The sequence below is a fragment of the Pseudomonas sp. Arb-4-2C genome (assembly GCF_055755015.1).
In genome coordinates this window covers 1,326,821-1,384,028 of record NZ_CM146899.1, presented here as the reverse complement: position 1 = coordinate 1,384,028, position 57,208 = coordinate 1,326,821, and the positions used below count along the sequence as shown (strand labels likewise).

General features: G+C 61.6%; 56 protein-coding genes (2 of these 56 cut by a window edge). 17 read left to right on the top strand and 39 right to left on the bottom strand.

All coding sequences use genetic code 11. From position 1 onward, the window contains the following. Both AC0J41_RS06295 and AC0J41_RS06290 read left to right on the top strand, forming a co-directional pair. On the top strand, positions 1-226 hold the end of the coding sequence (locus tag AC0J41_RS06295; RefSeq protein WP_473014885.1) for a formyl transferase. It extends 449 nt beyond the left edge of the window; only the last 226 of its 675 coding nucleotides appear in the window; its start codon lies off the left edge, out of view; the stop codon is at positions 224-226. Between the two features lie 69 nt (positions 227-295). Then, positions 296-1,123 (top strand): Cof-type HAD-IIB family hydrolase, encoded by an 828-nt coding sequence (locus AC0J41_RS06290; protein WP_473014884.1) that lies wholly within the window; start codon positions 296-298, stop codon positions 1,121-1,123. 16 nt (positions 1,124-1,139) lie between these two features. On the opposite strand, the gene AC0J41_RS06285 is transcribed toward AC0J41_RS06290, so the two are convergent. The 5 genes from AC0J41_RS06285 to AC0J41_RS06265 form a co-directional block, all read right to left on the bottom strand. Further along, positions 1,140-2,054, bottom strand: coding sequence for a DUF808 domain-containing protein (locus AC0J41_RS06285; RefSeq protein ID WP_025111884.1), 915 nt, complete (start codon positions 2,052-2,054; stop codon positions 1,140-1,142). Positions 2,055-2,121: 67 nt separating this feature from the next. After that, positions 2,122-3,495 (bottom strand): efflux transporter outer membrane subunit, encoded by a 1,374-nt coding sequence (locus AC0J41_RS06280; protein ID WP_473014883.1) that lies wholly within the window; start codon positions 3,493-3,495, stop codon positions 2,122-2,124. A gap of 140 nt (positions 3,496-3,635) precedes the next feature. After that, entirely contained in the window at positions 3,636-6,758 is a 3,123-nt protein-coding gene (locus AC0J41_RS06275; RefSeq protein ID WP_473014882.1) for an efflux RND transporter permease subunit, read from the bottom strand. Next, positions 6,748-9,831 carry an efflux RND transporter permease subunit gene (locus AC0J41_RS06270; RefSeq protein ID WP_473014881.1) on the bottom strand — a complete coding sequence of 1,028 codons (3,084 nt, stop codon included), beginning with the start codon at positions 9,829-9,831 and terminating at the stop codon, positions 6,748-6,750. Before AC0J41_RS06270 ends, AC0J41_RS06275 begins: the two co-directional genes overlap by 11 nt. Positions 9,832-9,843: 12 nt before the next feature. After that, positions 9,844-10,977 carry an efflux RND transporter periplasmic adaptor subunit gene (locus AC0J41_RS06265; protein ID WP_473014880.1) on the bottom strand — a complete coding sequence of 378 codons (1,134 nt, stop codon included), beginning with the start codon at positions 10,975-10,977 and terminating at the stop codon, positions 9,844-9,846. 262 nt (positions 10,978-11,239) lie between these two features. Here AC0J41_RS06265 and AC0J41_RS06260 point away from each other — a divergent pair, with 262 nt between their 5' ends. After that, positions 11,240-11,845 carry a TetR/AcrR family transcriptional regulator gene (locus AC0J41_RS06260; RefSeq protein WP_007969638.1) on the top strand — a complete coding sequence of 202 codons (606 nt, stop codon included), beginning with the start codon at positions 11,240-11,242 and terminating at the stop codon, positions 11,843-11,845. A gap of 113 nt (positions 11,846-11,958) precedes the next feature. Here the strand turns inward: AC0J41_RS06260 and AC0J41_RS06255 are convergent, their stop codons facing one another. From AC0J41_RS06255 to AC0J41_RS06245, 3 genes are all read right to left on the bottom strand, one after another. Continuing rightward, positions 11,959-12,417 carry an REP-associated tyrosine transposase gene (locus AC0J41_RS06255; protein WP_473014878.1) on the bottom strand — a complete coding sequence of 153 codons (459 nt, stop codon included), beginning with the start codon at positions 12,415-12,417 and terminating at the stop codon, positions 11,959-11,961. Between the two features lie 263 nt (positions 12,418-12,680). Next, positions 12,681-13,751 (bottom strand): hypothetical protein, encoded by a 1,071-nt coding sequence (locus AC0J41_RS06250; protein WP_473014877.1) that lies wholly within the window; start codon positions 13,749-13,751, stop codon positions 12,681-12,683. Positions 13,752-13,850: 99 nt separating this feature from the next. Next, positions 13,851-14,291: a GlcG/HbpS family heme-binding protein gene (locus tag AC0J41_RS06245; RefSeq protein WP_473014876.1), complete on the bottom strand. Its 441-nt coding sequence runs from the start codon at positions 14,289-14,291 to the stop codon at positions 13,851-13,853. A 269-nt stretch (positions 14,292-14,560) separates the two neighbouring features. On the opposite strand from AC0J41_RS06245, the gene gcl reads away from it, so the two are divergent. From gcl to AC0J41_RS06205, 8 genes are all read left to right on the top strand, one after another. After that, on the top strand, positions 14,561-16,336 hold the full coding sequence (gene gcl / locus AC0J41_RS06240) for a glyoxylate carboligase (protein WP_473014875.1): 1,776 nt from the start codon (positions 14,561-14,563) through the stop codon (positions 16,334-16,336). A gap of 140 nt (positions 16,337-16,476) precedes the next feature. After that, positions 16,477-17,259 (top strand): hydroxypyruvate isomerase, encoded by a 783-nt coding sequence (hyi, locus tag AC0J41_RS06235; RefSeq protein WP_025111893.1) that lies wholly within the window; start codon positions 16,477-16,479, stop codon positions 17,257-17,259. Positions 17,260-17,413: 154 nt separating this feature from the next. Continuing rightward, positions 17,414-18,307, top strand: a complete 894-nt coding sequence (locus AC0J41_RS06230; RefSeq protein WP_473014874.1) for a 2-hydroxy-3-oxopropionate reductase — start codon at positions 17,414-17,416, stop codon at positions 18,305-18,307. Positions 18,308-18,462: 155 nt separating this feature from the next. Continuing rightward, the gene (locus tag AC0J41_RS06225) at positions 18,463-19,737 is read left to right on the top strand and encodes a glycerate kinase type-2 family protein (RefSeq protein ID WP_473014873.1); all 1,275 of its coding nucleotides are present in this window, start codon (positions 18,463-18,465) and stop codon (positions 19,735-19,737) included. Beyond that, positions 19,734-21,149 (top strand): pyruvate kinase, encoded by a 1,416-nt coding sequence (gene pyk, locus AC0J41_RS06220; protein ID WP_473014872.1) that lies wholly within the window; start codon positions 19,734-19,736, stop codon positions 21,147-21,149. The genes AC0J41_RS06225 and pyk overlap by 4 nt, the downstream gene beginning before the upstream one ends. A 198-nt stretch (positions 21,150-21,347) precedes the next feature. After that, positions 21,348-22,262, top strand: coding sequence for an urea transporter (locus AC0J41_RS06215; RefSeq protein ID WP_473014871.1), 915 nt, complete (start codon positions 21,348-21,350; stop codon positions 22,260-22,262). Positions 22,263-22,283: 21 nt separating this feature from the next. After that, positions 22,284-23,108, top strand: a complete 825-nt coding sequence (locus AC0J41_RS06210) for an ion transporter (protein ID WP_025111898.1) — start codon at positions 22,284-22,286, stop codon at positions 23,106-23,108. Between the two features lie 105 nt (positions 23,109-23,213). Then, positions 23,214-24,212, top strand: coding sequence for a sulfate ABC transporter substrate-binding protein (locus AC0J41_RS06205; RefSeq protein WP_025111899.1), 999 nt, complete (start codon positions 23,214-23,216; stop codon positions 24,210-24,212). 186 nt (positions 24,213-24,398) lie between these two features. Here the strand turns inward: AC0J41_RS06205 and AC0J41_RS06200 are convergent, their stop codons facing one another. Further along, positions 24,399-25,019 carry a hypothetical protein gene (locus tag AC0J41_RS06200; protein ID WP_473014870.1) on the bottom strand — a complete coding sequence of 207 codons (621 nt, stop codon included), beginning with the start codon at positions 25,017-25,019 and terminating at the stop codon, positions 24,399-24,401. A 243-nt stretch (positions 25,020-25,262) separates the two neighbouring features. Here AC0J41_RS06200 and AC0J41_RS06195 point away from each other — a divergent pair, with 243 nt between their 5' ends. After that, on the top strand, positions 25,263-26,450 hold the full coding sequence (locus AC0J41_RS06195; protein ID WP_473014869.1) for an MFS transporter: 1,188 nt from the start codon (positions 25,263-25,265) through the stop codon (positions 26,448-26,450). A 69-nt stretch (positions 26,451-26,519) separates the two neighbouring features. On the opposite strand, the gene AC0J41_RS06190 is transcribed toward AC0J41_RS06195, so the two are convergent. Both AC0J41_RS06190 and AC0J41_RS06185 read right to left on the bottom strand, forming a co-directional pair. Further along, positions 26,520-26,924 (bottom strand): type II toxin-antitoxin system HicB family antitoxin, encoded by a 405-nt coding sequence (locus tag AC0J41_RS06190; protein WP_473014867.1) that lies wholly within the window; start codon positions 26,922-26,924, stop codon positions 26,520-26,522. Then, positions 26,924-27,136, bottom strand: coding sequence for a type II toxin-antitoxin system HicA family toxin (locus tag AC0J41_RS06185; protein ID WP_025111903.1), 213 nt, complete (start codon positions 27,134-27,136; stop codon positions 26,924-26,926). The genes AC0J41_RS06190 and AC0J41_RS06185 overlap by 1 nt, the downstream gene beginning before the upstream one ends. Positions 27,137-27,357: 221 nt before the next feature. Here AC0J41_RS06185 and AC0J41_RS06180 point away from each other — a divergent pair, with 221 nt between their 5' ends. The 3 genes from AC0J41_RS06180 (at position 27,358) to AC0J41_RS06170 (ending at position 29,790) form a co-directional block, all read left to right on the top strand. Then, a complete protein-coding gene (locus AC0J41_RS06180; RefSeq protein ID WP_473014865.1) occupies positions 27,358-28,014 on the top strand; it encodes a peroxiredoxin-like family protein in 657 nt (218 codons plus the stop codon). A 27-nt stretch (positions 28,015-28,041) separates the two neighbouring features. Then, complete coding sequence (locus tag AC0J41_RS06175; RefSeq protein WP_025111905.1) at positions 28,042-28,761, top strand: SDR family oxidoreductase; 720 nt, start codon at positions 28,042-28,044, stop codon at positions 28,759-28,761. A 147-nt stretch (positions 28,762-28,908) separates the two neighbouring features. Beyond that, positions 28,909-29,790 (top strand): LysR family transcriptional regulator, encoded by an 882-nt coding sequence (locus AC0J41_RS06170; protein ID WP_473014864.1) that lies wholly within the window; start codon positions 28,909-28,911, stop codon positions 29,788-29,790. Between the two features lie 97 nt (positions 29,791-29,887). Here the strand turns inward: AC0J41_RS06170 and AC0J41_RS06165 are convergent, their stop codons facing one another. From AC0J41_RS06165 to ccmA, 10 genes are all read right to left on the bottom strand, one after another. Then, a complete protein-coding gene (locus AC0J41_RS06165; RefSeq protein ID WP_025111907.1) occupies positions 29,888-30,292 on the bottom strand; it encodes a hypothetical protein in 405 nt (134 codons plus the stop codon). A gap of 28 nt (positions 30,293-30,320) precedes the next feature. Continuing rightward, positions 30,321-31,523: a c-type cytochrome biogenesis protein CcmI gene (gene ccmI, locus AC0J41_RS06160; protein ID WP_473014863.1), complete on the bottom strand. Its 1,203-nt coding sequence runs from the start codon at positions 31,521-31,523 to the stop codon at positions 30,321-30,323. Then, complete coding sequence (locus AC0J41_RS06155; protein ID WP_473014862.1) at positions 31,520-31,990, bottom strand: cytochrome c-type biogenesis protein; 471 nt, start codon at positions 31,988-31,990, stop codon at positions 31,520-31,522. Before AC0J41_RS06155 ends, ccmI begins: the two co-directional genes overlap by 4 nt. Next, positions 31,987-32,523, bottom strand: a complete 537-nt coding sequence (locus tag AC0J41_RS06150; protein ID WP_025111910.1) for a DsbE family thiol:disulfide interchange protein — start codon at positions 32,521-32,523, stop codon at positions 31,987-31,989. Before AC0J41_RS06150 ends, AC0J41_RS06155 begins: the two co-directional genes overlap by 4 nt. Next, positions 32,520-34,508: a heme lyase CcmF/NrfE family subunit gene (locus AC0J41_RS06145; RefSeq protein WP_025111911.1), complete on the bottom strand. Its 1,989-nt coding sequence runs from the start codon at positions 34,506-34,508 to the stop codon at positions 32,520-32,522. Before AC0J41_RS06145 ends, AC0J41_RS06150 begins: the two co-directional genes overlap by 4 nt. Before the next feature lie 3 nt (positions 34,509-34,511). Next, positions 34,512-34,967 (bottom strand): cytochrome c maturation protein CcmE, encoded by a 456-nt coding sequence (gene ccmE / locus AC0J41_RS06140; protein ID WP_025111912.1) that lies wholly within the window; start codon positions 34,965-34,967, stop codon positions 34,512-34,514. Next, a complete protein-coding gene (gene ccmD, locus AC0J41_RS06135; RefSeq protein WP_003222944.1) occupies positions 34,964-35,140 on the bottom strand; it encodes a heme exporter protein CcmD in 177 nt (58 codons plus the stop codon). Before ccmD ends, ccmE begins: the two co-directional genes overlap by 4 nt. Then, positions 35,137-35,892: a heme ABC transporter permease gene (locus AC0J41_RS06130; protein ID WP_025111913.1), complete on the bottom strand. Its 756-nt coding sequence runs from the start codon at positions 35,890-35,892 to the stop codon at positions 35,137-35,139. Before AC0J41_RS06130 ends, ccmD begins: the two co-directional genes overlap by 4 nt. Positions 35,893-35,984: 92 nt before the next feature. After that, entirely contained in the window at positions 35,985-36,653 is a 669-nt protein-coding gene (gene ccmB / locus AC0J41_RS06125; RefSeq protein ID WP_003222942.1) for a heme exporter protein CcmB, read from the bottom strand. Further along, positions 36,650-37,285, bottom strand: a complete 636-nt coding sequence (gene ccmA, locus AC0J41_RS06120) for a cytochrome c biogenesis heme-transporting ATPase CcmA (RefSeq protein ID WP_473014861.1) — start codon at positions 37,283-37,285, stop codon at positions 36,650-36,652. The genes ccmB and ccmA overlap by 4 nt, the downstream gene beginning before the upstream one ends. Positions 37,286-37,482: 197 nt before the next feature. Here ccmA and fliK point away from each other — a divergent pair, with 197 nt between their 5' ends. Both fliK and AC0J41_RS06110 read left to right on the top strand, forming a co-directional pair. Beyond that, on the top strand, positions 37,483-39,063 hold the full coding sequence (fliK, locus tag AC0J41_RS06115; protein WP_473014860.1) for a flagellar hook-length control protein FliK: 1,581 nt from the start codon (positions 37,483-37,485) through the stop codon (positions 39,061-39,063). Next, complete coding sequence (locus AC0J41_RS06110) at positions 39,060-39,389, top strand: EscU/YscU/HrcU family type III secretion system export apparatus switch protein (RefSeq protein WP_473014859.1); 330 nt, start codon at positions 39,060-39,062, stop codon at positions 39,387-39,389. The genes fliK and AC0J41_RS06110 overlap by 4 nt, the downstream gene beginning before the upstream one ends. Before the next feature lie 124 nt (positions 39,390-39,513). Here AC0J41_RS06110 and AC0J41_RS06105 read toward each other — a convergent pair whose 3' ends face one another. The 18 genes from AC0J41_RS06105 to fliP all read right to left on the bottom strand — a co-directional run. Continuing rightward, positions 39,514-39,906 (bottom strand): DUF2802 domain-containing protein, encoded by a 393-nt coding sequence (locus tag AC0J41_RS06105; protein ID WP_025111918.1) that lies wholly within the window; start codon positions 39,904-39,906, stop codon positions 39,514-39,516. Continuing rightward, positions 39,907-40,392 carry a chemotaxis protein CheW gene (locus tag AC0J41_RS06100; RefSeq protein ID WP_025111919.1) on the bottom strand — a complete coding sequence of 162 codons (486 nt, stop codon included), beginning with the start codon at positions 40,390-40,392 and terminating at the stop codon, positions 39,907-39,909. A gap of 70 nt (positions 40,393-40,462) precedes the next feature. Then, positions 40,463-41,416: a CheW domain-containing protein gene (locus AC0J41_RS06095; RefSeq protein ID WP_473014858.1), complete on the bottom strand. Its 954-nt coding sequence runs from the start codon at positions 41,414-41,416 to the stop codon at positions 40,463-40,465. Between the two features lie 2 nt (positions 41,417-41,418). After that, positions 41,419-42,207, bottom strand: coding sequence for a ParA family protein (locus AC0J41_RS06090; protein WP_025111921.1), 789 nt, complete (start codon positions 42,205-42,207; stop codon positions 41,419-41,421). A 43-nt stretch (positions 42,208-42,250) separates the two neighbouring features. Continuing rightward, complete coding sequence (motD, locus tag AC0J41_RS06085; RefSeq protein ID WP_025111922.1) at positions 42,251-43,141, bottom strand: flagellar motor protein MotD; 891 nt, start codon at positions 43,139-43,141, stop codon at positions 42,251-42,253. Positions 43,142-43,156: 15 nt separating this feature from the next. Next, positions 43,157-43,897, bottom strand: coding sequence for a flagellar motor protein (locus AC0J41_RS06080; protein WP_003222929.1), 741 nt, complete (start codon positions 43,895-43,897; stop codon positions 43,157-43,159). Further along, on the bottom strand, positions 43,897-45,039 hold the full coding sequence (locus AC0J41_RS06075; RefSeq protein WP_473014856.1) for a protein-glutamate methylesterase/protein-glutamine glutaminase: 1,143 nt from the start codon (positions 45,037-45,039) through the stop codon (positions 43,897-43,899). The genes AC0J41_RS06080 and AC0J41_RS06075 overlap by 1 nt, the downstream gene beginning before the upstream one ends. Positions 45,040-45,088: 49 nt before the next feature. Then, a complete protein-coding gene (locus tag AC0J41_RS06070) occupies positions 45,089-47,371 on the bottom strand; it encodes a chemotaxis protein CheA (protein WP_473014854.1) in 2,283 nt (760 codons plus the stop codon). A gap of 54 nt (positions 47,372-47,425) precedes the next feature. Next, positions 47,426-48,214 (bottom strand): protein phosphatase CheZ, encoded by a 789-nt coding sequence (locus AC0J41_RS06065; protein ID WP_025111925.1) that lies wholly within the window; start codon positions 48,212-48,214, stop codon positions 47,426-47,428. Positions 48,215-48,232: 18 nt separating this feature from the next. Further along, a complete protein-coding gene (locus AC0J41_RS06060) occupies positions 48,233-48,604 on the bottom strand; it encodes a chemotaxis response regulator CheY (RefSeq protein ID WP_003183998.1) in 372 nt (123 codons plus the stop codon). A 167-nt stretch (positions 48,605-48,771) separates the two neighbouring features. Beyond that, positions 48,772-49,512, bottom strand: a complete 741-nt coding sequence (gene fliA / locus AC0J41_RS06055; protein ID WP_473014853.1) for an RNA polymerase sigma factor FliA — start codon at positions 49,510-49,512, stop codon at positions 48,772-48,774. Continuing rightward, entirely contained in the window at positions 49,509-50,339 is an 831-nt protein-coding gene (gene fleN, locus AC0J41_RS06050) for a flagellar synthesis regulator FleN (RefSeq protein WP_003222917.1), read from the bottom strand. Before fleN ends, fliA begins: the two co-directional genes overlap by 4 nt. 113 nt (positions 50,340-50,452) lie before the next feature. After that, positions 50,453-51,793: a flagellar biosynthesis protein FlhF gene (gene flhF / locus AC0J41_RS06045; protein ID WP_025111926.1), complete on the bottom strand. Its 1,341-nt coding sequence runs from the start codon at positions 51,791-51,793 to the stop codon at positions 50,453-50,455. 11 nt (positions 51,794-51,804) lie between these two features. Further along, complete coding sequence (flhA, locus tag AC0J41_RS06040; protein ID WP_025111927.1) at positions 51,805-53,934, bottom strand: flagellar biosynthesis protein FlhA; 2,130 nt, start codon at positions 53,932-53,934, stop codon at positions 51,805-51,807. A 492-nt stretch (positions 53,935-54,426) separates the two neighbouring features. Then, positions 54,427-55,566, bottom strand: a complete 1,140-nt coding sequence (gene flhB / locus AC0J41_RS06035) for a flagellar biosynthesis protein FlhB (RefSeq protein ID WP_473014852.1) — start codon at positions 55,564-55,566, stop codon at positions 54,427-54,429. Between the two features lie 3 nt (positions 55,567-55,569). Beyond that, positions 55,570-56,355 (bottom strand): flagellar biosynthetic protein FliR, encoded by a 786-nt coding sequence (fliR, locus tag AC0J41_RS06030; RefSeq protein ID WP_025111932.1) that lies wholly within the window; start codon positions 56,353-56,355, stop codon positions 55,570-55,572. Between the two features lie 3 nt (positions 56,356-56,358). Further along, positions 56,359-56,628, bottom strand: a complete 270-nt coding sequence (gene fliQ, locus AC0J41_RS06025; RefSeq protein WP_003222897.1) for a flagellar biosynthesis protein FliQ — start codon at positions 56,626-56,628, stop codon at positions 56,359-56,361. Further along, positions 56,625-57,208, bottom strand: the 3' portion of a protein-coding gene (fliP, locus tag AC0J41_RS06020; protein WP_003222895.1) for a flagellar type III secretion system pore protein FliP. It continues 175 nt past the right edge of the window; only the last 584 of its 759 coding nucleotides appear in the window; its start codon lies beyond the right edge, outside the window; the stop codon is at positions 56,625-56,627. The genes fliQ and fliP overlap by 4 nt, the downstream gene beginning before the upstream one ends.

Here is a 57,208-nt window from a genome sequence, read left to right as displayed (position 1 = left end):
CTTCTGCATCTACCCTGAGTTCGAGGAAGTGATCGACACCTATACCCGCGCGATGGGGTACGCCCGTCAGTTGCTGATGGATACCTTGCCGATGATCGACCGCATTGTTCCGGTCCCGCAGGAGCATGCCGACATGAGCATCTACTACGAAAAGGACAATCACCGGCTGGAAGAGCGGATGACCTTCACCAAAGCACAATCTCTGAAATTACTCGAACGCCAGTAGCCTTGCGACGCCACTCGATTGTCCGCACAGGCGGCAATCGGGTGGGCAGGCGATCCCTTCCGAGGACTCATGATGTACTTGCTTATTGCCTCTGACCTGGATGGCACGCTGCTGCTGCCAGGCGATACTTTCGGTGCCTTTACCAAAAGCGTGATTCACAGCCTGAACCGCGCAGGCCATCACATCGTGCTGGCGACGGGTCGCCATCAGGCTGACGTCGAGTCGCTGCTCGACAGCCAGTCACCATCGGTTCACCTGATCACCGCCAATGGCGCGCGCATTTCCAGCGCCTGTGGCGGGCTTGCTCTGAGCGCAGAATTATCGACTGCCGTTGTCCAGACATTGCTTGAGGAAACCCGAGCAGACACCGATCTGACGATCAACCTTTACTGCCGATCCGGTTGGCTGATGAGTCGAGAAGACGAAAATCTGAAAGACTTCAGCCAGAACCCGGACTTCCAGCCAACACTCTGCGCGGCCGAGCATCTGCCAGTGCATGCTGTGCAGAAAGTGTTTTTCTTTCAGCGCAGCAAGGATCATGACGCCCTGCTCAGGCTGCAGGCGCGGCTGGAACAACAGCTGGGCGATCAGATCGGCACTGTGTTCACGTTTCCATGGTGCCTGGAGGTCATGGCCAGAGACGTTTCCAAGGGCAATGCCCTGAAGCAACTGGCCGAATTCCTCAACGTGCCCATTGAGGCCTGCATCGCTTTTGGTGACGCAATGAATGACGCCGACATGTTGGCCGGTGTCGGCAAAGGCGTGCTCATGGGCAACGCACATGCCGAGTTGAGGCAGGCACTGCCCGAGGCGGAGATCATCGGCCGATACACCGATGAAGCCGTCGCGCATTACCTGTCGAAGCACCTGCTCAAGAGCGCTGATCTCCCGGCATGAACACCTGCGGGCGGCCTTACGCCCGCACGGCCTTCCACAATTTGCCCACCACGCTCACCGCGAGCAACACCACGCCCCCGGCGATAATCCCGGCCACACCATTGAGCAGCACCGGCACCACAAACCCGGCGCTGCCAGCGGCCGCACCGACGCTTTCAATCCAGTGATGCACCACAGCAATGCCGTGGGTGAGGATCCCGCCGCCGACGAGGAACATCGCCGCCGTGCCGATCACCGACAGGCCTTTCATCATGTACGGCGCGGCGCGCAGGATCGCGTTGCCGATGCTTTTCGCCGCCGAAGCGGATTTTTGCGTCAGCCACAGGCCGAGGTCGTCGAGCTTGACGATGCCGGCCACCAGGCCGTAAACGCCGACAGTCATGACAATCGCGATGCCGGACATCACGATCACTTGCTGGGTCAACGACGCGTCGGCCACGGTGCCGAGGGTGATGGCGATGATTTCTGCCGAGAGGATGAAGTCGGTGCGGATCGCGCCTTTGATCTTGTCCTTCTCGTAGGCCACCAGATCAGTGGCCGGCTCGGCCACTGCCGCGCTCAGCTGCGCGTGGTCGGCATCATCTTCGGTCTTGCTGTGCAGGAACTTGTGCGCGAGTTTCTCGAAACCTTCAAAGCACAGGTACGCACCACCGACCATCAGCAGCGGTGTCACCAGCCACGGCACGAACGCGCTGATCGCCAGCGCCGACGGCACCAGAATCAGCTTGTTGAGAAACGAGCCCTTGGCCACCGCCCAGACCACAGGAATTTCCCGCTCGGCGCGCACGCCGCTGACTTGCTGGGCATTGAGCGCCAAGTCGTCGCCGAGCACGCCGGCGGTCTTCTTCGCGGCCATCTTGCTCATCAACGCCACATCATCCAGAACGGTGGCGATGTCGTCGATCAGCACCAGCAAACTGCTTCCTGCCATGGGTCAGGTTTCCCTACGTGAAAAAAGTGCGCGCAGCATACCGCGCCGCTCTCAAGGGAGCGAGATGCTACGGCACCTGCCAGCCGCCCCCCAGGCTCTGGAACAGCGCAACACTGCCCTGGCTGAGCAACCCTTGGGTGTCGCGCAGGTTCTGCTCAGCCTGCAACAGCACCAGTTGCTGGGTCAGCACCGCCTGCTGGCTGACCGTGCCGGCGCGCTGTTGCGCCTGCTGGCTGCCGAACAGTTGCTGGTTGCGCTGGAACATCTGCTCGTACGCCTGCGCCTGGGTGTGCAGGTGATTGATCGCCGACAAGTTGTCCTCGACGTTCTGCAACGCACCGAGCACGGTGCCACGGTAATTCGCCACGTCCTGATCGTAAGTGGCCTCGGCCTCTTGTTTGGCCGCCTCGCGGGCGCCGCCGTCGAAAATGGTTTCAGCCAGCGCCGGACCCAGGGTCCAGATGCGGTTGGGCACGGAGAACAGGCCACCCAGCGCCGTGCCGCGAAAACCACCTTCAGCGGTCAGGCTCAGGGTCGGGAAGAACGCCGCTTCGGCGACACCAATTCGCGCATTGGCAGCCGCCGCCAAGCGCTCGGCAGAGACCACATCGGGGCGCCGCAGCAGCAGGTTCGACGGCAACACTGGCGGCGGCATCGGCGTGGTGAAGTGATAGTCGGCAACCCTGGACAGATTGAACTGCGCCGGCGCCATGCCCACCAGTACCGCCAGCGCATGCTCGGCCTGCTCGCGGGAACGCTGCGCCGTTTGCAGCGCGGCGATCACCGTACTCAGTTGATCCTGCGCCACCAGCAACTGATCGTTGGTGGCCGTGCCCTGCACGGTTTGCGCCTGGATCATCGTCAACAGCTGTTGGTTGATGGTCTGCTGTTGTTGCAACAGTTCGATGTCGATGTCCAGTTGCCGCAACCCCAGATAATTGGTCGCCACGCTGGCGCCGATCGATAGCCGTACCCCGGCGAGCAGCGCATCGGACGATTGCAGCGAGGCCTGGCTCGACTCGATGCCGCGGCGCACCTGGCCCCACAGGTCCGGCTCCCAACTGGCGCTCAGGGTCGCGCTGACGGTTTGCTCGACGGTGCCGCCGCTGCTGCCGGTCAAGCCGCTGGTGGTGCTGCCGCTGGCCCCGCCGCCGACGCCGCGCGCGCCGGACAACCCGACGCCCACTGTCGGCCACAGCCCCGCGCGACTGGACGCCACCTGCGCCTGCGCCAGCCGATAGGCAGCCTCGGCGCCGATGATCGATTGATTGGCCCTGGCCGAGCGTTCGACCAGATCGTTGAGGATCGGATCCTGATAGATCCGCCACCACTGGCTGTCCATGGCGCCCTGCGGGTTGGCCTGGGCGCGTTGCCATTGGGTGCCTTCCTTGAACGTCTGCGGCAGCTCGATTGCCGGCTTCTGATAATCCGGACCAACCATGCAGCCACTCAACAACAAGCCAAAGAAGATCGACAGTGGGAGCGGGCTTGCTCGCGAATGCGCTTTCACATTCGACAGGGAAGTCGATTGACACGACGCCTTCGCGAGCAGGCTCGCTCCCACAGGGGAATGGTGAAAACTCATGAAGTACTCCTGCGCAGGCGCTGCGACGCCCGGTCAAGCCAAAGGTAGATCACCGGCGTCGTGTACAGCGTCAGCAACTGGCTGAACAGCAAGCCGCCAATGATCGAAATTCCTAACGGTCGGCGCAGTTCCGAGCCATAACCGCTGCCGAGCACCAGTGGCAGTGCGCCGAGAATCGCTGCCAGCGTGGTCATCATGATTGGCCGAAAGCGGATCAGGCAGGCGCGGCGGATCGCGTCCTTGGCGCTCAGGCCGAATTCGCGGCGCTCGGTGATGGCGAAGTCGATCATCATGATCGCGTTCTTCTTCACGATCCCGATCAGCAGAATCACCCCTACCAGCGCGATGATCGACAGTTCGGTGCCGGTCAGCAGCAGCGCAATCAAGGCGCCGACCCCGGCCGACGGCAAGGTCGACAGAATGGTCAGCGGGTGTACGAGGCTCTCGTAGAGCATGCCCAGCACCACGTACACCGAGAGCAGCGCGGCAACGATCAGCAACGGCTCACTGGCCACCGAAGTCTGGAACACCTGCGCCGTGCCCGCGAACTGGCCGACCACACTGGCCGGCATGCGCAGCTGCTTCACCGCGTTGTCCACCAGCGCCGTCGCCTGGCCGATAGACACTCCCGGCGCAAGATTGAACGAGGCGGTCACCGCCGGAAAAGTGCCTTGATGGCTGATGGAAATCGCCGTGCGCCCGACCGAATAATCCGCCAGCGCCGACAGAGGCACCAGCGCTTGCGCGGCGCTGGCACTCAGATTCGGTGCCACGGCGGCGCCCTTGGCAGCGACCGCCGCGGTGCCCACCGGCACATAGATATTTTTCAGGGTCGTCGGGTCGGTCCAGTACGGTGGCGCGACTTCCATCACCACGTGGTACTGGTTGGCGGAGCGGTAAATGGTCGACACCTGGCGCTGACCGAAGGCGTCGTACAGCGTCTGGTCGATGGCCGACATGCTCACCCCCAGTCGCGCCGCCGCATCGCGATTGACGGTGACGCTGGCCATCAGGCTGTTGTCCTGCTGGTCGGTGTTGATGTCGGTCAGTTGCGGCAAGCCGTGCAACGCAGCGACGACCTTGGGCACCCATTCATCGAGGGTGCTCTGGTCATCGGCAGTCAGCGTGTATTGGTACTGCGCCCCGCTCTGCCGCCCGCCGACGGTGATGTCCTGCGCCGACTGCAGGTACAGACGGGTACCGGGCATGTCGCCGAGCGTGTGGCGAATCTGCGCAATGACCTGATCGGCACTGTCCTTGCGCGCGGCCAACGCCTTGAGGGTGATGAACAGTTGCGCACTGTTGACCGCGCCGCCGATCCCGCCTCCACCGCCGACAAACCCACCGACGGTGGCCACATTCGGGTTGCTCAGCACTTTCTGGTTGATCTCGCTGAAATTCGACTGGATCGCGCCAAAGGAAATGCTCTGCGCAGCAATGATGCTGCCGGACATGCGCCCGGTGTCCTCCTGCGGGAAGAAGCCCTTGGGCACCAGCACGTACAGCACGCACGCGAGCACAATCACCAGCAGCGTCAGCAGGCCCATGAGAAACGAGTGATCGACGACCCAGCCGAGCGTGCGGTCGTAGACGCGGTGAAAGCGCGAATCCGGGTGATCCTCGGCGGCGCCTGCCTGCTGTTGCGTACGCAGCAGCACGCTGGACAGCATCGGCGTCACCGTGAGCGACACCACCATCGAAATCACGATGGCCACCGACAACGAAATCGAAAATTCGCGAAACAGTCGTCCGACAATTCCCCCCATCAGCAACAGCGGAATGAACACTGCCACCAGCGAAACACTGATGGTCATCACCGTAAAACCGACCTCGCGCGCACCGGCCAGCGCCGCCTGCACGCGGCTCTCGCCCTGTTCCAGATGGCGCATGATGTTCTCGACCACCACGATCGCGTCGTCCACCACGAACCCGGTGGAAATGGTCAGCGCCATCAGCGACAGGTTGTTCAGGCTGTAGCCGAGAAAGTACATCGCGCCGAAGGTGCCGAGCAGCGACAGCGGCACGACAATGGCCGGGATCAGTGTGCTGCGCCAGTCGCGGAAGAACGCGAACGTCACCAGCGTCACCAGCGCAATGGAAATCAGCAAGGTCATTTCCACGTCATGCAACGACGCGCGGATGGTGCTGGTGCGGTCCATCAGGATGTTGATCCTGATCGCCGAGGGTATCGAGCTTTGCAAGAACGGCAGGTCGGCCTTCACCGCGTCGACGGTGTCGATGACATTGGCTCCGGGCTGCTTGAACACCACCAGCAACACCGCCGGTTTGCCGTTGGACAGGCCGAAGTTGCGCAGGTCTTCGACGTCTTCGGTGACGTCGCCGAGATCGGCGATGCGCACCAGCTCGCCATTGTTTTTCTTCACCACCAGCGGGCCGTAATCCGTGCCCTGATAAAGCATGTCGTTAGCCTTGAGGCCATACGACTGATCGCCGACTGACACTGTGCCTTTGGGCAAGTTGACGTTGGACGCCTGAATCACCTGGCGCACCTGTTCGAGGCTGACGCCGTAGCGGTTGAGTCGATCCGGATTGAGTTCGATGCGCACCGCCGGCAAGGCGGCGCCGCCCACCGTCACGTCGCCGACGCCAGTGGTCTGCAACAGGCGTTGCTCAAGCAGCGTCGAGGCCACGTCGTACATCTGTCCGCGTGTGGCGCTGTCGGAGGTCAGGCTGAGGATCAGAATCGGCGAATCGGCCGGGTTGACCTTGCGGTAGGTCGGGTTGCCGGACAGGTCACTGGGCAGGTTGCTGCGTGCCGCGTTGATCGCCGCCTGCACATCCCGCGCCGCGCCGTCGATGTCGCGGTTGAGGTCGAACTGCAGGGTGATGCGCGTCGCCCCCAGCGAACTCGACGAGGTCATCTCGGTGACACCGGCGATCTGTCCGAACTGGCGTTCCAGCGGCGTTGCCACCGACGACGCGACAGTGCCCGGATCAGCCCCGGGCAGTGATGCGCGCACACTGATGGTGGGAAAATCCACCTCCGGCAACGGCGCCACCGGCAGCAGGTTGAACGCCAGCACGCCGAACAGCGCCAGCCCCACCGCCAGCAGCGTGGTGGCGATCGGGCGCTGGATGAACGGTGCGCTAAGGTTCATCGCGATAGCCTTCGACCACCGCTGGCCGGCGCCGACTGAAGCGCTGCTCCAGACTGTGCATGGCGAGGAAAATCACTGGAGTCGAGAACAGCGTCAGCAACTGACTCAACAGCAGCCCGCCGATGATCGCGATGCCCAGCGGATGGCGCAGTTCCGAGCCGATCCCGGTGCCCAGCGCCAGCGGCACCGCACCAAACAACGAGGCCATGCTGGTCATCAGAATCGGCCGGAAACGCAGCTCGGCCGCCTGACGAATCGCTGCCACCGCATCGAGTCCACCCTCACGCTCAAGCTCCAGGGCGAAGTCGACCATCATGATCCCGTTCTTCATCACGATCCCGATCAACAGCACGATGCCGATCAGGCCGATGATGTCGAACTGCGTGCCGGTGATCAGCAGCGCCAGCAAGGCACCCAGCGCCGCGGAGAGCAAGGTCGAGAGAATCGTCACCGGGTGCACGAAGCTCTCGTAGAGTATCCCCAGCATCAGGTACACGACGATGATCGCCGCCAGCACCAGAAACACCTGGTTGGACAGCGACGCCTCGAACGTCGCCGCCGCGCCTTCCAGGTTAGCCTGCACCGAGAGCGGCAGGCCGGCCTTGGCTTCGATGTCCTTGAGCCGCGTCACTGCCGCGCCAAGGGTCTGCCCGGGGGCGAGGTTGAACGACACATCGGCATAGGGAAATTGCCCGAGCCGATTGATCGTCACCGGCGCGCGGATCACCTGCATGGTCGCCATGCTCGACAGCGGCGCCACCCCGCCTCCGGGAATGTCGACATAGAGCCCGGTCAGCAGATCGGCCAGGTTACGCGGCGGATGGTCGGTGGCGATCACCACGTGATACTGGTTGAGCTGGGTGTAGATGGTCGAAACCTGGCGCTGACCGAAGGCGTCGTACAGCACGTCATCGATGGCCTGCGGCGTGATGCCCAGACGCGACGCCGTGGCGCGGTCGAAGTTGAGCTGGATCTGATTGCCGAACTGCAGCGCCTGACTCTGTACATCGGTGAACATCGGGTCCTGCTTGATCGCCACCAGCAGTTTGTTGGTCCACAGCGCCAGCTCATCCGGATCGGTGGCCTGCAGGCCGAGGCGATAACTGGTGGTCGAGACCGTGGCGTCGAGCGTCAGGTCCTGCACGCTGTGCAGGTACAGGCGGATCCCGGCGTCATCGGCGTTGGCATCGGACAGTCGGCGAATCACTGCGGCGCTGTTGTCGCGGTCACCGTGGGGCTTGAGGTTGATCAGCAGGTTGCCCTGATTGATCGTCGGGTTGGTCTGGTCGATGCCGACGAACGACGACAGGCTCGTCACTGCCGGATCCTTGAGAATTCGCGCCGCCAGCCGCTGCTGTTCGACCTGCATCTGCTGAAAGGAAATACTCGGCGAGGCCTGGGAAATGCCCTGAATCAGCCCGGTGTCCTGTTCGGGGAAAAACCCCTTGGGCATGACCACGATGATCAACAGGGTCAGCGCCGCCGTGAACACCACCGAAATCAATGTCAGCCCGCGGTGCAGCAGCACCCAGTCCAGACCTTTGACGTAATAGCCGTTGATCCGGTCGAAGAAATCGACCCGGCGCTCCTCGTGTCTGTGCTTGAGCATGCGCGAGCACATCATCGGCGTCAGGGTCAGGGTAATCAGCGCCGAGATGACGATGGTCACAGCCACGGTCATGGCGAATTCGCGGAACAGCCGTCCGACCACATCGCCCATGAACAGCAACGGGATCATCACCGCGATCAGCGCCACCGACAGCGAAATAATGGTGAAGCCGATCTGCTCCGAACCCTTGAGTGCCGCTTGCAGCGGTGAGTCGCCGGCTTCGAGATAGCGGGTGATGTTTTCGATCATGACGATCGCGTCATCGACCACGAAGCCGATGGCGATGGTCAGCGCCATCAGCGTCAGGTTGTTCAGCGAGAAGCCCAGCCCATAGGCCACGGCGAGCGTACCGACCAGGGTCAGCGGCACGGTCACCGCCGGGATGATCGTCGCTGGCAGATTGCGCAGGAACAGGAAAATCACGATCACCACCAACAGCACCGCCACGCCCAGCTCGTACTGCACGTCGGTGACCGAGGCGCGAATGGTTTGCGTGCGGTCGGTGAGCACATTGACCTTGAGTGTCGCCGGCAGACTGGCGCGCAGTTTGGGCAACAGTTGCTGCACGCGGTCGACCACGTCGATCACATTGGCGCCGGGCTGGCGCTGAATGTTCAGGACAATCGACGGCGTGCTGTCGGTCCACGCGGCTTGCCGTGGATTCTCCGGGCCCTGGGTCGAACCGGCGATCTGCGACAGGCGAACCGGCGCGCCGTTCTTGTAGGCAATCACCAGGTCGCGGTACTCCTCGGCCGACTGCAACTGGTCGTTGGTACCGATCGAATACGCCTGATACTTGCCGTCGATATTGCCCTTGGCCTGATTGACGTTGGCCGTGCCCAGCGAAGTGCGCAGGTCATCCAGGGACAGGCCGAGATTGTTCAGCGCCGAAGTGTTGGCCTCGACCCGCACCGCCGGGCGCTGCCCGCCGCTGATGGTGACCAGACCGACGCCAGTGATCTGCGAGATTTTCTGCGCCAGCCGCGTGTCGGCGAGGTCTTCGACCTTGGTCAGCGGCAGTACGTCGGAGGTCAGCGACAGGGTCAGCACCGGCGCATCGGCCGGGTTGACCTTGCTGTACACCGGCGGATACGGCAGGTTGGCCGGCAGGAAAGTGCCGGCGGCGTTGATCGCGGCCTGCACTTCCTGTTCGGCGACGTCCAGCGACAGCGACAAGTCAAACTGCAGGGTCACCACCGAAGCGCCGTCGGAACTGGTGGAGTTCATCGACTTGAGGCCCGGCATCTCGCCCAACTGACGTTCCAGCGGCGCAGTGATCGACGAACTGATCACCTCGGGACTGGCCCCCGGGTACTGGGTGAAAACCTGAATGGTCGGGTAATCGACTTCCGGCAGCGCCGATACCGAGAGCAGGTGATAACCGAGCAGGCCCAGCAGAAGCACTGCGACCATCAACAGCGTGGTGGCAACCGGGCGTTCGATGAAGGGCCGCGAGACGTTCATGGGCTACGCCTCCTACTGCGCGACGACTTTCACCGCAGAGCCGTCGTCGAGTTTGTCGGCGCCCTCGGTGACCACTTGCTCGCCGGCCTTCACGCCGTTGTCGAGCACCGCCGAAACATCCCCCGTCGCCGGGCCGGTCTTGATGTTGCGCAGGCTGACCTTGTTGCCGGGGTCGACCACCACAAACACGAAATCGCCCTTGCTGCCGTGCTGGATCGCCCGGGTCGGCACCACGCTGATCTGGCTCAGGGTGTCGGCCTTGAGCCGCGCGTTGACGAACTGATTGGGGAACAACGCCTTGCCCGCGTCGTTGAACTGCGCCTTGACCTTGATCGTGCCGGTGCTGGTATCGACCTGGTTATCCAGCGCCAACAGGCTGCCGGTCGCCAGCAGATTGTGCTTGTTGCGGTCGTAGGCCAGCACCGTCACTGCACCTTTGGCCATGGCCTGATTGATCGCCCCCAGATCGTCCTCGGGCACGGCGAACACCACGGTGGCCGGGGTCATCTGGGTGATCACTGCGATTCCGGTGGCGCTGGTGGTGGTCACGTAGTTGCCGGGATCGACCTGACGCAGGCCGACCACACCATCCACCGGCGAGGTGATGGTGCAGTAGCTCAACTGCACGTCGAGGTTCTGCACGCTACCCTGATCGGAGGCGACCGTGCCTTGCAGTTGCTGCACCAGCGAGGCCTGAGTGTCGAGGGTTTGCCGGGTGGTGGAGCCGACCTTGATCAATTCGCGATAGCGCGCCAGATCACGCTGCGCGTTGGCGAGCAAGGCCTGATCGTGCATCAGCGTGCCCTTGGCCACCTGCAGTTGCGCCTTGAGCGCGCGGTCATCGATGCGGGCGATGACCTGGCCCTTGCGCACCTGCTGACCTTCCTGGAACTCGACCGAACCGAGAATGCCGTCGACCTGGGAAATCACCGTCACACTGCGAGTCGGCGTGACCGTGCCCAGCGCATCGATGTACACCGGCACATCCTGCAACTTCACAGCGACCACTGCCACCGGCTCGGCAGGCGGTGGTGGCTTGGGTTTGTGCTGATTGAAGGCGAAGAACAACCACAGCAGCAGCGCGAGCAGCATGATCCCCAGGGTGACGAGGGCCAGGCCGAATTTCCTGCGTCTGGGTTTTTCCACGGCTATTCACTCGAACGGGCCGACAGTGCTGCACGGCAATGGAAAATGAAGCCCGGCCAGACAAGGCAAATCCATGACCAATGGCTTGATCGCTGCCTTGAACTCTAGCAGCGCCATTGGCGTTCACCCGCAAGATCTGGCGCTTCGTTCAGCCCGGCGACAGCCAGCGCCGCCGAGCGGTGCAACGGGGCATTCTTGAGCCACGCGTGAGGCCGGTGCTACCATGCGCAACCGCCAGAACAGGCAAGGAACCACCGGGTTTATGAGCACAATCCGCGAGCGCAACAAAGAACTGATCCTGCGTGCCGCCAGTGAGGAGTTTGCCGACAAGGGCTTCGCTGCGACCAAAACCAGCGACATCGCCGCCAAGGCGGGATTGCCCAAGCCCAACGTCTACTACTACTTCAAATCCAAGGAAAACCTCTACCGCGAGGTCCTGGAAAGCATCATCGTGCCGATCCTGCAGGCCTCGACCCCGTTCAACCCGGACGGCGTGCCGAGCGAAGTGCTCAGCGGCTATATCCGCTCGAAGATCCGCATTTCCCGCGACCTGCCCTTCGCTTCCAAGGTGTTCGCCAGCGAAATCATGCACGGTGCCCCGCACCTGAGTGCCGACCTGGTGGAGCAGCTCAACAGCCAGGCCAAACACAACATCGACTGCATCCAGAGCTGGATCGACCGCGGCCAGATCGCCCCGATCGACCCCAACCACCTGATGTTCAGCATCTGGGCCGCGACCCAGACCTACGCCGACTTCGACTGGCAGATTTCTGCGGTGACCGGCAAGGACAAGCTGGACGAAGCGGATTACGAGGCGGCGGCGCAGACGATTATTCGGCTGGTGCTCAAAGGCTGTGAGCCGGACTGATAGACCGGTGTGACGCCATCGCGAGCAGGCTCACTCCTACACTGGACGTATGGCGTTCACAAATCACCTGTGGGAGCGAGCCTGCTCGCGAATGGCGGCGATACGGTTTTGGCTCAAAGCCAAATCGCATCCCACAGCGGGTAATCGCCCAGTTTTTCAACAAGACCAGCCCGCAAGGGGTTGGCCACAACATACCTCGCCAATTTCACCAGATCCTCTTCCTTGCGAAGTGCCCGGTCATGAAAGCCTTGCTGCCAGAGCAATGTCTTACGGCCGGTGACACGGCTCACAGCCTTGGTGCTGAGTGATTTGGTTCGTTGCATCAGTTCACCCAGCGATCCCCTTTTGAGCTCGACCAACCAGTGAAAATGATCAGGCATGACAACCCATGCCAGTGAGTTGGCAAATCCCTCTTCTTCTGCAGCTCGAAATTGGCTGACGACCAACCGGCCAAGGATGAAGTCGCTGAACACCGGCTCCCTCCGCACAGTATTGGTGGTCAGCAGATAGATGCGGTCAGGTTCGGAGTTGCGACCGATACGCAGGCGATGTGAAGCGGATAAATACGGCATTCCTTTGCCTTTCTCATGTTCAGTTCATGGAAAGGCTAGTCATGCGAATGGCATGAGGTGAGGCAAACTTTTAGCCAAATGTGTATTCAAGACCGTATTCGCGAGCAGGCTCGCTCCCACAAGGGTCTGAATCATGCAGACATTTTGTGTCTGCCTGCCAAACCTGTGGGAGCGAGCCTGCTCGCGAAAGATGCTACTCAGACACCACGGTCAAACCGCCCCTCCACATCCCATGCGCTGAAGGGACACAGGCATAGTCGTATTCAAACCCCATCCCCCATCAACCAGCGCAATGCCTGCGGGAACGAAGTCTGCCAGTCGTCAGGGAAAAAGTGCCCGCCCTCGTGAGTACGCGATTTGACCTCGTTGCCGTCGCTGAACAACTTGCGGAAATCGGCGCTCATCTGCTGATTACGCGGCCCTTCCTTCTCGCCATTGATGACAAACACCCGCTTGCCGCGCGCCTTGCTGTCGGTTGGCGTCGGTTGCATGCCGCCGGGTGACAGCAACAGCGCGCCGGCGTAATCGTCCGGGTGTTGCGCCAGCAAGGCGCCGGCATGCTGCGAACCCTGGGAGAAGCCCATCAGAAAAACGCGCTTTCGGTCGATGCATTGTCGGGCTTCCAGGGCTTTGAGGCCCTTCTGCACCGTCTGATGGGTGCCTTCAAAGCCTGGGCCGATCCAGCGAAAGCTGTGGACTGAGTTGATCATTTCTGTGCCGTTGATGCCCAGGATGATTGCCCCGGTATCGGCCAGCGGCTGGTAGCGGTCATCCAACTCACCGTTGATGCCATAACCGTGCAGCCAGACCACCACCGGACGACAGGCTTTGGGTGCCGGAATGTTCGCCGACGGGTTGAGCACCGAAATTGCGCCGACCTTGCCCGGGGCAATCTTCTTGTAGCGCTCCTGAGCATTGGCCAACACGGTTTTGTAAATGTCGGACTCGTGCAGATCGGCGAAATCTTCGTCACTGGCCAGCATTGGACCGAACCACAAGCCTCGATCATCGGCCTCGCGCAAAAAGCGCTCGGCCAGCTTGTCATCGCCACGGCGAGCGAACAGCGCCGCCACCTGATAAGGCGCCTGCAATTGCTTGGGGTCTTCTCGAGTCGCAGCCAGATACACCGCAATGGCCTGCAACGTATCGCTCGATTCGAGCTTCTCGCCGCGCTCCATCAGTTCCTCTACATCGTCCGCGTTGATCAATGCAGAGACCACCGGACTCAGGGCCTGGAACGCGATTTCTTCGGCGTCGGGTGTTTCCGTCGCATACAGGAGGGGGGTGCAGAGGGACATGGCCGAAGCCAGGGTGATGGCCAATAGCGTCTTCACGCAGATCTTCCTTGATACGTAAACGAGAGGGGCGGCAGTCTATAGACCCCGCCCCTCTTCGTCATCATCAAGCCATCAGTCGTACTGGCCTGTTTCCTGTCAGGCCGCCACCCCCGCATCCGCGCGCAACGCCAGCGCCTCCACCGCCTTGATCGCCACCTGCTCATCAATATCCGACAGATCGCCGCTGATACCGATCGCACCCAGCACGTTGCCCGCCTGATCGCGGATCAACACCCCGCCCGGCGCCGGGACGACGCTACCCTGCCCCATGCTGTTGAGTGCGGCGATGAAGGCCGGGCGTTGTTGGGCGTCCAGCGCCAGCAGACGTGACCCTTTGCCCAAGGCGATGGCGCCCCAGGCTTTGCCGATGGCGATGTTGGGTCGCAGCAGGCTCGCGCCGTCTTCGCGTTGCAGGGCGATCAGGTGGCCGCCGGTATCGAGTACCGCGATGGTCAGCGGCGCGGCGTTGATGCCGCGCCCGGTGCTGATGGCTTCGTTGACCAGGTTGACTGCGACTTTCAAGGTTAAAGCGCTCATGGTGCCGTCCTCATTTTGTTATTGGGAAAGTCGTGGAGCTGCGCGTTTGTGCCGCAGCCCTATGCCACAAATAGAACACAATGAATTATTTTTTTGTATACAATAATTCTCGAAAAGCGCCGCATGCGACGAAAAGCCACAGCAGAATCTGGCTTCCGACGAATGAAACAGGCGCTTGAGAAAATGGATTGACCTGCGCCGTCCGCCGTGAATACACTCTGCGCAAAGCCACTTGTATACAATTACAAAACGTAAAGAGGCACAAAACCATGAGCAAAATGAGAGCAATCGAAGCCGCCGTTCTGGTGATGCGCCGTGAAGGGGTTGATACCGCTTTTGGCATTCCGGGCGCTGCGATCAACCCGCTGTACTCCGCACTGAAAAAAGTCGGTGGCATCGATCACGTCCTCGCTCGCCACGTCGAAGGCGCGTCGCACATGGCCGAGGGTTACACCCGCACCAAGGCCGGCAACATCGGCGTGTGCATCGGTACGTCCGGCCCTGCCGGTACCGACATGGTCACCGGGCTCTACAGCGCCTCGGCCGACTCGATCCCAATCCTCTGCATCACCGGCCAGGCACCCCGCGCCCGTATGCACAAGGAAGATTTCCAGGCGGTCGACATCACCAGCATCGTCAAGCCAGTCACCAAGTGGGCGACCACTGTTCTGGAGCCGGGCCAGGTGCCTTACGCGTTCCAGAAAGCGTTCTTTGAAATGCGCTCCGGGCGTCCAGGCCCAGTGCTGATCGACCTGCCGTTCGACGTGCAGATGGCGGAAATCGAATTCGACATCGACGCTTATCAGCCGCTGCCATTGGCCAAGCCGACCGCGACCCGCGTTCAGGTCGAGAAGGCTCTGGCGCTGCTCGATCAGGCTGAGCGTCCATTGCTGGTGGCCGGTGGTGGCATCATCAACGCCGATGCCAGCGATCTGCTGGTGGAGTTCGCCGAGCTGACCGGTATTCCGGTCATTCCTACCCTGATGGGCTGGGGCACCATTCCTGACGATCACCCGCTGATGGTGGGCATGGTCGGTCTGCAGACTTCGCACCGTTACGGCAACGCCACGATGCTGAAATCCGACGTGGTGTTGGGGATCGGTAACCGTTGGGCCAACCGTCACACCGGTTCGGTTGACGTCTACACCGAAGGTCGCAAGTTCATTCACGTCGACATCGAAGGTACGCAGATCGGCCGCGTGTTCACGCCGGATCTGGGCATCGTTTCCGACGCCGCTGCAGCACTGACCGTGTTCATCGAGGTCGCTCGTGAATGGCAAGCCGCCGGCAAGCTGAAAAACCGTAGCGCCTGGCTGCAAGACTGCCAGCAGCGCAAAGCCAGCCTGCATCGCAAGACCCACTTCGACAACGTGCCGGTCAAACCACAGCGCGTTTACGAAGAGATGAACCAGGTGTTCGGCAAAGACACCTGCTACGTCAGCACCATTGGTCTGTCGCAGATTGCCGGCGCGCAGTTCCTGCACGTCTACAAGCCGCGTCACTGGATCAACTGCGGTCAGGCCGGCCCGTTGGGCTGGACCATTCCGGCAGCGCTGGGCGTGGTCAAGGCCGATCCGAACCGTAAAGTCGTGGCCCTGTCGGGGGACTATGACTTCCAGTTCATGATCGAAGAGCTGGCGGTCGGCGCTCAGTTCAAACTGCCTTACATCCACGTCGTGGTGAACAACTCGTACCTGGGACTGATCCGTCAGGCCCAGCGCGGGTTCGAAATGGACTACTGCGTGCAGCTGTCCTTCGATAACCTGAACGCGCCGGAACTCAACGGTTACGGTGTTGACCACGTCGCAGTGGCCGAAGGCCTGGGCTGTAAGGCGCTGCGTGTGTTCGAACCATCGGAAATCGCCCCTGCCCTGCGCAAGGCCGAACAGATGATCGAAGAGTTCAAGGTGCCGGTAATCGTCGAAATCATCCTGGAGCGTGTGACCAACATCTCCATGGGGACCGAGATCAACGCCGTCAACGAATTCGAAGACCTGGCGCTGGTCGGCAACGACGCGCCAACGGCGATTTCGCTGCTCGACTAACTGCTGACCGCTCCCTCTGTAGGAGTGAGCCTGCTCGCGATGACTATTTCATATCCAACATGGATGTTGGCTGATACACCGCTATCGCGAGCAAGCCCGCTCCCACAAGGGGAACCTCACAAGATATACGGGAGACCACCATGCCGCGTTTCGCAGCCAACCTGTCCATGCTGTTCACCGAACAGGATTTCCTTGCCCGTTTCGACGCCGCCGCCAAAGCCGGTTTCAGTGGTGTGGAATACCTGTTCCCGTACGACTTCAGCTCCGCCGAAATCAAGGCCAAGCTTGATGCAAACGGTCTGACTCAAGTGCTGTTCAACCTGCCGGCCGGTGACTGGGCCAAGGGCGAGCGCGGTATCGCGTGCCTGCCGGACCGGGTCGAAGAGTTCCGTGCCGGTGTCGATCTGGCGATTGCCTACGCGCAAGTGCTGGGCAATACCCAGGTCAACTGCCTGGCCGGTATCCGTCCGCAAGGCGTGGACGATGCCACCGTGGAAAAGACCTTCGTCGCCAACCTCAAGTACGCCGCCGACAAGCTGCAGGCAGCGGGCATCAAACTGGTGATGGAAGCGATCAACACCCGCGACATTCCGGGCTTCTACCTGAACAACACGGCGCAAGCCCTGTCGATTCGCGAGCAGGTCGGCAGCGCCAATCTGTTCCTGCAATACGACATTTATCACATGCAAATCATGGAAGGCGATCTGGCCCGCACCCTGCAATCGCACCTGGGCGAGATCAACCACGTGCAGCTCGCGGACAACCCGGGGCGCAACGAACCCGGCACCGGTGAAATCAACTACCGCTTCCTGTTCGAACACCTGGATCGCATCGGTTATCAGGGTTGGGTTGGCTGTGAATACAAGCCGCTGACCACCACTGAAGCGGGCCTCGGCTGGCTGAAGACCCACAACGCAATCTGACACAAATCCCCTGTAGGAGTGAGCCTGCTCGCGATGAGGCCAGCACATTCAACATCAATGTTGTCTGGCACACCGCTATCGCGAGCAGGCTCACTCCTACACAGAGCAACACCCCTATTTCGCTTGAGCAAGACAAAAACAAGAGGATTTTCTCATGGCTAAAATCGGATTTATCGGCACTGGCATCATGGGCCACCCAATGGCTTCGAACCTGCAGAAAGCCGGTCACAGCCTGCTCCTGTCGGCACACCACGACGCCGCTCCAGCCGACCTGATCGCCGCTGGCGCCGTCGCCCTGGCCAACCCGCGCGAAGTGGCGCAGGAAGCCGAATTCATCATCGTCATGGTCCCGGACACCCCGCAGGTCGACGACGTGCTGTTCCGCGCCGACGGCGTTGCTGCCGGTATCGGCAAGGGCAAAGTGGTGATCGACATGAGCTCGATTTCGCCAACCGCCACCAAGGCTTTCGCCAAGAAGATCAACGAGAAAGGCGCACAGTATCTCGACGCGCCAGTGTCCGGCGGTGAAGTCGGTGCCAAGGCCGCGACCCTGAGCATCATGGTCGGTGGCGACGCCGATGCCTTCGAGCGCGCACTGCCGCTGTTCCAGGCCATGGGCAAGAACATCACGCTGGTCGGTGGCAATGGCGACGGTCAGACCGCCAAAGTCGCGAACCAGATCATCGTCGCCCTGAACATTCAGGCCGTCGCTGAAGCCCTGTTGTTCGCCTCGAAAAACGGCGCTGATCCAGCAAAAGTGCGTGAAGCACTGATGGGCGGCTTCGCCTCTTCGAAGATCCTCGAAGTGCACGGCGAGCGCATGATCAAGGGCACTTTCGACCCAGGCTTCCGCATCAGCCTGCACCAGAAGGACCTGAACCTGGCCCTGCAAGGCGCCAAGGAGCTGAACATCAACCTGCCGAACACCGCCAACGCCCAGCAAGTGTTCAGCACCTGCGCGGCCATCGGTGGCAGCAACTGGGACCACTCGGCGCTGATCAAGGGCCTGGAGCACATGGCCAATTTCTCGATTCGCGACAAGAAGTAAGCCCTGCCCCGCTTTCCATGTGGGAGCGGGCTTGCTCGCGAAGAGGGCGTGTCAGTCGACATGGAGATTGACTGACCCACCGCATTCGCGAGCAAGCCCGCTCCCACAATGGATCTGAGTTGCCCTTCCAATAACAAGAATTCCGGGAGCCCGCCATGTCGGTCGATCCGCAACAACTGCTGCGCGAGCTGTTTGCCACAGCCATCGACGCGGCCCATCCGAACCAAGTCCTCGAAGCCTGTCTGCCTGCCGATCGCAGCGGTCGCGTCATCGTCATCGGCGCCGGCAAAGCCGCCGCAGCCATGGCGCAAGTGGTCGAGCGCAGCTGGCAAGGTGAAGTGTCTGGCCTGGTGGTGACCCGCTACGGTCACGGCGCCCCGTGCGAAAAAATCGAAGTGGTAGAAGCCGCGCACCCGGTACCGGACGCTGCCGGCCTGGCCGTGGCCAAACGCGTGCTGGAGCTGGTCAGCAACCTGACCGAAGACGACCGCGTGATCTTCCTGTTGTCCGGTGGCGGCTCTGCCCTGCTGGCGTTGCCGGCCGAAGGCATCACCCTCGCCGACAAGCAGTCGATCAACAAAGCCCTGCTCAAATCCGGCGCGACCATCGGCGAGATGAACTGCGTGCGCAAGCACCTCTCGGCGATCAAAGGTGGCCGCCTCGGCAAGGCCTGCTGGCCTGCAACTGTTTATACCTACGCCATTTCCGATGTGCCGGGCGACCTCGCCACGGTCATCGCGTCCGGCCCGACCGTGGCCGACCCGAGCACTTCCGCCGAAGCCCTGGCGATCATCAAGCGCTATGGCATCGAGATCCCGGCGTCGGTGCGCAACTGGCTGCAAAGCCCGGAGTCGGAAACCGTCAAACCCGGTGATCCGTCCCTGGCGCGCAGCCACTTCCAGTTGATCGCCCGCCCTCAGCAATCGCTCGATGCCGCTGCAGTGAAATGCCGTCAGGCCGGCTTCAGCACGCTGATCCTCGGCGACCTCGAAGGTGAATCGCGCGAAGTGGCAAAAGTCCACGCCGGCATCGCCCGCCAGATCATCCATCACGGACAGCCACTGGCAGCCCCGTGCGTGATTCTCTCCGGCGGCGAAACCACCGTGACCGTGCGCGGCAATGGCCGGGGCGGACGCAATGCCGAATTCCTCTTGAGCCTGACCGACAGCCTCAAGGGCCAACCCGGCGTCTATGCGCTGGCCGGTGATACCGACGGCATCGACGGCTCGGAAGACAACGCCGGCGCGATCATGACTCCGGACAGCTACTCCCGCGCCGCCGCCCTCGGTTTGAGCGCCAGCGACGAGCTGGATAACAACAACGGTTACGGCTACTTCGAGGCGCTCGATGCGCTGATCGTCACCGAGCCGACCCGCACCAACGTCAACGACTTCCGCGCCATTCTGATTCTCGAGAGTTCTAAATCATGACGCCTGATAAAAAGGTCAAAATCCTCGCCACCCTCGGGCCTGCTGTCGATGGCATCGAGGACATCCGTGAACTGGTCGAGGCCGGGGTCAACATCTTCCGCCTGAACTTCAGCCACGGCGATCATGCCGACCACGCCAAGCGCTATCAGTGGATCCGCGAAGTCGAGCGCCAGCTCAACTATCCGCTGGGCATTCTGATGGACTTGCAGGGGCCGAAACTGCGCGTCGGCAAGTTCGCCGACGGCAAGGTTCAGTTGCATCGCGGTCAGGCGTTTCGCCTAGACCTGGACGCGACACCGGGCGATGAGCGCCGAGTGAATCTGCCGCATCCGGAGATCATTGCTGCGCTGGAGGCGGGCATGGATCTGCTGCTCGATGACGGCAAACTGCGTCTGCGCGTAGTGACCAAATACAACGATGCCATCGACACCACCGTACTCGCCGGCGGCGAATTGTCGGACCGCAAAGGCGTGAACGTGCCGCAAGCCGTGCTCGACCTCAGCCCGCTGACGGCCAAGGATCGCCGCGACCTGAGCTTCGGCCTGGAGCTGGGGGTGGATTGGGTGGCGCTGTCGTTCGTGCAACGCCCGCAGGACATCCTCGAAGCCCGCGAACTGATCGGCGACAAAGCCTTCCTGATGGCGAAAATCGAGAAGCCGTCGGCGGTTGAACAACTGCGCGAAATCGCCGAACTGAGCGACGCGATCATGGTGGCTCGCGGCGATCTCGGCGTGGAAGTGCCCGCCGAAAGCGTGCCGCAGATCCAGAAGAACATCATTACCACCTGCCGCGAACTCGGCAAACCGGTGGTGGTGGCGACGCAGATGCTTGAGTCGATGCGCTTCTCCCCGGCCCCAACCCGCGCTGAAGTCACCGACGTGGCCAACGCCGTGGCCGAAGGCGCCGATGCGGTGATGCTCTCGGCCGAAACCGCGTCCGGTGAATACCCGCTCGAAGCGGTGCAGATGATGAGCAAGATCATTCGCCAGGTGGAAAACGGCCCGGATTACCAGACCCAGCTCGACGTCAGCCGGCCGAAAGCCGAAGCGACCGTGTCCGACGCGATCAGCTGCGCGATCCGGCGTATCAGCAACGTGCTGCCGGTGGCGGTGCTGGTCAACTACAGCGAGTCCGGTGCATCGAGTCTGCGGGCGGCGCGGGAGCGGCCGAAAGCGCCGATCCTCAACCTGACGCCGAACCTGCAGACCGCGCGCCGTTTGAGCGTGGCGTGGGGCATTCACTCGGTGGTCAACGATCGCCTGCGTCAGGTCGACGAAGTCTGCTCGACCGCGCTGGAAATCGCCCAGGCCCAAGGCATGGCCGAGCGTGGCGACACGCTGCTGATCACCGCCGGTGTGCCGTTCGGGCAGCCGGGGTCGACTAACTCGCTGCGGATCGAAACATTGATTTAAAGATAGATACAAAACCCGTGGCGAGGGGATTCACATAACAAAGAGATTCATTGTTTTTACTGGCCTCTTCGCGAGCAGGCTCGCTCCCACAGTTGACTTGTGTGCACCACAAACTCAATGACTGAACAAAGATTCAGTGTGGGAGCCAGCCTGCTGGCGAAGCAGGCGATTCGGTTTCACTGACTTTTTAGAACTGCCATGCCTGCCAACTCTTTCAACACCCACTGCCCCGACTGGGCCGAGGCTTTGCTCAACGGTTTCAGTCAAATATTTCTTCAGCGCCACCCGCTATGCGGCTTGCTGTGCTTGCTGGCGATCCTGCTGACCGCGCCGGTGCTGTTTGCCGGTGCACTGCTCGGTGCTGTCGCCGGTTTGCTCACCGCGCAACGGCGCAACTACGCCAAGGCTGATCGCCAGGCCGGTCTGTTCAGCTACAACGGCGTATTGCTCGGCCTGCTGTTGAGTCTGTATTTCCCTTGGTCGCCGATGCTGCCGCCACTGATTCTCGCCGCTGGTGGCTTGAGCGCGATGGTCACTCAGCAATGGCTCAAACATGTGTACCGCAGCCGATCCATACCGGCCTACACCTCACCCTTTGTGGCCATTAGCTGGATCCTGCTGCTGTTCGCTGAACCGTCGGCGCCGATGGCGCACATCGAGATGAACACGCTGAATCTGTTTGCCGCCGAACTGCGCGGTTTGGGCCAGGTGATGTTCCTCGGGCATCCACTGGCCGGCGCGCTGATCGCCATTGGGTTGCTGATCGCTGACCGTCGGGCTTTTTGTTGGGCGCTGCTGGCGTCCGCAATCGGCCTTGGTTCCAGCCTGCTGCACCACGAAGCCAGCATGGCGCTGCTCGGCCTGGGTAGCTACAACGCGGTGCTCGCCGCCCTCGCCTTCAGCCCCCAACGCCAGCAACCGTGGCTGCCGCTGCTGGGCATCGTTCTCGCGCTGCTGGTCACGCCGCTGTTCGCCGCCATCGGTCTGGCGACACTGACCGCGCCATTCATCCTGGCCTGCTGGCTGATCCGCGCCGGTATTCAGATGCTCGGCAAAGCGACCGTCGACGGCACGCCTTGCGCTCATGGGGAGAATCAACCTAGGCTGCGCTGATCTTCGATTCAGGCGTTATCCATGGACAGCAGCAACAGTTGGCGTGAACGGCTTTACGTCATGATTTTCCAGAGTGACACCCTCGCCGGGCGGCGCTTCGACGGCTCCTTGCTGTTGATCATCCTCGCCAGCCTGGTGGTGGTGATGCTCGACAGCATCGACAGCATTCATCAGAACTACGCCGATGTGCTGGCGTACATCGAATGGGGCTTCACCGTGATCTTTCTCGGTGAATACATCCTGCGGCTGTACTGCTCGCCCAAACCGTTGCGCTATGCCTTCAGTTTCTACGGGCTGGTCGACCTGCTGGCGATCGTGCCCGGGATCCTCGCGCTGTATTACAGCGATGCGCAGTACCTGCTGATCATCCGGATCATTCGGATGCTGCGGATCTTCCGGGTGCTCAAGCTCAGCCCGTACCTCAAGCAAGCCAACTACCTGATGTCGGCGCTGCGTGGCAGCAAGCAGAAGATCGTGGTGTTTCTGGTCAGCGTCTGCACCCTGGTGACGGTGTTCGGTACCCTGATGTACGTCATCGAAGGCCCGGAACATGGCTTCACCAGCATTCCCAAGGGCATCTATTGGGCTATCGTGACCCTGACCACCGTCGGTTTCGGCGACATCGTGCCGAAGACCCCGCTGGGTCAGGTGATTTCGTCGCTGGTGATGATCACCGGTTATTCGATCATCGCCGTGCCCACCGGAATATTCACCGCAGAACTGGCCAACGCCATGCGCGGCGAACAACTGCAGCACGACTGCCCGGTGTGCAAGAAAAACAGCCATGAGCATGGCGCGGCGTTCTGCTCCCGTTGCGGCAACGCCCTGTTCAAGAAAATGGAATAAGTACAGAGCTTTTTAATCTTTAAGCGACTATGTGCGCCCGGCTATAGTCGCTGGCAAAACGGTATCACCCCCTACCGCTATCACCGACACAACAAGGAATGCGCAGTGAAAAAACTCTTTGGCGCCTCACTTCTCGCCGCCGGTCTTGCCTTTGGCAGCGTGGCTCAAGCCGCACCGACCCTGCTCAACGTCTCCTACGACGTGATGCGCGATTTCTACAAGGACTACAACACTGCGTTCCAGAAGCACTGGCAAGCCGAGCACAACGAAAACATCACGGTGCAGATGTCCTTCGGTGGTTCGAGCAAGCAGGCGCGCTCGGTGATCGACGGCCTGCCGGCTGACGTCATCACCATGAACATGGCAACCGACATCAACGCCCTCGCCGATAACGGCAAACTGGTCCCGGAGAACTGGGTCACCCGTTTGCCGAACAACAGCGCGCCGTTCACCTCGGCCACGGTGTTCATCGTCCGCAAGGGCAACCCTAAAGCCCTGAAAGACTGGCCGGACCTGCTCAAAGACGGTGTGCAGGTGATCGTGCCGAACCCGAAAACCTCGGGTAACGGCCGCTATACCTACCTGTCGGCCTGGGGCTACGTGCTGAAGAACGGCGGTGACGAAAACAAGGCCAAGGACTTTGTCGGCAAACTGTTCAAACAGGCGCCAGTGCTCGATACCGGCGGCCGCGCCGCGACCACCACGTTCATGACCAACCAGATCGGAGACGTGCTGGTCACCTTCGAGAACGAAGCCGAAATGATCGCTCGCGAGTTTGGCCGCGACCAGTTCGAAGTGATCTACCCAAGCGTCTCCGCCGAAGCCGAGCCACCGGTGTCGGTGGTCGACAAAGTGGTCGACAAGAAAGGCACCCGCGCTGCCGCCGATGAATACCTGAAGTACCTGTGGTCGCCGGAAGGCCAGGAAATTGCCGCCGCCAACTACCTGCGCCCACGGGACCCGGCGGTGCTGGCGAAATACACCGACCGCTTCCCGAAAGTCGATTTCCTGTCGGTCGAGAAGACCTTCGGTGACTGGCGCTCGGTGCAGAAGACCCACTTCAATGATGGCGGGATCTTTGATCAGATTTATACCGGCCAGTAAGGCTTAGGCAGTCACGAAAAAGGCGACCCTCAGTGGTCGCCTTTTTCATGGAGTTTGAAATCACCACACTTCCCCCCGTGGGAGCGGACTTGCTCGCGAAGGCGTCGGATCAGTCAGCACATCTGCTGAATGTCAGACCGTATTCGCGAGCAAGCCCGCTCCCACAGGGGATTTGTGTGTGACCCACTACATGGGTGGGGTGACGCCATCCTTGCCGGCGGAGATCGATTGGGCGGTTAGCGTGCCGTCCGCACTCTGGGTGACGAACGTCACGATCTTCACCCCGACCTTGAGCAAGCTGCGATCTCCCGGCGTCAGGTTGACGATCGGCACATCCTCCGGCACCAGGATCTTCTGCTGCCCGCCCTTGTAGTTCACCGTCAGCACCCGGCCGTTGCTGACCACCAGATCGCCGACGCTGCCATTGGTCATGCTACTGCCCTTGGCCAGATCGAACGGCCGATGGCCGTCGCCACTGCCGGCCAGTTCCGGCGGGAATACGTGCACTTCCATTGCCTTGAGCGTGCCATCCTCCTGAGGCATGGCGGCCGAGCCGATGTAGCTGCCGGGTTTGATGTCTTCGATATTCGCCAGCGTGACGGCGCGAACCTTGGTGTCCGCGGTCAACTGGATCACCACGTTCTCGCCGCTGTTGACGTGTACCTTCAACGAATCGGTGCTGACCCCGGTGATCTCGCCGCGTACGCCGAGCCGCGTACCGGGGGCATCAGCCGCCTGCACCGCGCTGGCGCCGAGCAGGCCGATCAGGGCAATCGTGGTGGTGTGACGCAGCAACTGACGAAACATGGCGATCCTCCGGTGATGAACAGTTAAAGCGCTGCAGTAAACATAAGCACGCTATCGAAGAAGATGTAAGTGAATGTATCATCACCCCACCCCGGCCGGACGCAAGGTTCGCCGATGAACGCCACCACGCTTGAAGCCAATCATTCCGCAACGGAATAACTGCTATCGATACAAGGCTTCTACCGCCGCCCCGGTGCGTCCCTTAGCCTCACCGCATTCCCTTTCGCTGGATCGAGAAACCTTATGAACGCCACAACTCACGCAATGACCCGAGGCATGGTGCTGCTGTTCGCCTTCTGCTGCGGCGCCATCGTCGCCAACATCTACTACGCGCAGCCGATCATCGGCCTGATCGCCCCGGACATTGGTCTCTCCGACACCATGGCCAGCTTCATCGTCTCGCTGACGCAGATCGGTTACGCGCTGGGCCTGTTCTTCCTGGTGCCGCTGGGCGACCTGCTGGAAAATCGTCGATTGATGATCATTACCACCGTGGTGGCGATTGCCAGCCTGCTCGGCGCGGCGTTCACCAATCAGCCGAACGTGTTCCTGCTGATTTCGCTGCTGGTGGGGTTCAGTTCGGTGTCAGTGCAGATCCTGATTCCGCTCGCCGCGCATCTGGCGCCGGAGGAATCCCGTGGCCGGGTGGTCGGCGGGATCATGGGTGGCCTGCTGCTGGGCATTCTGCTGGCGCGGCCGGTGTCGAGCGTCGTCGCCGACCACTTCGGCTGGCGCGCGATGTTCATGATTGCCGCAGCGTTGATGGCCGCGATCAGTGTGGTGCTGGCGTTGACCGTGCCCAAGCGCCAACCGGATCACAGCGCCACGTATGGCCAACTGATCGGCTCGTTGTGGACACTGCTGCGCCAGCAACCGGTACTGCGTCAGCGGGCGTTTTACCAGGGCTGCATGTTTGCCACGTTCAGCCTGTTCTGGACCGCCGTGCCGCTGGAACTGGCGCGCAACCATGGGCTGTCGCAGAGCGAGATCGCGATATTCGCCCTGGTCGGCGCCATCGGTGCCATCGCCGCCCCCATCAGCGGACGCCTGGCCGACGCCGGCCACACCCGCATTGCTTCGCTGCTGGCCATGCTGTTCGCCAGCCTGAGCTTCCTGCCGGCCTTCATCCACCCGGCCTACAGCGTGATCGGCCTGGCCGTGACCGGCGTCGTGCTCGACTTCTGCGTACAGATGAACATGGTCCTCGGCCAGCGCGCAGTCTATTCGCTGGACGCCAAAAGCCGCGGTCGCCTGAATGCGCTGTACATGACCAGCATCTTCATCGGCGGTGCCTTCGGCTCGTCGGTCGCCAGTGCCGTGTATGAGCATGGCGGCTGGTTGTGGATCGTGATTGTCGGCAGCGCATTCCCGTTACTGGCGCTGTTGCGGTTTCTGAGTGCTTCGCAGCGTGGTTCCTTGGCAACGGCGTAAGGCGTCAAAAGCTTCGCGAGCAGGCTCGCTCCCACAGGCCCGCCACTGAACCTGTGGGAGCGCTGCTATTCAATACCGAACCAGTTTCTCCATCGCCGCATCCGCCAGAAAAGAGGAGCGGCTTTTGACATTGTGCTCACGCACATATCGATCAATGCGCTGGATGACGTAGCCCGGCAACGTCACGTTGACCTTTTCGGTTTTACCCATGTAGGGCGAGATATCCAGCTCAAGCATGCCCCAGCCCATGTCGGCAAACTCCGGATTATTGCGATGGGCCGCTGCCGACGTCGGCATCGGAACCGACTCGCCGTCTGCCGCTCTCTCCTGCAGCAGAATGTGGGCGATTTCAACGGCTGCGTTGTAGGCGTCCTCGAAGGTATCCCCAGCCGTGACGGCGCCGGGAATGTCGGGTATCAGAATCCCGATGGCGGTGTTGTCGTCACCCCATTCGATGCAGATCGGATATTGCATTATGGATCTCCCTTGCAGCTGGCTGGCGGGTGGTACAACCCGGCACGCCTCCTGATGCTTTTGACCGTCCCCGGCGGCAAATCCTTTTTCGGGTGGGGAACGGGAATCGTGTACGGGTTGTAGCGGTGAATGAAGATGTGATGACTGCCGGTGACTCGATCCAGCGCCCAGCCTGCCTCCTCCAGTTCCTTGATCAATAGCCTGCTTTGCACCTACCGCCTCCTTGCTCCGGCCAAATAAAAATAACTCTAGAGTTATCTTTACTCAAGCACAGAAATCGATGGAACGACGTTCGGTTGTTTTACAGGGTGTGATCAACCCAGCCATTCCGGTGAAGCATGAATGCTATGCCCGGCACCTGCGTTCCGCTGCCCTCGCCTGACGGTCATCCTTGAATCGAGCCACTCACGGCTCTTCCCAAGGAATTTCGACCATGACCCTGCAAGCAAGACTCGATGCTTTCAAAGCCGACTTCAAGGCCGGCAAACCCCCTTACAACGCCCCCGCCGACATTCACCCGGTGATGGAGCGCGCCACTGCCGAACTGATCGCCGGCGGCGCGGCCAGCCGTGCCTTGAAAGTCGGCGACATGGCGCCTCTGTTCACCCTGAAAGACCCCGAAGGCCATCCCGTATCGTCGGTTGATCTGTTGGCGCAAGGGCCGTTGGTGCTGACCTTCTATCGCGGCGTCTGGTGCCCGTACTGCAACATGGAGCTGCAGGCGTTGCAGGCCTTTCTCCCTTCGATTCAGCACGCCGGGGCCCGTCTGCTGGCAATTTCGCCACAGATCGCCGCCAACAGCCGCAAGTCGCAACGCATCAACGAACTGCAGTTTCCGATCCTCAGCGACCCGCGCAATGACGTGGCGGCGGCGTTCGGCCTGCGCTTCGAATTACCGGATTACCTGATCGAGCTGTACAAGAACCTGCGTAACGACCTGCCGACCTTCAACGATGATCCATCGTGGACATTGCCAATGCCGGCGCGTTATGTGATTGGTCAAAATGGCGTGATTCGTTACGCCGAGGTCAACCCGGATTACACTCAGCGTCCCGAGCCTGAAGCGATGCTGGATGCATTGCGCGGCTGATTCGATCCCATGTGCCCAGGAGTTGCCATGACCCGACGTACTTTCCTCATCACTGGCGCCAGCAAGGGCATCGGCCGGGCGCTGGCCGAGCATCTGGACCGTGCCGGGCACCGGGTGGTGGGGATTGCCCGCCAGCCCGACCTGAGCTTTCCGGGCATCCTGTTTCCGTTGGACCTGAGTGATCGCGAGCTGACCCGTCAGGTGCTGGCCGAACTGGCGCGTACATATGAGTTCGATGGGCTGGTAAACAACGTCGGGCTGGTCCGCCCGCAGGCGCTGGGGGATATCGATCTGGACGCGTTCGACGACGTGATGCGTCTGAATCTGCATTCAGCGTTGCAGGCCACCCAGGCATTGCTGCCGGGGATGCGCACGCGGGGTTGGGGTCGGGTGGTGAACATCTCCAGCCTGACGGTACTGGGCATCACCCAACGTACAGCCTATGCGGCGGCGAAAGCGGCGCTGGTCAGCTTCACCCGTTCGTGGGCGCTGGAGCTGGCGCAGACCGGGATCACCGTGAATGCGGTGGCGCCAGGACCGACCGAGACGGAATTGTTTCGCGCCAACAATCCGCCGGGCAGCGAGGGTGAAGCGCGCTATCTGGCCGCAGTGCCGATGGGGCGTCTGGGGCAGCCGGAGGAGATTGCCTCGGCGATTGCGTTTCTGTTGTCCGAGCAGAGCGGGTTTATCACCGGGCAGACGTTGTTTGTCGATGGCGGCGCCTCAGTCGGCAAAGCCGCATTCTGACCAACACCCCATTCCCCTGTGGGAGCGGGCTTGCTCGCGAACGCGGTCTGACATTCAGCACCTGTATTGGCTGAGCCGACGCTTTCGCGAGCAAGCCCGCTCCCACAGGGCGACTACGACAACCTCAAGATTGTGCAAGGACATGAGATGGACCGCCTCGCTGCCATGGAAACCTTCGTCTGCGTCGTCGAAACCGGCTCGTTTTCCGCCGCCGCCCGACGGCTGAATATCGGCCAGCCCGCCGTGTCGAAGACTATCGCGCAGCTGGAAAGGCACTTGGCGGTCAGCCTGTTGCTGCGCTCGACCCGGGGCCTGACCCCGACCGAGGCCGGGCTGGCCTATTTCGAACGTGCCAAACGCGCCATCGATGAGGCCAACGAGGCCGACAACGCCGCCCGAGGCAGCGCCGGCGGGTTGAGCGGCAACTTGCGCATCAGCGCTGCGGTGACCTTCGGCCGTCTGCACGTCGTACCGCACCTGGGGGCGTTTCTCGATCAGCATCCACAACTGAACATCGACTTGCTGCTCGACGACCGCAACATCAACCTCGTCGAAGAAGGCATCGATGTCGCCCTGCGCATGGGCGCCCTGACCGATTCGGGCCTGACCGCACGCAAGATCGCCGATTGCCGCCGCGTGGTGCTCGGCACCCCGGCCTACTTTGCCAAGCACGGCGAACCGAGCTGCCCCGCCGACCTGAGCAAACACCAGGCCGTCGTCTACAACCTCGGCGGCGGCACCATTTGGCAGTTCACCAAAGGCGCGGAACAACAATCGGTGATCCTCAGCGGACGTTTGCGCGTCAGCGCGGCCGAGGGCGTGCGCGAAGCCGTTCTGGCCGATCAGGGCCTGACGCTCGCCTCCGAATGGATGTTCGCCCCGGAACTGGCCAGCGGCGCGGTGAAAACCGTCATGCCTGACTGGACACTGCCTGATCTGGATTTATGGGCGGTATTTGCGACGGGGAGAATGGCCAGCGCCAAGGCGCGGGCGTTTGTCGAGTATGTGCAGGGGTTGTTGGCCAGCTGAACAGCCAGATCAAAAAATCGCAGGCTTCGCCAGCGCCTGCAGGGTGGCGATTGCAACGCTTCAAAACAAAACGGCGATCCGAAGATCGCCGTTTTCATTACTGCCCGAACTGCTTGCCCAAACCCGGGGGCACGCCGTGAATGTCGGTGTCTTCCCACGGGCCGTTGGGGCCGATCGAGCGGCTCCAGCCGTTGTTCCAGCGGAAGTAGGTGCGCTGGCGATAGAAGGTGTTGGGCTGGTCGTCGAGGACGTAGACGCCGAGCTTCTGGTCCCAGTGGCTGTTGCCGCCGGGTGGCGGGGCGAAGCTGGCTGAGGTACGCGGGACAGGCTTGGACGGTTTGGCCGGAATGCTTTTGCCCGGGGTCGGCGAGGTCGACGGGGTCGGGCTCGGTTGTGACGGCGGGATCGGTGGCAGACTGGTGGTCGGCTCCGGTCGGTGCACCGCACATGCGCTCATGCCCAGGGCCAGTGTGATGACTGTGATGCGGGCGAGGCTGTGCATGGCGGTGCTTTCCTGTGGATTCCGGCGGCTATTTGTCCGGGCTGTCGATGATCAGTTTTTGTGGCGCGGTGGTGCTGCTGGCCAGTGGGCCGCTGCGCCCTACCCATTCCCCGGCGGTCGGCTGACCGGCACGGGAGATGCGCGCAACCAGTTGGACTTCAGGAAAGTTCGACAGTTTCAACTGCGGCATCATGGCGTCGGCATCGCCCAGCTCGATGGTCACCGGCAGATCGGCCACGGTCAGGCGCTTGGCCGCCAGCGGTGCCGGTGGGCCGGACGTGGCGCGCGCGAAGATGAACACGCTGTCATCCGGTTTCACCTTGCTGCGCAGTTCACTGGCCAGGTCAACGTGGACCCTGAGCAATGCAGCGACCTTGGCGGCCGGCGCTTCGGCGACCTTGCCGCCACTGGCCTGCAGGCGCTCGGTGGCGCGCTCGATCCCGCCTTGCAGCGCGGCGCGGGAGTTGTCGTCAGCGGGCAATTGCGCCAGCAGGCGATTCCAGTAATCGATGGCTTGCTGGTACCGCTCGCCCTCGAACGCTGCGATGCCCAGCAGGCCGAGGCTGGTGACTTCTTTCGGATCGGCTTTCAGCGCTTCGTCGGTCAGGGCCTGGATCTTGTCCGACCACTTCTTGCCATCGGCAAAGTATTGCGCCTGCGCCCACTGGCCGAGCAGTTCCGGCTGCCGACCCGCCAGGTTGGCCGCGCGTTCGAACATCTTCGCTGCGTCCGCCGGACGATCCTGAGCCATGTAGGTGCGACCAAGGAAGTACAGGCCTTCCGCCGAGTCCGGTTGCGCAGCAACGGCGCGCTCCAGACGTTGGGTCATCTCCTCCATCGATTGCGGCGCCTGGGCGAATTCGCGGGTCAGTTCGACCTTGTCGGCCGCGCCGAAATGCAGATACAGCCCCAGGCCCAACACCGGCACCAGCACCGCTGCCAGCAGCGGCAACGGTTTGCCCAGCTTCGAGACGCGCGGCGCGGTAACGCCTTCGGTGTCCGCGAGCAGTTCACGCGCAGCTTCCGCGCGGCCACTGTCCATTTGCGCGGCATCGAGTACGCCTTCGGCCTGCTGCGATTGCAACTCGGCCACGCGTTCCTGATACAACGCAACGTTCAGGGCAGTACGATCCTCTTCACGCTGGGCGCGACGGCCACGCAAAACCGGGATCAGCAGAAAACTCAGGGCGACCAGAAGCAACAGCCCTGCGGCAAGCCAGAAATCAATCATTCTTGGTTTTTATCCAACAGTTGGTCGAGGCGCTGACGTTCTTCGATGGACAGCGATTGCGGGGTCTCGGCGCGCTGGCCGCGACGACGGCGAACGATCACCACGATCACCATCAGACCACCCAGCAACAACCCGGCCGGGCCGAACCACAGCAGTGCGGTCTTGGCGTTGAGTGCCGGTTTGTAGCGGACGAAATCACCGTAGCGATCGACCATGAAGTCGATGATCTGCTGATTGTCCTTGCCCTCGCCGAGCATGCGGAAAATCTCTTTGCGCAGGTCGGCGGCAATCGGTGCGTTGGAGTCGGCGATGTCCTGGTTCTGGCACTTGGGGCAGCGCAGTTCCTTGGTCAACTCGCGGAAACGCTCGCGATCACCTTCTTTGGCGAACTCATAAGTGTCGATCGCGGCATGCGCCACGCCGACCAGACTCAAGCCCAATACCACGGCGGCGAGAAAACGCTTCATGGCTTGGCCTCATCGACCAGCGCCTGATACTTGGCCGCGAGCTTCTCGCGCCAGACCTGCTCGTCGATCACACCCACGTACTTGTCGCGAATGATGCCCTTGGCGTCGATGAAGAAGGTTTCCGGCGCACCGTACACGCCGAGGTTCAGGCCCAGCGAGCCTTCGTCGTCACGGATGTCCAGCACATACGGGTTGTGGAACTCGGCCAGCCACTTCAAGGCATCGGTGTTGGTGTCCTTGTAGTTGATGCCGTAGATCACCACGCCGCGCTCGGCGAGTTTGTTCAGCACCGGGTGCTCGACCCGGCAGGAAATGCACCAGGTGCCCCAGACGTTGACCAGCGCCGGCTTGCCGAGAATGTCCGCCTTGGTCAGGGTCTTGTCGCCCTGCACGTTCGGCAGGCTGAACTCCGGGAATGGCTTGTTGATCATCGCCGACGGCAGTTCCGCCGGATCGAGGTACAGACCGCGATAAAGAAATACCGCCACCAGCAGGAAAATCGCCAGTGGCACCAGCATCAACCAACGTCTCATGCAGCGGCTCCTTGCAGGCCAAGGGCTTCACGCACCCGGGCATTGACCTTGACGCGATAACGCCGATCCAGCGCCGCCAGCAACCCGCCCAGACCGGTGAGCAAGCCACCGAACCAGATCCAGCGCACGAACGGTTTGACGTGAACCCGCACCGCCCAGGCGCCGTTTTCCAACGGCTCGCCCAGAGCGACATAGAGGTCGCGGGTGAAGCCGGCGTCGATCCCGGCCTCGGTCATCATCGAGCTCTGCACGGTGTACAGGCGTTTTTCCGGATGCAGCACGCTGACTTCCTTGCCGTCGCGGATCACCCGGATGGTGCCCTTGTCGGAGGTGAAGTTCGGCCCCTCGAAGTGCTTGGCGCCTTCGAAGATGAAGTGATAACCGGCCAGGTCCATCGACTCGCCCGGCGCCAGGCGCAGGTCGCGCTCGGCACTGTTCTGGCTCGACAGCACCACACCGAGGGCGCACACGGCGATGCCCAGGTGCGCAATCTGCATGCCCCAGTAGCTGCGGGTCAGCGTTGGCAGGCCCTTGATCAGACCTTTGTGGCGGGTCTTGTCGACGATGTCGCGCACACCGGCCAGCAGCACCCACGCGGCGAGCAGGAAGGTGGCGATCACCGCCCAGTTGAAATCGCCGTAGGCGACACCGGCCACCACGGCCAAGGCGACGCTGCCCAACAACACCGGGGTCAGCATGTTCACCAGCCATTTCACCGGGGTGTCTTTCCAGCGCACGATCACGCCGACCGCCATCACCACCATCAGCAATGCCATCAGCGGGATGAACAACGCATTGAAGTACGGCGGGCCAACCGACAGCTTGGCGCCGCTCAACGCATCGAGAATCAGCGGGTACAGAGTACCGAGCAGGATCATCGAGGCTGCGACCACCAGCACCAGGTTGTTGCCCAGCAGCAGGGTTTCCCGCGACCACAGGTTGAAGCCGACCTGGCTCTTGACCACCGGGGCGCGCAAGGCGAACAGCGTCAGCGAACCACCGACCACAAACAACAGGAAGATCAGGATGAACACGCCGCGCTCAGGATCTGAAGCAAACGCGTGCACCGACGTCAGCACACCGGAACGCACGAGGAACGTCCCGAGCAGACTGAGGGAGAACGCGGCAATCGCCAGCAACACCGTCCAGCTCTTGAACACGCCACGTTTTTCGGTGACCGCCAGCGAGTGAATCAGCGCGGTGCCCACCAGCCAAGGCATGAACGAGGCGTTTTCCACCGGGTCCCAGAACCACCAGCCACCCCAGCCGAGTTCGTAGTAAGCCCACCACGAACCGAGGGTGATGCCGATGCCGAGGAAGGCCCAGGCGACGATGGTCCACGGGCGCGACCAGCGCGCCCACGCAGCGTCAAGCCGACCACCGAGCAATGCCGCGATGGCGAACGCGAACGCCACGGAGAAGCCGACATACCCCATATACAGCATCGGCGGATGCACGATCAGGCCGATGTCTTGCAGCAACGGGTTGAGGTCACGACCATCCGCCGGAATCTGCGGCAGAATCCGCGAGAACGGGTTGGAGGTGAGGATCAGGAACAACAGGAAACCGGTGCTGATCATGCCCATCACTGCCAGCACGCGGGCGAGCATGACTTGCGGCAACTGGCGGGAGAACACCGATACGGCAAAAGTCCAGCCACCAAGGATCAGCGCCCACAGCAGCAGCGAGCCTTCGTGTGCGCCCCACACGGCGCTGAACTTGTAGTACCACGGCAGTGCGCTGTTGGAGTTCATCGCCACGTAGCCGACCGAAAAATCGTCGGTCATGAACGCGTAGGTCAGGCAACCGAAGGCAAACAGCAGGAACGCGAACTGGCCCCACGCCGCCGGCTGAGCCAGGCCCATCCACAAACGGTCGCCGCGCCAGGCACCGAGCAGCGGCACCACGGCCTGCACCAGCGCAAAACACAGCGCCAGAATCATCGCCAGATGGCCGAGCTCGGGAATAAACAGTGCGGACGTCATCGATCAACCCTCCTTCGCTGGGGTCGGCGCGGATTGACCACTGTCTTTCAAGGCCTTGGTCACTTCCGGCGGCATGTACTTCTCGTCGTGCTTGGCCAGCACTTCATCGGCCACCACCACGCCGTCGGCGTTGAGTTTGCCCAGGGCGACAATGCCCTGCCCTTCGCGGAACAGATCCGGGAGGATGCCGCGATAGGTGATGGTCACGGATTTGTTGAAGTCGGTAACGATGAACTGCACGTCCAGCGAGTCTGACGAGCGCTGCAGCGAGCCCTTCTCGACCATGCCGCCGGCGCGAATGCGCGTGTCGTGCGGTGCTTCGCCGTTGGCGATCTGGGTCGGGGTGTAAAACAGGTTGATGTTTTCCTGCAGGGCGCTCAGGGCCAGGCCGACGGCAGCGCCGACCCCGACCAGAATGGCCAGAATGATGATCAGACGTTTTTTGCGCAGCGGATTCACTTGCCGTTCTCCCGGCGCAGACGACGCGCCTCTTGTTGCAGATAGCGCTTGCGGGCCGCGATCGGCGCCACCACGTTGAGGATCAGCACCGCCAGACAAATGCCGTAGGCCGACCAGACATACAGGCCATGATGGCCCATGGCGAGGAAGTCGCCGAATGAAGCAAAACTCATCGAGCGGCCTCCAGACTGTTCTGCACTTCTTCTTTGACCCAACTGGCGCGGGCTTCGCGCTTGAGCACCTCAAGGCGCATGCGCAGCAACAGCACGGCGCCGAAGAAGCAGTAGAAACCCAGCACCGTCAGCAGCAGCGGCAGCCACATTTCGGCTGGCATCGCCGGCTTTTCGGTGAGGGTGAAGGTGGCGCCCTGGTGCAGGGTGTTCCACCACTCCACCGAGTACTTGATGATCGGGATGTTGATCACGCCGACGATCGCCAGTACCGCGCAGGCCTTGGCGGCGCTGTCACGGTTGCTGATGGCATTGCCCAGCGCGATCACCCCGAAATACAGGAACAGCAGAATCAGCATCGAGGTCAGGCGTGCGTCCCAGACCCACCAGGAACCCCAGGTCGGCTTGCCCCAGATCGCCCCGGTGACCAGCGCCACGGCGGTCATCCACGCACCGATAGGGGCCGCACATTGCAGGGCGACGTCGGCCAGTTTCATTTTCCAGACCAGGCCGACCACACCGCACACCGCCAGCATCACGTAGATCGACTGCGCAAGCATCGCGGCAGGCACGTGGATGTAGATGATGCGAAAGCTGTTGCCCTGCTGATAATCCGGCGGTGCGAAGGCCAGGCCCCAGACAACGCCCACGGTGATCAGCAGCAATGCTGCAATGCTCAGCCACGGCAGAAACTTGCTGCTGATGCCGTAGAACCACTTGGGCGAGCCGAGCTTGTGAAACCAGGTCCAGTTCATACTGTTTCCATCACGGGTGCCGCTCATCGGTGTGAGCTGGCAAGGGTCATTCTTTCAAAAAAAAGCGGTCAATTTTTGACCAGACCTCATTATTATTCGCCGACGCTGATCTTCAGGCCAGCAGCTATTGCAAAAGGTGTCAGGGTGATCGCCAGGGCGGTCAGGCTACCCAGCCACAGCAGATACCCGGTCGCCGGCATGCCTTGCAGGGCGGCCTGCAAGGCGCCGCTGCCAAGGATCAACACCGGGATGTACAACGGCAGAATCAGCAGCGCCAGCAACAGGCCGCCGCGTTTCAAACCGACCGTCAGCGCCGCGCCCACCGCGCCGAGCAAACTCAGTACCGGTGTCCCCAGCAGCAACGACAACAGCAACACTGGCAGGCAGGCGACCGGCAAACCGAGCATCAGCGCCAGCAAGGGCGAGAGCAAAACCAGTGCCAGACCCGAGAACAGCCAGTGTGCCAGCACCTTGGCCAGGACCAACAGTGGCAGCGGGTGCGGCGAAAGGACCCACTGCTCAAGGGATCCGTCCTCGAAATCACTGCGAAACAGCCCGTCCAGCGAGAGCAGGACCGACAACAGCGCGGCCACCCAGACTAACCCTGGGGACAGGTTTTGCAACACTTGAGTTTCCGGGCCGACGGCCAGCGGGAACAAAGCGATGACGATGGCGAAGAAAATCAGCGGATTGGCCAGTTCGGCCGGGCGACGAAACAGCAGGCGGGACTCACGGGCAACCAGCAGACCGAACACACTCATACTGCCCAGTTCCCCAGATCGATGTCGCGATAACCGGCCGGCATCCGGCTCAGTGTGTGGTGTGTGGTCAGCACCACCAGGCCGCCACTTTCGCAGTGCCTGGCCAGGTGTTCTTCGAGTTGCGCCACGCCCTGTTTGTCGAGCGCGGTGAACGGCTCGTCGAGAATCCACAGTGGCGGGCTGTCCAGATACAGGCGCGCCAACGCCACGCGACGTTGCTGACCAGCGGACAGGGTATGGCAGGGAACATCTTCGAAACCGCGCAATCCTACGGCTGCCAACGCCTGCCAGATCGCCTCGCGTTCGGCAGGTTGATGCAGGGCGCAGAGCCAGGACAGGTTCTCTTCCGGAGTCAGCAGATCCTTGATCCCGGCGGCGTGGCCGATCCACAACAGGTTGCGCGCCAGTTCGCTCGGCTGCGCAGTCAAGGGCTCACCGTTGAGCAGCACCTGACCGCTGGTCGGCTGCATCAACCCCGACAACAGGCGCAGCAAACTGGTTTTGCCGCTGCCGTTGGGACCGCTGATCTGCACCATATCGCCACTGGCCAGTCTCAATTCGAGATTTTCGAAGAGCAGCCGCAGGTCTCGCTCACAGGCGAGGGCAACGGTTTGCAGGACAGGACTGGTCAAGGGATCACGGGCCTTATACGGTTCAAGTCGGCTCTGGCGCGGCCGTTAAAGAGATGCAGGATAAATGCAATGACGGTGCGAACCAGAGAGCTGGATCAAACAATTGCTATGTTTTCTGAACGAAGCGCAAGACGCGCGGCATTATACATGCCGTGTCTTACTCTCAAGAGTGCAATTTCCTCAGGTTGTGTCCGCGTATGACAGGCGAAATGAACATCCTCCCGCTCCCGCCCACCACCCCGGCGAACGCTCGTCCGCTGGTGATGAGCGGTGAGTTGCTCAAGCTGCTGACCCCGGTCGAAGGCTTGATCGGTGCCGGGCAAAGCGCCCAGGCCGAGGTGCTGTCGCTCAAGCAGGCGGATCAGACCTTTCAACTGCTGCTCAAAGTGACCGTCGACGGCGGCCGCCAGACCACCGTGCAAGCCAGCAGTAACCTACCACTGCCGGCCGGAACCAGCCTGGCCGTCACCCAACCGTCGGCGGGCAATCTGGCGATCACCGTGCAGCAGGCCATCGCCAGCAGCGTCGCCGCCCTCACCCGCATCGACACCGCGCAGTTGCCGGTCGGTACGCTTTTGCAAGGCAAGGTGCTGACCTCGCAGACACTGCCGCAAGTGCCGGGGCAGCCGACGGTGTACCGCTCGCTGGTGAGCCTGCTCAACACCGCGCAGAGCGGTGCCACGCTGGACATCGACAGCCCGACGCCATTGCGCATCGGCACCCTGCTCTCGGCGCTGGTCGAGGACTCGCAAACCCTCAAGTTCGTGCCGCTGAGCAGCCGTCAGGAACAATTGGCGGTGAGTCAGCAACTGCTTGGCCAGCAGAGTCGCCAGGGCTCGCTGGACGGCTTGCTCAATGCCTTGCAAAACCTGCCGAGCGACGACGACCAGACTTCGCAGGATCTGCGCGCTGCCGTCGTGCGCCTGCTCGCCAACCTGCCCGACGTGCAGCAGATGAGCACCGCCAAAGGCGTGGCCATGGCCCTGGCCAACAGCGGCGCCTTTCTCGAAGCCAAATTGCTGACCGGACAGAGTCCGGCGCTGGCCCCGGACATGAAAGCCGATCTGCTCAAGTTGATCGCGCAGCTGTCACCGGGTGCGCCGGGCAATGCCAGCTTCAACGCGATCATCGCCGCCAACACCCTGGCACAAGCGCTGCCAAGTTTCGTGCGCAACGCCCTTGGCACTCTCGGCCAGGTCAGCGCCAAACCAGTGCCGAGCAGCTTTCCGCTGCCCGACCGCTTGCTGCAAAGCCTGGACGACGAAGGCGATCTGGAGCATTTGCTGCGTCTCGCTGCGGCGGCCGTGTCGCGCCTGCAAAGTCATCAGCTGTCGAGCCTGGAACAGACCGGAGTCACCGATGACGGCCGTCTGCTCAGCACCTGGCAGCTGGAAATCCCTATGCGCAACCTGCAGGACATCGTGCCGTTGCAGGTCAAGTTCCAACGCGAAGAAGCCCCGGAAAAAGAACCGCAGCCCAACGAACGCCGTGACGAACGCGAGCCCAGGCAACAGCTGTGGCGCGTCGATCTGGCCTTCGATATGGAGCCATTGGGGCCGATGCAGATTCAGGCTCAGTTGATCGCCGGCAGCCTGTCGAGTCAGCTCTGGGCGGAACGCCCGTACACCGCCGACCTGATCGAAACCAACCTGTTCGCGCTGCGCCAGCGCTTGCTCGATCGCGGGCTGAACGTCGGCGATCTCGACTGCCACCTCGGCACTCCGCCGCAGGGCGGCCAAACTCGCCTCGAACACCGCTGGGTCGACGAAACCGCATGAACGACAGCACCGCTCCACGCCAGGCCATCGCCCTCAAATACGACGGCAACCACGCCCCGACCCTCACCGCCAAGGGCGACGAGGAACTGGCCGAAGAAATCCTGCGCATTGCCCGCGACTGTGAAGTACCGATCTATGAGAACGCTGAGCTGGTGCGGCTGTTGGCGCGCATGGAACAGGGCGACAGCATCCCCGACGAGCTGTACCGCACGATTGCCGAGATCATCGCGTTTGCATGGAATCTGAAGGGGAAATTCCCCGAGGGACACGATCCGCAGGCGCCGATGGTCGAGAAGGACGTCACCGAACGCGGGGATGATTATTGAGGTTCTGGAGGCCCCTTCGCGAGCAAGCCCGCTCCCACACTCGACCGCATTCCTTCAACAGGATCGCGGTCAACTGTGGGAGCGGGCTTGCTCGCGAAGGGCGATTTCAGCTTTAGAGCAAAAATCAGCTTCTGTGCAACTTGCGCATCAACTCCGCTTCAGCCTGGGTCAACCCGCAGGACTGCGTCAGCTCATCGACGCTCGCGCCCATGCCCACCAGTTTCGCCGCCTGGGCAAACGACAGGCTCGATGGATCGCGCTGCTCTAGCGCAACAATCTTGTCCGGCAACGGAGCAACTACCGAGCGCAGCTCGTGCAGGGCTTCGCCCATGCGCACGTTGCCGTTCTGGTAGTCGTCGACGCGCTTGGCCAGGTCCTTGATGCGCTGATCACGCAGCGCATCGCCCTGAGCCTGTTGCGCAGCGATCAGTCGCTGCGCCTTGATGTACGCCAGAAACATTGCCAGCGTGCCTGCCCAGAAGAGGAACAGGACAATGACCGCAACCTCGAGAATCAATCAGATGCTCTCCAGTTCCGACCATTCTTCTTCGCTCATCATCTTGTCCAGCTCGACCAGGATCAGCAACTCGTTGTTCTTGTTGCACACGCCCTGGATGAACTTGGCCGACTCTTCGTTACCGACGTTTGGCGCGGTCTCGATTTCCGACTGACGCAGATAAACCACTTCAGCCACGCTGTCGACCATGATGCCGACGACTTGCTTGTCAGCTTCGATGATGACGATACGGGTGTTGTCGCTGATCTCGCCGGTGCTCAGGCCGAAGCGCTGACGGGTGTCGATCACGGTGACCACGTTACCGCGCAGGTTGATGATGCCCAGCACGTAGCTTGGCGCACCCGGCACGGGAGCGATCTCGGTGTAGCGCAGGACTTCCTGAACGCGCATCACGTTGATGCCGTAGGTTTCGTTGTCCAGCTTGAAGGTTACCCATTGCAGGATCGGATCTTCAGAACCCTTTGCCGCCGTCGCCTTGTCGTTCATACCCTAGCCCCTCGAAGTACCGCGCTCGCGGTGTATGTTTCGTTCGCCGGCATGGCTATGCCGGTGTCTGTTATGTCGGTTTGTGATTCGGCTTACTGCCGGACATGTGCTTAGCCCCACCGCTGGCGATCAACTCGGCCAGTGCAGCGACATCAAGCAATGCGCACATGTGTTCAATCACCGTGCCGGCGAGCCATGGCCGCTGACCCCGGTGACTTCTCCATTTGATTTCATTCGGGTCCAGGCGCAACGAACGGCTGACCTGATGCACCGCCAGGCCCCATTCGTAACCTTGTACCGAAATCACGTACTGCAGGCCCTGACGGAAGTCATCGCGATAGCGATCCGGCATGACCCAACGCGCGGTATCCAGCACTTTCAGATTGCCGGCCTGGCTCGGCAGAATCCCGAGGAACCATTCCGGCTGCCCGAACAGCGGCGTCAGCTCATGCCCGGCCAGTGAATAAATCGAGCCCAGGCACACCAGCGGCACCGCCAGGGTCAGCCCGGCAACGTCGAACAGCAGGCATTCGAAGGCTTCGGAGGCCCATGCGGGACGCCCCTCGGTCTCTACCGGTGGCGGCGTATTGCTTGGCGGCAGATGCACTTCCACCAGCGGCGTCACCAGCGTCTGCTCGACGGGTGCAGGTGCGACCGGTGCCGGTTCGACCACCACCGGTTCCGGTGCAGTGTTCAGTAACCGGGTTTGCAGCAGCGGTGCGAGCGTCGAAACCGCTGCGCGCACCGGCTCAGCCTGTTCGATCAACGCGACCGGGGCCTTGGCCACCGGCGCGGCGGCAGGCGCAGCCACCGGCGCGGCAGGTTTGGCCGCTTTCTGTGCGTCACGTGCCTGCTCTTCGAGTACCGCCGCCTGGAACTCGTCCAGTGCCTCGGTGCTTTCGGTAACCTCAGGCTGCGCCTCGATTGCCGGCGGCAGCTCCTCAGGAATCTCCTGCAGCAGGCCATCCAGATAAGACTGCAGCGCCAACTGCGGACGCGAGGTGAGCTTGACGGGGCGGTTCATGCTCACGCCACCGCCGGAACAAGTTGTTGCGCCAGCAGATGCTTGAGCAGCGCGCGGTAAGCCAGCACGCCACGGCTCTTGCCGTCGAATTGCGAAGGCGTGACACCGGCCCGGCTGGCGTCGCGCAGGCGGGTATCGACCGGGATATAACCCTGCCAGATCTCGTCGGGGAATTTGTCACGCAGCACGCGCAAGGTGCCCAGCGACGCTTGGGTGCGGCGGTCGAACAGGGTCGGCACGATGCTGAACGGCAGCGCCTGTTTGCGCGAACGGTTGATCATCGCCAGGGTGTTGACCATGCGCTCCAGGCCTTTGACGGCCAGGTGCTCGGTCTGCACCGGGATCACCAGTTGCTGGCTCGCCGCCAGGGCGTTGACCATCAACACGCCCAGCAACGGCGGGCTGTCGATCACCGCGTAATCGAAATCCTGCCACAGTTGCGCCAGACTCTTGGCGATCACCAGGCCCAGGCCACTCTGGCCCGGCGACTGACGCTCAAGGGTCGCGAGTGCGGTACTCGACGGCAGCAGCGAAATGCGCTCGTCGCTGGTCGACAGCAGCAACTGCCCGGGCAAGCCTTGTGGCACGCTGCCCTTGTGCAGAAACAGGTCGTAATTGCTGTGTTCCAGGCTGTCGGGGTCGTAGCCGAAATAGCTGGTCATCGAGCCGTGCGGGTCGAGATCGACCACAACCACGCGCTTGCCCGCCTCCGCCAGCAATCCGGCTAAAGCGATGGAAGATGTGGTTTTACCGACACCACCCTTTTGATTGGCGACTGCCCAGACTCTCATTCGGTTCGTTCCTCCCGGCCGAGATGCTCGACCGAGACATAGCTCAGCGTATTAATGCGGGTGACGGAGAATTGACGGCACTCTCGCGTCCCGGCGTCTTGACCGGGGTCGGTGCAGTTTGTGTGCCAGCGCGCTTCAATGCCGCGTCCGGTTGCGCATTGGCGGTTCCGGTGCCGGTCAGACTGCGGCGTACATCGAGGTTTCGCGACACCACCAGCACCACCCGACGGTTTTTCGCGCGGCCCTCGGCAGTGGCGTTGTTGGCCACTGGCTGGAACTCGCCATAACCCACCGACGCCAGACGGCCAGGGTTCACACCCTGCATCGCCAGCATGCGCACGATGCTCGCCGAACGTGCAGAGGACAGCTCCCAGTTGGTCGGGTACTGCGCGGTGCGAATCGGCTGATCGTCGGTAAAACCTTCGACGTGGATCGGGTTGTCGAACGGTTTGAGGATCGCCGCGACCTTGTCGATGATGTTGAAAGCGATATCGCTTGGCATGGCGTCGCCACTGCCGAACAACAGGCTGGAGTTGAGTTCGATCTCGACCCACAACTCGTTGCCGCGCACCGTCATCTGGTTGGAGGCGATCAGGTCGCCGAACGCGGCGCTGATGTCATCGGCAATGCTTTTCAACGGATCGCTGGCACCGGCGATACCGGCGTCAACCTGCTCGCTGTCCTTGACCAGCGGCTTGGCCGGGGTCACGGTCTTCGGTCGTTCATCGCCAATCGGGATCGGCTTGAGCGAGCGATCGGAGTCGGTGAAGACCCCGATCAGCGCTTCGGAAATGACCTTGTACTTGCCTTCGTTGATCGACGAAATCGAGTACATCACCACGAAAAAAGCGAACAACAGCGTGATGAAGTCCGCATAGGACACGAGCCAGCGCTCGTGATTAACATGTTCTTCCTGGTGCCTGCGACGAGCCATAGTCCATTACCCCCATCAATCCATGAAGCCCTGAAGCTTCAGCTCGATAGAGCGAGGGTTTTCACCTTCGGCGATCGACAGGATCCCTTCCAACAACATTTCGCGATAACGCGACTGCCGCAACGCGATTGACTTGAGCTTGGCCGCGACCGGCAGCAAGACCAGGTTGGCACTGGCCACACCGTAAATGGTCGCAACGAACGCCACGGCAATGCCGCTGCCCAACTGCGTGGGATCGGCGAGGTTGCCCATCACATGGATCAGGCCCATCACCGCACCGATGATGCCGATGGTCGGCGCATAGCCACCCATGCTTTCGAAGACTTTGGCAGCCTCGATGTCGCGGGCTTCCTGGGTGTAGAAATCCACTTCGAGGATGCTGCGAATCGCCTCCGGCTCGGCGCCATCGACCAGCAGTTGCAGGCCCTTGCGCGAGTAGTTGTCCGGTTCGGCATCAGCCACGCCTTCCAGGCCCAGCAGGCCTTCCTTGCGAGCGGTGAGGCTCCAGTTGACCACGCGATCGATGCCACCGGCCAGATCGACCCGTGGCGGAAACAGAATCCAGGCAAGGATCTGCATGGCGCGCTTGAACGCGCTCATCGGCGATTGCAGCAGTGCGGCACCGATGGTGCCGCCCAGTACGATCAATGCCGCCGGGCCGTTGGCCAGCGCACCGAGGTGACCACCTTCAAGGTAGTTGCCGCCGATGATGGCGACGAACGCCATGATGATCCCGATAAGGCTTAGAACATCCATCAGATACACGCCTCGACGATGTGCTTGCCGATGTCGTCCAGGCTATACACCGCGTCGGCGAGATCAGCTTTGACGATAGCCATCGGCATGCCGTAAATCACGCAACTGGCTTCGTCCTGCGCCCACACCGCACTGCCGCCCTGCTTGAGCAGACGCGCACCTTCGCGGCCGTCGGCGCCCATGCCGGTCAGCACCACCGCCAGAACTTTGTCACCGTAGGACTTGGCAGCGGAACCGAAGGTGATGTCCACGCACGGCTTGTAGTTCAGACGCTCGTCGCCCGGGAGGATTTTCACCGCGCCACGGCCGTCGATCATCATTTGCTTGCCACCCGGCGCCAGCAACGCCAGGCCCGGACGCAGGATGTCGCCATCCTCGGCTTCCTTGACGCTGATGCGGCACAGCTTGTCCAGACGCTCGGCGAACGCTTTGGTGAACGCCGCCGGCATGTGCTGGATCAGCACGATCGGTGCCGGGAAGTTCGCCGGCAACTGAGTCAGGACGCGTTGCAGCGCAACCGGACCGCCAGTTGACGTACCGACGGCAACCAGTTTGTAGGCTTTGCGTTTCGGTGCCGGCGACGAAGCACTGGCAGCCGGTGCGCGGCTTGCAGCTGGAGCAGGCGCCGGTGCCGGACGCGTTGGCGCGCTGCTGCTGTGGCTGCTGAAGCTCGATGCCGCCGGCGCTGGCGCTGGCGTCGGTGCAACGGCCGGCGCCGGCGCACTGTAAGCGCTGAAACGACGGTTGCTGCGCGAGATGCTGTGGACCTTCTCGCACAGCAGTTGCTTGACCTTCTCGGGGTTACGCGAGATGTCTTCGAAATTCTTCGGCAGGAAATCCACCGCGCCAGCGTCCAGTGCATCCAGGGTGACCCGGGCACCTTCGTGCGTCAGCGAGGAGAACATCAACACCGGGGTCGGGCAGCGCTGCATGATGTGCCGCACGGCCGTGATGCCGTCCATCATCGGCATCTCGTAGTCCATGGTGATCACGTCCGGCTTGAGCGCCAAGGCCTGATCGATCGCCTCTTTACCGTTGGTGGCCGTACCGACCACCTGGATGCTCGGATCCGCTGAAAGAATTTCCGAGACGCGGCGGCGGAAAAAACCCGAATCGTCCACCACCAGGACTTTGACTGCCATAAACACTCCATTAGGCGCAGCGGGACGTTGTAGCCCCGCTGCCCCGGATTCAAATACGCCGTGCGGCGTAACGCTTGAGCATGCTTGGAACATCGAGGATCAGAGCGATGCGGCCGTCACCGGTGATGGTGGCGCCGGACATTCCCGGAGTGCCCTGAAGCATTTTGCCCAATGGCTTGATAACCACTTCTTCCTGGCCGACCAGTTGATCGACAACGAAGCCGATCCGCTGGGTGCCCACCGAAAGGATCACCACGTGGCCTTCGCGCTGCTCTTCGTGAGCGGCAGAGCTGACCAGCCAGCGCTTGAGGTAGAACAATGGCAGCGCCTTGTCCCGCACGATCACCACTTCCTGACCGTCCACGACGTTGGTGGTCGACAGGTCGAGGTGGAAGATTTCGTTGACGTTGACCAACGGGAACGCAAACGCCTGATTGCCGAGCATCACCATCAGGGTCGGCATGATCGCAAGCGTCAGCGGCACCTTGATGACGATCTTCGAGCCCTGGCCCTTGGTCGAGTAGATGTTGATCGAACCGTTGAGCTGGGAAATCTTGGTCTTCACCACGTCCATGCCGACACCGCGGCCGGACACGTCGGAGATCTCGGTCTTGGTCGAGAAGCCCGGGGCAAAAATCAGGTTGTAGCACTCGGTATCGCTCAGGCGATCGGCCGCATCCTTGTCCATCACACCGCGTTTTACCGCGATCGAACGCAGGACGTTCGGGTCCATGCCTTTGCCGTCGTCGGAGATCGACAACAGAATGTGGTCGCCTTCCTGCTCGGCGGCCAGAACAACACGACCGCCACGGGCCTTGCCCGAGGCTTCACGTTCTTCCGGTGACTCGATGCCGTGGTCGACAGCGTTGCGCACCAAGTGGACCAGCGGGTCGGCCAGCGCCTCGACAAGGTTTTTGTCGAGGTCGGTTTCTTCACCCACCAGTTCCAGGTTGATCTCTTTCTTGAGCTGACGCGCGAGGTCGCGAACCAGACGCGGGAAGCGCCCGAAGACCTTCTTGATCGGCTGCATCCGGGTCTTCATCACCGCGGTCTGCAGGTCAGCTGTGACCACATCGAGGTTCGACACGGCCTTGGACATGGCTTCGTCGCCGCTGTTGAGACCCAGGCGCACCAGACGGTTACGCACCAGTACCAGCTCGCCAACCATGTTCATGATTTCGTCGAGACGCGCGGTGTCGACCCGCACGGTGGTCTCGGCTTCGCTCGCCGGTTTTTCCGCTGGCGGTGCAGCGGCGGCGCGGGCCGGAGCCGGGGCGGCAGCGGCAGCCGGTTTTGCAGCTTCGGCTTTCGGCTCAGGCTTGGGCGCAGCCTTCGGCGCAGCAGCCGGAGCAGCCGGTGCCTTGGCAGCTGGCGTCGAAACGGCAGCAGCGGTGCCTGTAGCGGCAGCGCCGACGTCGGTGAACTTGCCTTTGCCGTGCAACTCGTCGAGCAGCGATTCGAACTCGTGATCGCTGATCAAGTCGCTACCGGCCGCAGCAGCCACCGGAGCAGCAGGTGCAGCCGGTGCCGAGGCGATCGCCGACTCGAGTGCTTCAACGGCAAAGTTGCCCTTGCCGTGCAACTGGTCGAGCAGCGCTTCGAATTCGTCGTCGGTGATGTCGGAGCTGTCGCCCGCAGCCGGTGCCGCAGGAGCAGCCGCCGTCGGTGCAACGGCGTCCGCCGCGAACTGGCCTTTGCCGTGCAACTGATCGAGCAACGACTCGAATTCAGCGTCAGTGATTTCATCGCTGGCTGCCTCATTGGCAGTTTGCGCAGGTGCAGCAGCGGCCGGGGCTTCGGCTTCAGCCTTGACGGCGTTCAGCGAATCCAGCAGCTGTTCAAATTCGTTATCGGTGATGTCGCCCGAATCGCTCGAATCGCCTTCGACGACCAGCTCTTCGATCATCTCGGCCACCGGCGAAGCCGGAGCTTCGTCGGCCGATTGCGGCTCGGCCAGACGTGCCAGCGCGGCCAGCAGTTCCGGGGTGGCCGCCGTGATCGGTGCACGTTCACGGACTTCGCTGAACATGCTGTTCACCGCGTCCAGTGCTTCGAGGACAACGTCCATCAGTTCTGCATCAACGCGACGCTCACCCTTGCGCAGGATGTCGAACACGTTTTCGGCGATGTGACAGCACTCCACCAGCTCGTTGAGCTGAAGGAAGCCGGCGCCCCCTTTTACAGTGTGGAAACCGCGAAAAATTGCGTTGAGCAGATCTGCGTCATCCGGACGGCTTTCCAGCTCGACCAGTTGTTCGGACAGTTGCTCAAGAATCTCGCCGGCCTCAACCAGGAAATCCTGAAGGATCTCTTCATCGGCGCCGAAGCTCATTAATGGGGTGCTCCTACAGGTCTAAAAACCCAAAAAACCTAAAATTCCAAAACTCTAGAATCCAAGGCTGGATAACAAATCGTCCACATCGTCCTGACCGGACACAACGTCTTCTCGTTTATCGGCATGAATCTGCGGACCTTCACCCTGCGAGAGATGTTTTTGTGGATCTTTTTCTGCAAGCATCGCGGCGCGGTCGTGTTCGATGCCCGCAAAGCGGTCCACCTGACTGGCCATGAGGACGAGTTTGAGCAAATTGCTTTCGACTTCGGTGACCAGTTGGGTCACGCGCTTGATCACCTGACCGGTAAGGTCCTGGTAATCCTGAGCCAGCAGGATGTCGTTAAGGTTGCTCGACACCGCACGGTTGCCCGTGCTGCTGCGCGACAGAAAACCGTCGACCCGGCGCGCCAGCTCGCGGAACTCTTCGGCCCCGACCTCACGGCGCATGAAACGGCCCCAGTCGGTGCTCAGGGCCTGGGCTTCCTCAGCCAGACCATTGACGACCGGGGTGGCGCTTTCCACCAGATCCATGGTGCGGTTGGCCGCGGCTTCGGTCAGCTTGACCACATAGCCCAGGCGTTCGGTGGCGTCGGTGATTTGCGACACTTCCTCGGCCTGCGGCATGTGCGGATCGATCTGGAAGTTGACGATCGCACTGTGCAGTTCGCGTGTGAGCTTGCCCACTTCCTGATACAGGCCGCGGTCACGGGTCTGATTGAGCTCATGGATCAGTTGCACAGCGTCGCCGAACCTGCCTTTTTCAAGGCTCTCGACCAGTTCGACCGCGTGTTTTTTCAGGGTCGATTCGAAATCGCCCTGTGAAGATTCGTTATGCTCCATAGCTCCCCCGCGCGTTCATCAGCCGATGCGTTCGAAAATCTTCTCGATTTTTTCTTTCAGCGCCTGAGCCGTGAAAGGTTTGACCACGTAGCCGTTCACACCGGCCTGAGCGGCCTCGATGATCTGCTCGCGCTTGGCTTCTGCAGTCACCATCAGCACGGGCAGGTGCTTGAGTTTTTCATCGGCACGCACGTGGCGCAGCAGGTCGATACCGGTCATGCCCGGCATGTTCCAGTCCGTTACCAGAAAGTCGATGCTTCCGCTGTTGAGCACCGGAATGGCAGTCGTGCCATCGTCGGCCTCGACGGTGTTGGTGAACCCCAGATCACGCAGCAGGTTCTTGATGATCCGCCGCATCGTTGAGAAGTCATCAACGATGAGGATTTTCATGTTCTTGTCCAATTCGACCTCCAAGCAGTCTTAAACGCGCCCAGCACCTGGACGCGCCATTTCAATCAATCCGGCAAAGCACTCGATGACTGTCTGGAGCACAACAGAGCAAGACCGGTGCCGTTCATCACCGCACCAGCCTCGTTCGCAGTGTCCCCACACTGCCTTCAGCGCGCTCGCCACTCCCCCAAACGCCCCCGCAAGCGGGCCGCGCACTGGCTGTGTAACTGGCTGACCCGCGATTCACTGACGCCAAGGACTTCACCGATCTCCTTGAGGTTCAGCTCTTCGTCGTAGTACAGCGCCAACACCAGTCGCTCACGCTCCGGCAAATTGGCAATCGCGTCCGCCAGCGCGGCCTGGAAGCGTTCATCTTCCAGATCGCGTGACGGCTCAAGATGAGAACTGGCGCCATCCTCGTGCAGCCCTTCGTGTTCGCCGTCCTGCAACAGGTCGTCGAAACTGAACAGCCGGCTGCCCAGCGTGTCATTCAAAATCCCGTAGTAATCGTCGAGACTCAATTGGAGTTCGGCCGCAACCTCGTGATCTTTAGCATCACGGCCGGTTTTAGCTTCAATTGCCCGAATTGCGTCACTGACCATACGGGTGTTGCGGTGAACCGAGCGTGGCGCCCAATCACCTTTGCGCACTTCATCGAGCATCGCACCGCGGATTCGAATGCCCGCGTACGTTTCGAAACTGGCGCCCTTGCTGGCGTCATATTTGGTCGAGACTTCGAGCAGGCCGATCATCCCGGCCTGAATCAGATCTTCGACCTGCACACTCGCCGGCAAGCGCGCCAGCAGGTGATAGGCAATGCGCTTGACCAGTGGCGCGTAACGCTCGATCAACTCGTACTGCGCGTCACGTGCCGACTTCTTGTAGTAATTCATACCGCTGGCGGTCATAACACAGGCCCTGCCGTTTGCTGCACGAGGCGCTCGACGAAAAACTCAAGGTGACCGCGCGGGTTGGCAGGCAGCGGCCAGGTATCGACCTTCTGCGCGATCGCCTTGAACGCCAGCGCGCACTTGGAACGCGGAAAGGCTTCATAGACCGCTCGCTGCTTCTGCACTGCCTTGCGCACGCTTTCGTCGTACGGCACCGCGCCGACGTATTGTAAGGCGACATCGAGGAAGCGATCCGTGACCTTGGTCAACTTGGCGAACAGGTTGCGCCCTTCCTGCGGGCTCTGCGCCATGTTGGCGAGGACGCGGAAGCGGTTCATGCCGTAGTCGCGATTGAGCAGTTTGATCAACGCGTAGGCATCGGTGATCGAAGTCGGCTCGTCGCAGACCACCAGCAACACTTCCTGGGCTGCGCGGACAAAGCTGACTACCGAGTCACCAATGCCTGCAGCGGTGTCGATCACCAGCACATCGAGGTTGTCGCCGATGTCGCTGAAGGCCTGAATCAGACCGGCATGTTGCGCCGGACTCAGGTGAACCATGCTCTGGGTGCCGGAGGCGGCCGGCACGATGCGGATCCCGCCGGGACCTTGCAACAGCACGTCGCGCAGCTCGCAGCGACCTTCGATCACGTCGGCCAGGGTACGTTTGGGGGTCAGTCCCAGCAGAACGTCGACGTTCGCCAGCCCCAGGTCGGCGTCCAGCAGCATGACCCGACGGCCAAGCTCTGCCAACGCCAGAGACAAGTTCACTGACACGTTAGTCTTGCCGACGCCACCTTTGCCGCCGGTCACCGCGATCACCTGTACGGGATGCATGCTGCCCATGTTATTTCTTTACCTTGTCTTGCATAGACGGAGGCCACATTACTGGCTGCGCGTTCTCAACCGGAACAATGCATGGCAGACCATCGATGTAGGTACAAAAACGGTTCATTACCTCAGCCAACCTGCTTGGTCGGGCTGTGGTAGATATCAGCGAACATGTCAGCCATGGCTTCTTCGCTGGGTTCTTCCTGCATTTGCACGCTGACGGCGCGGCTGACCAGTTGATGGCGGCGCGGCAGATGCAGATCATCCGGAATCCGTGGGCCATCGGTCAGGTACGCGACCGGCAGTTCATGACTGATTGCCAGGCTCAACACTTCGCCCAGGCTTGCTGTCTCATCCAGTTTAGTCAGGATGCACCCGGCAAGCCCGCAACGCTTGTAACTGTGATAAGCGGCGGTTAGAACCTGTTTCTGGCTGGTGGTTGCCAGGACCAGATAATTTTTTGAACGGATGCCACGACCGGCCAGGCTTTCGAGCTGCATGCGCAGGGCCGGATCGCTGGCCTGCAGGCCGGCAGTATCGATCAGCACCACGCGCTTGCGCAGCAGTGGATCCAGCGCCTGAACCAGCGACTGGCCCGGATCAACGTGCGTCACCGGCACGTTGAGAATCCGGCCCAGGGTCTTGAGTTGTTCCTGAGCGCCGATGCGGAAGCTGTCCATGCTGACCAGCGCCACATTCTGCGCGCCGTACTTGAGCACGTAGCGCGCGGCGAGCTTGGCCAGGGTGGTGGTCTTGCCCATGCCGGCCGGGCCGACCATGGCAATCACTCCACCCTCTTCCAGCGGCTCGACTTCCGGTACGGCAATCATCCGCGCCAGATGTGCGAGCAGCATGCGCCAGGCCTGACGAGGCTCTTCGATGTCGGTGATCATTGCCAGCAGGTCGCGCGACAACGGGCCGGACAGACCGATACGTTGCAGACGGCGATACAGGTTGGCTTGCGCCGGACGGCTGCCTTGCAGTTGATTCCAGGCCAGGGTGCCGAGCTGCACTTCCATCAGCTCGCGCAGGCTGTTCAATTCAAAACGCATCGAATCCAGTGCACGCGGGTCAATCCCGCCGGAGGACTGCGCAGGCGCCGGGGCCGGGCGCGCCGGGGCGGCGTAAGTCGGTTCGCTCAACGGCTCGGCAGCGGTCAGCGGCAGACCGGCCGTCAACGGCAGACCGGCGAACAACTGGCGATTGGTGTTGCCGTCGGCTTCGCCACGCAGGCTCAGCTCGGCCTGGGCGGTAACGATGCGCGACTGGGTCTTGCGCAGCTCGTCCTCAAGTTCCATGTTCGGAACCCGTGGCGCCAGCGCCGACAATTTGTAATCCAGCGCCGCCGTTAGCTCGACGCCGCCGGCAATGCGGCGGTTGCCAATGATGGCGGCATCAGCGCCCAGCTCATCACGAACCAGCTTCATGGCCTGACGCATATCGGCGGCGAAAAAACGCTTAACTTGCATAAACCACTACCTCAGCCGTTGGGCCCTACTGTCGCAACGATGGTCACTTGCTTGTTGTCCGGAATTTCCTGGTAGGCCAGCACGTGCAGCCCCGGGACGGCGAGGCGGCCGAAACGCGAGAGCATCGCGCGTATCGGGCCTGCTACCAACAGGATCACCGGTTGACCTTGCATTTCCTGGCGCTGCGCCGCTTCGATGAGCGAACGCTGCAGCTTCTCGGCCATGCTTGGCTCCAGCAGAACGCCCTCTTCCGAGCCTTGTCCTGCCTTCTGCAGACTATTGAGCAATATTTGTTCCAACCTTGGTTCCAGGGTGATCACAGGCAGCTCGGAGTCAGTGCCTACAATGCTTTGGACGATGGCGCGGGATACGCCGACGCGGACTGCGGCCACCAAGGCGGCGGTATCTTGACTCTTGGCGGCGTTGTTGGCGATGGCCTCGGCGATGCTGCGGATGTCGCGCACCGGCACGTGTTCGGCCAGCAGCGCCTGCAGCACTTTGAGCAACTGCGACAGTGAAACCACGCCCGGCACCAACTCTTCAGCCAGTTTCGGCGAGCTTTTGGCCAGCAATTGCATGAGTTGCTGCACTTCTTCGTGGCCGATCAGTTCACTGGAGTGCTTGTACAGAATCTGGTTCAAGTGGGTCGCGACCACGGTACTGGCATCGACCACGGTGTAACCGAGCGATTGCGCCTGGGCGCGCTGACTGACTTCGATCCACACCGCCTCCAGGCCAAAAGCCGGATCTTTGGCGGTAATGCCGTTGAGCGTGCCGTAGACCTGCCCCGGGTTGATCGCCAGTTCGCGGTCCGGGTAGATCTCGGCTTCGGCCAGGATCACCCCCATCAGGGTCAGGCGATAAGCGCTCGGCGCCAGATCGAGGTTGTCGCGGATGTGCACGGTCGGCATCAGGAAGCCCAGATCCTGCGAGAGCTTCTTGCGCACGCCCTTGATCCGCGCCAGCAACTGCCCGCCCTGATTGCGATCCACCAGCGGGATCAGGCGATAGCCGACTTCCAGGCCGATCATGTCGATCGGGGTCACGTCATCCCAGCCCAGCTCCTTGGTTTCCATGGCGCGGGCCGGCGACGGCAGCAGTTCCTGCTGACGCTGAACCTCTTGCAGCGCCTGAACCTTGGCCACGTTCTGTTTTTTCCAGAACAGGTACGCGCCACCGGCAGCCAGCGCCGCCATGCTCAGGAACGAAAAATGCGGCATGCCCGGCACCAGGCCCATGACCGCCATCAGACCTGCCGCCACCGCCAAGGCTTTTGGCGAAGCGAACATCTGCCGATTGATCTGTTTGCCCATGTCTTCCGAACCGGAAGCACGGGTCACCATGATCGCCGCCGCTGTCGATAACAACAGTGATGGCAATTGCGCCACCAAACCGTCACCGATGGTCAGCAAGGCGTAAACCTTGCCGGCGTCGGCGAACGACATGTTGTGCTGGAAGATACCGACGGCCATGCCGCCGATGAGGTTGATGAACAGAATCAGCAGACCGGCGATGGCGTCACCACGGACGAACTTGCTGGCACCGTCCATCGAACCGTAGAACTCGGCCTCTTGGGCAACTTCCTGACGGCGCAGCTTCGCCTGGTTCTGGTCGATCAGGCCGGCGTTGAGGTCGGCGTCGATGGCCATTTGTTTGCCAGGCATCGCATCGAGGGTGAAGCGCGCGCTCACCTCGGAAATCCGCCCGGCACCCTTGGTCACCACGACGAAGTTGATGATCATCAGGATCGCGAAGACCACGATACCGACCACGTAGTTACCGCCGATCACCACCTCACCGAAGGCCTGGATCACCTTACCGGCAGCGGCGTGGCCGTCCTGACCGTGGAGCATCACCACCCGCGTCGACGCCACGTTCAACGCCAGCCGCAGCAGCGTCGCCACCAGCAGGATCGTCGGGAACACCGCGAAATCCAGCGGCCGCAGCGCATACACGCAGACCAGCAGGACGACAATCGACAGGGCGATGTTGAAGGTGAAGAACACGTCGAGCAGGAACGGCGGCACCGGCAGCATCATCATCGCCAGCATGACCAGCAGCAACAACGGCACGCCCAGATTGCCTCGACTGAGGTCGGCAATGTTCGAGCGTGCGCTGTTGATTAACTGAGAGCGATCCACCGGTTTTCCCCGTTCCTTTAAAGCAAACTTTTGACGCCCAAAGCAGGCGCACGGCGGCTACTGCAAGAAGCCTTCCAACTTTTGCCAATGATTGAAACAGAAGGGTTTATCGGGAAAATTCCAGCGCCTGGACTGACGCTTTCGCGAGCAAGCCCGCTCCCACAGGGGATCTGTGTGATACCCCAACTCTGTATTCACCGAAGATCGAATGTGGGAGCGGGCTTGCTCCCTTACAGGCGCGCGAAATCACCCCGCAATCAAACGGCAAAAAGAAGGCAAGCACACCTGTCAGAGGTTACAGGTCACGCCCGCTTTCAGATCGAAGGCATCAGTCTTGGAATTTATCGGGAAAATGTCGGCGCCTGGAATGACGCATTCGCGAGCAAGCCCGCTCCCACAGGGGATCTGTGTGATACCCCAATTCTGTATTCACCGAAGATTGAATGTGGGAGCGGGCTTGCTCGCGAAGAGGCCATCAGCCACACCGCAGGATCAGGAATCGCGACGCAGATCCGGCGGGATCGGCAAGTCGTCCTTGAGCGGATCCGGGCGTTTGCCCTTGCCGGCGCGGTACTGGCGGATCTGGTAGACATAGGCCAGGACCTGGGCAACCGCGAGGTACAGGCCGCCGGGGATTTCCTGATCCAGTTCAGTGGAGTAGTAGATCGAGCGCGCCAGCCCCGGCGATTCGAGGAGCATGACATTGTTGGCGACGGCGATTTCGCGGATCTTCAGCGCGAGGAAGTCGCTGCCCTTGGCCAGCAACACCGGCGCCCCGCCCTTCTCCGAGTCGTACTTGAGCGCGACGGCGTAGTGGGTCGGGTTGGTGATGACCACGTCGGCGTCGGGAATCGCCGCCATCATCCGCCGCTGCGACATTTCGCGCTGGGTCTGACGAATGCGCTGCTTGACCTCCGGACGACCTTCCTGATCCTTGTGCTCGTCGCGCACTTCCTGCTTGGTCATCAGCAGTTTCTTGTGGCTTTCCCAGAGCTGCACCGGCACATCGACCGCGGCGATGATGATCAGACCGCAAGCCAGCCACAGCGAACTCCAGCCCACCAGCGTCACGCTATGAATGATCGCCTGCTCAAGCGGCTCGTGGGCGATACGCAGGAAATCGTCGATGTCGGACGACAACACCATCAGTGCCACGAACAAGGTGATGATGAACTTGGCCAGCGCCTTGAGCAGCTCGATCACCGCCTTCATCGAGAACATGCGCTTGAGGCCCGCACCCGGGTTCATCCGGCTGAATTTCGGTGCCATGGAGCCGGCCGCGAACAGCCAGCCACCAAGGGAAATCGGCCCGATCAGCGCGGCCAGCAACAGCGTGATCATGACCGGCTGGATCGCGACCAGCGCGATCTTGCCCGAGACCAGCAAGAACGCGCCCATGGACTTTTCATCCATGATCACTTCCCGCGACAGCGAGAAATTCAGCCGCATCACGTCCATCAGTTCTTGCGCCAGCATACCGCCAAATATCAGCAGGCCACCGGCACCGGCAAGCATCACCGCCAGGGTGTTGAGCTCTTTGGAACGAGCAATCTCACCCTTCTCACGGGAGTCCTTTTTACGTTTCTCCGTGGGGTCTTCTGTTTTGTCCTGACCGCTTTCGCTCTCAGCCATGACTCAGCGCGCTCGTGCCAGTTCGCGTAACAACTGCAGGGCCTCGGAGGCCAGCGGTTGATACTGATTGAGAATGTCCGCCAGGCCGACCCAGACAATGAACAGGCCAAGCACCAGGGTCAGCGGAAAACCGATGGAGAAGATGTTCAGTTGCGGCGCCGCACGTGTCATCACGCCAAACGCGATGTTGACCACCAGCAGTGCGGTAACCGCCGGCAACACCAGCAACAACGCCGCGCCCAATACCCAGCCGAGCTTGCCGGCCAGCTCCCAGTACTGCGCCGTCATCAACCCGCCGCCCACCGGCAGCGTGGTGAAGCTCTCGGTAAGCACCTCGAAGACCACCAGATGGCCGTTCATCGACAGGAACAGCAAGGTCACCAGCATGGTGAAGAACTGGCCGATTACCGCCACCGAGACGCCGTTGGCCGGGTCGACCATCGAGGCGAAGCCCATGCCCATCTGGATCGCGACAATCTGCCCGGCCACGGCAAAGGCCTGGAAAAACAGCTGCAGGGAAAACCCGAGCACCGCGCCGACCAGAATCTGCTCGGCGATCAGCAACCAGCCACTGAGAGCAAGCGGACTGACCTCCGGCATCGGCGGCAGGCCCGGGGCAATACACACGGTGATTGCCACGGCGAAATACAGACGTATCCGGCGCGACACCAGCGTGGTGCCGAACACCGGCATCACCATCAGCATCGACGCGACGCGAAACAGCGGCAACATGAACGATGCCACCCAGGTACTGATCTGGGTGTCGGTCAGCTGAAGCAGTGATTGCATGGCTCAGCCGATGACCATCGGAATGTTCTTGTAGAGCTGGATGATGTATTCCATGAACGTCTGCACCAGCCATGGGCCGGCAACGATCAGGGTCACCAGCATCACCAGCAGACGCGGCAGGAAGCTCAGGGTCTGTTCGTTGATCTGCGTCGCGGCCTGGAACATCGCCACCAGCAGGCCGACCAGCAGGCTCGGCACGACGAGGATTGCGACCATCATCGTGGTCAGCCACAGCGCTTCACGAAAGATATCGACCGCAACTTCCGGCGTCATGGCGAAACACCTCCGAAGCTACTGGCCAGGGTGCCGATAATCAGCGCCCAGCCATCCACCAGCACGAACAGCATGATCTTGAACGGCAGGGAAATGATCAGCGGCGACAGCATCATCATACCCATCGCCATCAGCACACTGGCCACGACCAGGTCGATGATCAGGAACGGAATGAAGATCATGAAGCCGATCTGAAACGCAGTTTTAAGCTCGGACGTGACGAATGCCGGCACCAGAATGGTCAGCGGCGCCTGATCCGGGGTGGCGATGTCGGTGCGCTTGGACAGGCGCATGAACAACTCCAGATCGCTGGTGCGGGTCTGCGCGAGCATGAAGTCCTTGATTGGCACCTGAGCCTTTTCCACGGCCTGCTGCGCGGTGAGTTTTTCCGCCAGATACGGCTGCAGCGCATCGTTGTTCACCCGATCGAACACCGGGGCCATGATGAACATGGTCAGGAACAGCGCCATGCCGGTGAGGATCTGGTTCGATGGCGTCTGCTGCAGACCCAGGGCCTGACGCAGGATCGAGAAGACGATGATGATCCGGGTGAAACTGGTCATCAGGATCACGGCCGCCG

Bases quoted from the DNA above. Each gene is read 5' to 3' on its own strand.
- AC0J41_RS06290 (WP_473014884.1), top strand. From the start codon at position 296: ATGATGTACTTGCTTATTGCCTCTGACCTGGATGGCACGCTGCTGCTG.
- AC0J41_RS06285 (WP_025111884.1), bottom strand. From the start codon at position 2,054: ATGGCAGGAAGCAGTTTGCTGGTGCTGATCGACGACATCGCCACCGTT.
- AC0J41_RS06280 (WP_473014883.1), bottom strand. From the start codon at position 3,495: ATGGTTGGTCCGGATTATCAGAAGCCGGCAATCGAGCTGCCGCAGACG.
- AC0J41_RS06275 (WP_473014882.1), bottom strand. From the start codon at position 6,758: ATGAACCTTAGCGCACCGTTCATCCAGCGCCCGATCGCCACCACGCTG.
- AC0J41_RS06270 (WP_473014881.1), bottom strand. From the start codon at position 9,831: ATGAACGTCTCGCGGCCCTTCATCGAACGCCCGGTTGCCACCACGCTG.
- AC0J41_RS06260 (WP_007969638.1), top strand. From the start codon at position 11,240: ATGAGCACAATCCGCGAGCGCAACAAAGAACTGATCCTGCGTGCCGCC.
- AC0J41_RS06255 (WP_473014878.1), bottom strand. From the start codon at position 12,417: ATGCCGTATTTATCCGCTTCACATCGCCTGCGTATCGGTCGCAACTCC.
- AC0J41_RS06245 (WP_473014876.1), bottom strand. From the start codon at position 14,291: ATGAGCGCTTTAACCTTGAAAGTCGCAGTCAACCTGGTCAACGAAGCC.
- gcl (WP_473014875.1), top strand. From the start codon at position 14,561: ATGAGCAAAATGAGAGCAATCGAAGCCGCCGTTCTGGTGATGCGCCGT.
- hyi (WP_025111893.1), top strand. From the start codon at position 16,477: ATGCCGCGTTTCGCAGCCAACCTGTCCATGCTGTTCACCGAACAGGAT.
- AC0J41_RS06230 (WP_473014874.1), top strand. From the start codon at position 17,414: ATGGCTAAAATCGGATTTATCGGCACTGGCATCATGGGCCACCCAATG.
- AC0J41_RS06225 (WP_473014873.1), top strand. From the start codon at position 18,463: ATGTCGGTCGATCCGCAACAACTGCTGCGCGAGCTGTTTGCCACAGCC.
- pyk (WP_473014872.1), top strand. From the start codon at position 19,734: ATGACGCCTGATAAAAAGGTCAAAATCCTCGCCACCCTCGGGCCTGCT.
- AC0J41_RS06215 (WP_473014871.1), top strand. From the start codon at position 21,348: ATGCCTGCCAACTCTTTCAACACCCACTGCCCCGACTGGGCCGAGGCT.
- AC0J41_RS06210 (WP_025111898.1), top strand. From the start codon at position 22,284: ATGGACAGCAGCAACAGTTGGCGTGAACGGCTTTACGTCATGATTTTC.
- AC0J41_RS06200 (WP_473014870.1), bottom strand. From the start codon at position 25,019: ATGTTTCGTCAGTTGCTGCGTCACACCACCACGATTGCCCTGATCGGC.
- AC0J41_RS06195 (WP_473014869.1), top strand. From the start codon at position 25,263: ATGAACGCCACAACTCACGCAATGACCCGAGGCATGGTGCTGCTGTTC.
- AC0J41_RS06190 (WP_473014867.1), bottom strand. From the start codon at position 26,924: ATGCAATATCCGATCTGCATCGAATGGGGTGACGACAACACCGCCATC.
- AC0J41_RS06180 (WP_473014865.1), top strand. From the start codon at position 27,358: ATGACCCTGCAAGCAAGACTCGATGCTTTCAAAGCCGACTTCAAGGCC.
- AC0J41_RS06175 (WP_025111905.1), top strand. From the start codon at position 28,042: ATGACCCGACGTACTTTCCTCATCACTGGCGCCAGCAAGGGCATCGGC.
- AC0J41_RS06170 (WP_473014864.1), top strand. From the start codon at position 28,909: ATGGACCGCCTCGCTGCCATGGAAACCTTCGTCTGCGTCGTCGAAACC.
- AC0J41_RS06165 (WP_025111907.1), bottom strand. From the start codon at position 30,292: ATGCACAGCCTCGCCCGCATCACAGTCATCACACTGGCCCTGGGCATG.
- ccmI (WP_473014863.1), bottom strand. From the start codon at position 31,523: ATGATTGATTTCTGGCTTGCCGCAGGGCTGTTGCTTCTGGTCGCCCTG.
- AC0J41_RS06155 (WP_473014862.1), bottom strand. From the start codon at position 31,990: ATGAAGCGTTTTCTCGCCGCCGTGGTATTGGGCTTGAGTCTGGTCGGC.
- AC0J41_RS06150 (WP_025111910.1), bottom strand. From the start codon at position 32,523: ATGAGACGTTGGTTGATGCTGGTGCCACTGGCGATTTTCCTGCTGGTG.
- AC0J41_RS06145 (WP_025111911.1), bottom strand. From the start codon at position 34,508: ATGACGTCCGCACTGTTTATTCCCGAGCTCGGCCATCTGGCGATGATT.
- ccmD (WP_003222944.1), bottom strand. From the start codon at position 35,140: ATGAGTTTTGCTTCATTCGGCGACTTCCTCGCCATGGGCCATCATGGC.
- AC0J41_RS06130 (WP_025111913.1), bottom strand. From the start codon at position 35,892: ATGAACTGGACCTGGTTTCACAAGCTCGGCTCGCCCAAGTGGTTCTAC.
- ccmB (WP_003222942.1), bottom strand. From the start codon at position 36,653: ATGAGTGTGTTCGGTCTGCTGGTTGCCCGTGAGTCCCGCCTGCTGTTT.
- fliK (WP_473014860.1), top strand. From the start codon at position 37,483: ATGACAGGCGAAATGAACATCCTCCCGCTCCCGCCCACCACCCCGGCG.
- AC0J41_RS06110 (WP_473014859.1), top strand. From the start codon at position 39,060: ATGAACGACAGCACCGCTCCACGCCAGGCCATCGCCCTCAAATACGAC.
- AC0J41_RS06100 (WP_025111919.1), bottom strand. From the start codon at position 40,392: ATGAACGACAAGGCGACGGCGGCAAAGGGTTCTGAAGATCCGATCCTG.
- AC0J41_RS06095 (WP_473014858.1), bottom strand. From the start codon at position 41,416: ATGAACCGCCCCGTCAAGCTCACCTCGCGTCCGCAGTTGGCGCTGCAG.
- AC0J41_RS06090 (WP_025111921.1), bottom strand. From the start codon at position 42,207: ATGAGAGTCTGGGCAGTCGCCAATCAAAAGGGTGGTGTCGGTAAAACC.
- motD (WP_025111922.1), bottom strand. From the start codon at position 43,141: ATGGCTCGTCGCAGGCACCAGGAAGAACATGTTAATCACGAGCGCTGG.
- AC0J41_RS06080 (WP_003222929.1), bottom strand. From the start codon at position 43,897: ATGGATGTTCTAAGCCTTATCGGGATCATCATGGCGTTCGTCGCCATC.
- AC0J41_RS06075 (WP_473014856.1), bottom strand. From the start codon at position 45,039: ATGGCAGTCAAAGTCCTGGTGGTGGACGATTCGGGTTTTTTCCGCCGC.
- AC0J41_RS06070 (WP_473014854.1), bottom strand. From the start codon at position 47,371: ATGAGCTTCGGCGCCGATGAAGAGATCCTTCAGGATTTCCTGGTTGAG.
- AC0J41_RS06065 (WP_025111925.1), bottom strand. From the start codon at position 48,214: ATGGAGCATAACGAATCTTCACAGGGCGATTTCGAATCGACCCTGAAA.
- AC0J41_RS06060 (WP_003183998.1), bottom strand. From the start codon at position 48,604: ATGAAAATCCTCATCGTTGATGACTTCTCAACGATGCGGCGGATCATC.
- fliA (WP_473014853.1), bottom strand. From the start codon at position 49,512: ATGACCGCCAGCGGTATGAATTACTACAAGAAGTCGGCACGTGACGCG.
- fleN (WP_003222917.1), bottom strand. From the start codon at position 50,339: ATGGGCAGCATGCATCCCGTACAGGTGATCGCGGTGACCGGCGGCAAA.
- flhF (WP_025111926.1), bottom strand. From the start codon at position 51,793: ATGCAAGTTAAGCGTTTTTTCGCCGCCGATATGCGTCAGGCCATGAAG.
- flhB (WP_473014852.1), bottom strand. From the start codon at position 55,566: ATGGCTGAGAGCGAAAGCGGTCAGGACAAAACAGAAGACCCCACGGAG.
- fliR (WP_025111932.1), bottom strand. From the start codon at position 56,355: ATGCAATCACTGCTTCAGCTGACCGACACCCAGATCAGTACCTGGGTG.
- fliQ (WP_003222897.1), bottom strand. From the start codon at position 56,628: ATGACGCCGGAAGTTGCGGTCGATATCTTTCGTGAAGCGCTGTGGCTG.